Below are 57166 nucleotides of genomic sequence, written 5' to 3'. Positions count from 1 at the left end.
TTTTTGTTTGGGCCTCTCACATTTGAAAAGCAGCACCCGCGAACGAAAAGTCCCGGCGTGACTGAAGAGTTTTGGCAAAGTGCCATCAGCCAGCGTTATGCTTGCCGGGATTTTTAAAGGGGTGGTCGATGAGTAAGGTAAGTGTGTTGGTGGTGGACGACGCTTCGTTCATTCGTGACCTGGTGAAGAAGTGCCTGCGCAACTACTTCCCTGGCATCAAGATCGAAGACGCGATCAACGGCAAGAAGGCCCAGGCGATGCTCGCCCGCGAAGCCTTCGACCTGGTCCTGTGCGACTGGGAGATGCCGGAAATGTCCGGCCTTGAGCTGCTGACCTGGTGCCGTGGGCAAGAGGCGCTCAAAGCCATGCCCTTCGTCATGGTCACCAGCCGTGGCGACAAGGAAAACGTGGTGCAGGCGATCCAGGCCGGGGTGTCCGGTTATGTGAGCAAGCCTTTCACCAACGAACAGCTGCTGACCAAGGTCAAGCAGGCGCTGAACAAGGTCGGCAAGCTCGACACCTTGATGAACAGCGCTCCGACCAAGATGAACTCGGCTTTCGGCAATGACTCCCTGAGCGCCCTGACCGGTGGCAAGCCGGCGGTGGTGGGGGCGGCTTCGGCTCCGGTCAATCCGTTCGCCAAACCGGCGGCTGCGGCCCCTGCACCGGCCCCTGCAGCCGCAGCGCCGGCGCGCGGCTTGCTCAACAGCCCTCCGGTCAAGGCTCCGGCGCCCGCGACAGCGGCCAGTGGCGGTCGTGGCCAGGGCCAGTTGCGCCTGTCCAGCGGCAATCAGCAGTGCGTGATCAAGGCCCTGAGCATCAAGGAAGCGTTGCTGGTGGTGAAGCGTACCGACAGTCTGCCCCAGGTGCTGGAAAGCGCGGTGCTGGACCTGGAGCAGGGCGACAACGCCGAAGTGGCACGGCTCAATGGCTACCTGCATGCGGTGGTGGCGTTGGAGCCCAAGCCGGACAGCGAGTGGCTGCAACTGACCTTCCGTTTCGTCGACCAGGACGCGCAGAAGCTCGACTACATCTCGCGCCTGATCGCCCGCGGTACCGCGCAGAAGCACTTCGTTCCCGGCGCCTGATCCTCCCAGTCCGCTTCGTAGGAGCTGGCTTGCCAGCGAAAGCGTCCACAAGAGCAACACAAGGCTTGCGGGTCTCTTCGCCGGCAAGCCGGCTCCTACGAGGATCGAAGCTGCGGAAATCTGCGGAAAACACTTTTCCCGTTGCGGATTTTTGCCTTGCGCTGAGACGGCCTGCTGCACCATCCCGCTATCGAGCGAACCACTCGCAACCTAGGCCGTAACCCTCAGGCCGCAAGGCCTTCGCCGTACCCCTCGATACGTTCTGCCGTACGTCCGATTGATTTTTTTGCCCTTGATTTATATCTGTTTGGATATAGATTGCTCATGGCGCTCCGTGTCTTTCAGCGCTTGCGGCCATGCCTTGAAACAACCCGGCGCGGCCGGTCCTGGCCGTGTTGATTAGCCTTGTTCCTGGTCATTAACAGGAGAGGTTCGATGCCCAGGCACAAGGATGTGGTGTTTGTCGGGAGCGCGCTGCGGGATCTCCGGGCGTTCCCCGAAGATGCCCGTCGGGCCGCCGGTTTCCAGCTGGATCTGCTGCAGCAGGGGGAACAGCCCTACGATTGCAGGTCGGTGAAAACCATCGGTCCGGGCGTTTTCGAAATCAGGATCCATGAGGATTCAGGGGCGTTTCGGGTGTTCTATGTGGTCAGGCGACCCGCGGTCATTTATGTGCTGCACGCGGTGCGCAAGACCACCCGCAAGACCGAGGCGCGGGATATCGAGCTGGCTCGTGCCAGATATCAAGAAGCAGGTTCACGCCATGACTGACCAACCGATCAACCAGCGCTTTGCCAGCGTCTGGGACGCCCTTGAAGCCACGCCCCAGGAGGCCGCCAACATGCGCCTGCGGGCCAAGCTGATGCTTGAACTGGGCAAGACCGTGCAAGCCTGGGGGGTATCGCAGAAGGAGGCGGCCAAGCGCCTCAACATCTCCCAGCCACGCCTCAATGACGTGCTCAGCGGCAAGATCAACAAGTTCTCCCTCGATGCCCTGGTCAACCTGTCGGAGGCCGCGCAACTGGGGGTGGATATCCATTTCGACGCGTCGGGCCCGCACCCTCTGGCCCCGGCCTGATTCACACAAGCTCCATATCCGGCTGTTAGCGTGCCTGCATAACCTGCCAAGAGGCTGCCCAATGCTTGTGCGCCTGCTGCTGTTGTGCGGACTGTCCCTGCTGGCCACCTCGCTGGCGGCGATGACCGTCTACAAATCCGTCGACGCCGATGGCGTGGTGTCCTACAGCGATCGGCCTGCGCCGGGCGCCCAGGCGTTCGTGTTTCACGACCGCATGGAAGAGCACCTGGAGCACCAGGTGCGCCTGGATATCCACAAGCACAAGGGGGTGGAGGCGCTGTATGTGCGCAATGACCTGTACGCCCCGGTGCAGATCGAGCTGGGTTTTACCGGGCTGAACAATGTCAGTGGCGCGCCCGGGCAGCCGATTCGCCAGGTGCTGCCGGCCCGCAGCAGGCAGCGTCTGGCGCTGCTCACGGCGACTCGTGCCGACCAGCCCTTGAGCTATGTCCCCAGGTTCCGTTATTCCCTGGGCGACCCGGCAGGCGCCGCCCAGGCCTATCGCTACCCGCTGCCCTGGCGCGGCGGGCCGTTTCGCCTGACCCAGGGGGCCAATGGCCAATACAGCCATTTCGGGCCCAGGAGCCGCTACGCAATGGACATCGCCATGCCGGTGGGCACGCCGATCATTGCTGCGCGTGGCGGGGTGGTGGTCAAGACCGAGAACGCGCAGAACGGGCGGGGCGACAACCCGGCGGGCAACTTCGTCCGGGTGCTGCACGACGACGGCACCATGGGCGTGTACCTGCACCTCAAGCAAGGTTCGGTGAGTGTGCGGGAAGGGCAGCGGGTGGCGGTGGGCAGCCCGCTGGGGTTGTCGGGCAACACCGGCAACAGCAGCGGGCCGCACCTGCATTTCGTGGTGCAGCGCAATACCGGGCTGGGGCTGATGTCGATTCCCTATCAGTTCAACCAGCCGCTGGGGGATCTGCCGAATTTTACCCTGGGCAAGAAATGACCCGCTGCTGTAGGCGTCGGCGTGCTGGCGAACGGGCCGAGGGGCCCGTCAATCCAGCATCAGCACCTTGGCCAGGATGATCTTCGGCCCTTTCATCTTCTTGATGATGATGCGCAGGCCTTCGACTTCCAGCACTTCTTCCTCTTCCGGCACCCGTTTCAGGGTTTCGTACACCAGGCCGGCGAGGGTTTCGGCTTCGATATGGTCCAGGTCGATGCCCAGCAGGCGCTCGACCTTGAACAGCGGGGTGTCACCGCGCACCAGCAGCTTGCCCGGCTGATAGGCGAGGATGCCGCGCTCGGTCTTGCGGTGTTCGTCCTGGATGTCGCCCACCAGCACTTCCAGCACGTCTTCCATGGTCAGGTAGCCGATCACCTTGCCGTCGGCTTCTTCCACCAGGGCGAAGTGCGAACCGCCCTTGCGGAACTGCTCCAGCAACTGCGACAGCGGCATGTGCCGCGACACGCGCTCCAGCGGGCGGGTCAGCTCGGCCAGGTTGAACGACTCGGGAATGTGGTCCAGGGCCGCCAGTTCCAGCAGCAGGTCCTTGATGTGCAGCAGGCCGACGAACTCGTTGCGCTCGCTGTCGTAGACCGGGTAGCGGCTGAACTTGTGGCGGCGGAACAGGGCGAGGATTTCCTTGAGCGGCGCGTTGAATTCGACGCTGATCAGGTCTTCCCGGGAGTTGGCCCAGTCCACCACTTCCAGTTCGCCCATTTCCACGGCCGAGGCCAGCACGCGCATGCCCTGGTCGCTGGGGTCCTGGCCGCGGCTGGAGTGCAGGATCAGCTTGAGTTCTTCACGGCTGTAGTGGTGCTCGTGGTGCGGGCCGGGCTCGCCCTGGCCGGCGATGCGCAGAATGGTGTTGGCGCTGGCGTTGAGCAGGTAGATGGCCGGGTACATCAGCCAGTAGAACAGGTACAGCGGCACCGCGGTCCACAGCGACAGCAGCTCGGGCTTGCGGATCGCCCAGGACTTGGGCGCCAGCTCGCCGACCACGATGTGCAGGTAGGAAATGATGAAGAACGCGGTAAAGAACGACACGCCGCGGATCACTTCCGGGGAGTTGACCCCCACCGCGCCCAGCAGTGGCTCCAGCAGGTGGGCGAAGGCCGGCTCGCCGACCCAGCCCAGGCCCAGGGAGGCCAGGGTGATGCCCAGCTGGCAGGCCGAAAGGTAGGCATCGAGCTGGCTGTGCACGGTGCGCAGGATCTGCCCGCGCCAGCCGTTCTTGTGGGCGATGGCTTCGACCCGGGTCGAGCGCAGCTTGACCATGGCGAACTCTGCGGCAACGAAAAAACCGTTGAGCAGGACCAGGATCAGAGCAAAAAGAATCATGCCGAAGTCGGCGAACAGAGACGCGAGGGTAAAACCAGGGGAAGGGTCCATGATGGAGTTTTGCGGGTTCCGTGTATTCGAAAAAGAAGGAAAGGCGGTGCCTGAAGGGCAGGCACAAGCTACGCAATGTAGCGGCTGACAGGGCGATTGCCTAGGGGCACGCCACGGTCAGCGCTGTTCGGTCAGGCTGGGGGTCGCGGTTTTTTTCACCTGGGCCGGGGCGAAATGACAGGTAAAGGTGCTGCCGTGGCCCAGCACGCTGCTGATTTCCAGGCGCGCGCGGTGGCGCAGCAGCACGTGCTTGACGATGGCCAGGCCCAGGCCGGTGCCGCCGGTGTTGGAGTTGCGGCTCGAGTCCACCCGGTAGAAGCGTTCAGTGAGGCGCGGCAGGTGCTTGTTGTCGATGCCGATCCCCGAATCCTGCACGCTCAGGTGCGCGCCCTGGTCGTCACCCCACCAGCGAATGCGGATATTGCCTTCGGCCGGGGTGTATTTCACCGCGTTGAACACCAGGTTGGAGAAGGCGCTGCGCAGTTCCGCTTCGCTGCCCTTGAGTTGCACCGAGCCATCGGCCTCCAGGGTGATGCGCTGGTTGCGCTCCCCGGACAGCGCCTGGGCATCGCTCTTGATCGATTGCAGCAGCGCGTCGATGGGCACCGGCTGGTTGTCCGACGGGTAGTCGGTGGCTTCCAGCTTGGCCAGCAACAGCAGGTCGTTGAGCAGGGTCTGCATGCGTCCGCCTTGCTGCTGCATCTGCTGCAGGGCGCGGCTCCAGCGCGGGTTCACTTCGTCGACGTTGTCCAGCAGGGTTTCCAGGTAGCCGCAGATCACCGTCAGCGGGGTACGCAGCTCGTGGGACACGTTGGCGATGAAATCCTTGCGCATCTGTTCCAGCTGGTGGATGCGGGTCACGTCGCGCACCAGCATCAGGTGCTCGTTGTTGCCGTAGCGGGTGATGTACAGCTGGATGCGCACCCGGTCGTTGGCCGGAGAAGGGATCTCCAGCGGTTCGGCGTAGTTGTCCTGCTCGAAGTACTCCTTGAAGCGCGGGTGGCGCACCAGGTTGGTCACCGGCTGGCCGCTGTCCTGGGGTGTCTTGAGCCCCAGCAGGGTTTCGGCGGCGCGGTTCCACCATTCCAGGTTGCCGTCGCTGTCGAGCATGATCACCGCGTCTTTCAGTGCCGCAGTGGACTCCTGGACCCGGTCGATCACCGCCTGCAGGCGCCCGCGTACCCGCTGATCGCGGCGTTGCAGGTGATAGATGCTGTCGAAGACTTCGCCCCACAGGCCATAGCCATCGGGCGGCGCTTCATCGGGCTGATGCAGGCGCAGCCATTCGTGCAGGCGCAGCAGCTGCTTGAGGGTCCAGGCCAGGTAGAGCCCCAAGCCGGCGGCCAGGCTCCAACCGTAGTAGCCGCTGATCAGGCCCACCAGCAGGCAGCCGGTGATCAACAGCAACAGGTGGCGAATCAGGGTGCCATGCCAGTTTTGATTCACGTTGAAAAGCAGCTCCATGCTGTAAGCCGCAAGCTGCAAGTTCAGAGGCGGTCGGTCATCAACCTGCCGCTTGTGGCTTATAGCTTGCCGCTGTTGTTAGGCCTTGGTGGAAAAACGATAGCCGGTGCCGCGCACGGTTTGTACCAGATTCTCGTAGGCGTCACCCAGGGCTTTGCGCAGCCGGCGGATGTGCACGTCCACGGTGCGTTCCTCGACGTACACATTGCCGCCCCAGACCTGATCCAGCAGTTGGCCGCGGGTGTAGGCGCGTTCCTGGTGGGTCATGAAGAACTGCAGCAGGCGGTATTCGGTGGGGCCCATTTCCGCCGGCTTGCCGTCGATGGTCACCCGGTGGCTGATGGGGTCCAGCAGCAGGCCGCCGACTTCGATCGGTGCTTCGCCGTCGGTGGGGCCGGCGCGGCGCAGCACGGCCTTGAGGCGCGCCACCAGCTCGCGGGGGGAGAACGGCTTGGTGATGTAGTCGTCGGCGCCGACTTCCAGGCCCTGGATCTTGTTGTCCTCTTCGCCCTTGGCGGTGAGCATGATGATCGGGATGTCGCCGGTCAGTTCGTCGCGCTTGAGGCGTCGCGCCAACTCGATGCCGGAGGTGCCGGGGAGCATCCAGTCCAGCAGGATCAGGTCCGGCTTGCGGTCGACGATGATGGCGTGGGCCTGCTGGGAGTTCTCTGCCTCCATGCAGTCATAGCCGGCCATTTCCAACGCGACGGCGATCATTTCGCGAATCGGCGCTTCGTCGTCAACGATCAGAATGCTTCTGCCAACCATGCTGGAACCTCTTGTCATTTAACTGTCTTGCGCCGCATTAGATAACGGAATTATTGCAGTCGTGTGACAGTATTTCAGGTGGCACAGCGCGGTGCTTGTTCGTCGACTAAGCTTTGAGTCCGATTCCTGACAACCACAAAAGAAGGTTTCCATGACTCTGTTCAAGCAATCGTTGAAAGTCCTGCTGGTAGGCGCTGTCCTGGCCCTGCCGACATTCGCCCTGGCCGCCGACCCGGCGATGAGCAAGGACGGCGTGCTGGTCAATCTCCAGGGCATGACCCTCTACACCTTTGCCAAGGACACCGGTGGCAAGTCCATGTGCAACGACAAATGCGCCGCCAACTGGCCGCCGCTGATGGCCGAAGGCAGCGACAAGGCCATGGGCAAGTGGACGGTGATCAAGCGTGACGACGGCAAGATGCAATGGGCCTATGACGGCAAGCCGCTGTACAGCTTCGTGATGGACAAGAAGGCCGGCGACATGATCGGTGACGGCAAGATGGATGGCGCCTGGAAGGTCGCCAAGTCCGACTGACCTCGGGCCGTTCGCAGCCTGCGGCAGCGGCTACACCGATCTCTGTAGCCGCTGCCGAGCCATGGCGAAGCTGCGAAAAGGCCCGCAGGGCCTTGCCTGACGGTCTAGCGCAACGCGTAATCCAGCACCACGCCGATAAAGATCGCCATGCCCGCCCAGTGGTTGTGCAGGAAGGCCTTGAAGCACTTCATCCGGTCGCGATCCCGGGTGTACCAGAACTCCCAGGCAAAACACCCCGCCGCCACCAGCAGCCCCAGGTGGAACCAGCCCCCCAGGTTAAAGCGCGCCCCGGCCAGCAGCAGGCAGCCCAGTGACAGGCCCTGCAGGGTGAGAATGATCACCCGGTCGGCATCGCCGAACAGGATCGCCGTGGACTTGACCCCGATCTTCAGGTCGTCGTCGCGGTCGGTCATGGCGTAGTAGGTGTCGTAGCCCACGGTCCACAGCAGATTGGCGATGTACAGCAGCCAGGCAGTGGCCGGCAGTTCGCCGTTCTGCGCGGTGAAGGTCATCAGGATGCCCCAGGAGTACGCGGCCCCCAGCACCACCTGCGGGTAATAGGTGTAGCGCTTCATGAAGGGGTAGCAGGCGGCCAGGGCCAGGGCGCCGAACGACAGCCAGACCGTGGTAGCGTTGGTGCACAGCACCAGCAGGAAGGCGGCGCCCATCAGTATCGCGAACAGCGCCAGGGCTTCCTTGGCGCTGACCTTGCCGGTGGCCAGGGGCCGCTGGTCGGTGCGCTTGACCTGGCCGTCGACCTTGCGGTCGGCGAAATCGTTGATGGCGCAGCCACCGGCGCGGGTCAGGACCACGCCGAAGGTGAAGATCAGCACATGGCTCAGGGACGGCTTGCCCTCGGCGGCAATCCACAGGGCCACCAGGGTCGGCCACAGCAGCAGATAGATGCCGATGGGCTTGTCCATGCGCGCCAGTTGCAGGAAGTCCCAGGCCCGCGGGTGCAGGCGATTGAGGGATTTGAGCAGGCTCAGGTACATCAGCAGGCCTCCGGTTGGGCTTGGATGGCGCGCCACAGGCTGGGCAGGAAGACTTCGGCCACCAGCAGGCTCAAGGGGCCGCGATCGAAGCGCGAGCGACGGCCCCAGAGTCCGTCGCTGGCCACCGCGTCGGGCAGCCAGGCCTGTGGATAGCGGCAGACCTCGATGGGACGGCGGGCAAAGGCCTGGTCGCAGAACAGCAGTTCACCCAGGGAGCGGCTGCCCAGCTCATCGATGTTCAGGCCGCCGTCTTCCAGGGCACTGCGGGCGGCGACGCTGCGGGCGAAGACCCAGGCTTCACCGTGGCCCCGCAGGTACACCTCGCGGACCCAGCCGATGCTCTGTTCGGGCAGGTCCAGGGCGACGCATTCGTCGTGGCGCAGGGTTTGCCATTCTTCCACCAGCGGCGTGACGCTGAAGCCGTTTTGCGAAAGGCGGGTCAGGCGCCGGGTCAGCGACCCTTCATCGAACAGCCAGTTGGCCACGGCTGCGCCGGGGAAGGGGGACAGACGGCTTTGCGCCAGCCAGGTGGGGGCCGGAGCGGGGGGCATTGAGTGCGGCACAGTGGGTCAGTATTGGCAGCAAATGAGGCGGCGAGCTTAGCATGACGATCGGCGATTTTGATTGATCCAGGACGTCCGGCGACACGAACCTGCTTGCATCTGCCGGTAGTGATCAGTAAAAAACCCCAGTGCCGAACGCTGATCAGCGTGGCCTTTAGAGTCGATTCATCGACCGAGCCTGAACTCCCGAGGAAATGCAGCAATGAAAAAGTGGCAATGTGTGGTCTGCGGCCTGATCTATAACGAAGCGGAAGGCTGGCCGGACGACGGTATTTTGCCGGGGACCCGTTGGGAAGACGTGCCCGAAGACTGGCTCTGCCCGGACTGCGGCGTGGGCAAGATGGATTTCGAAATGATCGAGATCGCTTGATCGACTTTTGTGGCTTGAACGACCAATGACAAGGAGCAGGGAATGAGCGCACCGGTGGTGATCGTGGGGACAGGCCTGGCGGGTTACAACCTGGCCCGGGAATTTCGCAAGCTCGACGGCCAGACGCCGTTGCTGCTGATCACTGCCGATGATGGCCGTTCCTATTCCAAGCCGATGCTTTCCACCGGCTTCGGCAAGAACAAGGATGCCGACGGCCTGAGCATGGCCGAGCCCGGCGCCATGGCCGAGCAGCTCAAGGCCGAGGTGCGCACCCACACCCGCATCAGCGGCATCGACCCGGGCCACAAGCGCCTGTGGATCGGTGAAGAGGCGGTGACCTATCGCGACCTGATCCTGGCCTGGGGCGCGGAGACCGTGCGCGTACCGGTGCAGGGCGACGCATCCGAGCTGATTTTTCCCATCAATGACCTGGAAGACTACGCACGCTTTCGCAACGCCGCCGCCGGCAAGCGCCGGGTGCTGTTGCTGGGGGCCGGGCTGATTGGCTGCGAGTTCGCCAACGACCTGATCCTCGGCGGCTACAGCGTGGACCTGGTGGCCCCGTGCGAACAGGTGATGCCGACCCTGCTGCACCCGGCCGCCGCCGCGGCGGTCCAGGCCGGGCTGGAAAGCCTCGGCGCGCGCTTCCACCTGGGGCCGGTGCTCAACCGCCTGCAACGCAGCGGTGATGGCCTGGAGGCCCATCTGTCCGATGGCCAGGTGATCGCCTGCGACCTGGTGGTCTCGGCCATTGGCCTGCGCCCGCGCATCGATCTGGCCGCGGCGGCCGGGCTGGTGGTCAATCGCGGCGTGGTGGTGGACCGCGAGCTGAAAACCTCCCACGCCAACATCTACGCCCTGGGCGATTGCGCCGAGGTCGATGGCCTCAACCTGCTGTACGTGATGCCGCTGATGAGCTGTGCCCGGGCGCTGGCGCAGACCCTGGCCGGCACGCCGACGGCAGTCAGCTACGGACCGATGCCGATCACCGTGAAGACCCCGGTCTGTCCACTGGTGGTGTCGCCGCCACCGCGGGGCGCCGAAGGCGTCTGGAGCGTCGAAGGGCAGGGCGCCGACATCAAGGTCCTGTGCCGTGACGCCAGCGGCCGGTTGCTGGGCTACGCCCTGACCGGGGCGGCGGTGATGGAAAAACTGGCCCTGAACAAGGAACTCCCGGCCCTGCTGGCTTAAATACCGGTCGTTCTGTCGGAATAACCGGGATTTTGCCCCTACAAAGGTCGCGCCAAGACTGGCGCCACCTTCAAGCGCGTGCCATCCTCACACCCGTCTGCCGCAGCGTAGAGCCTGCGGCGCCTTGGGCGCTGTTCCCGTGAACAGCACGGACATAACAACAAAAAACCGTCAAAGAGGCTTCACACTATGCGTAAACCAGAACTCGCCGCAGCCATTGCTGAAAAAGCGGACCTGACCAAAGAGCAGGCCAATCGCGTGCTCAACGCCATCCTTGAGGAAATCACCGGGGCTCTGCACCGTAAAGACAGCGTCACCCTGGTCGGTTTTGGTACGTTCCTGCAACGTCACCGTGGCGCCCGTACCGGCAAGAACCCGCAAACCGGCGAGCCGGTAAAGATCAAGGCCAGCAACACCGTGGCATTCAAACCGGGCAAGTCGCTGAAAGACAGCGTCAACCCATAAGCATTGCGCGGGCTCCCACAGCGGGAGCGCGCAGGGGAAAATAGGCACGCCGAGCGCATCGGGTGCCTATTTTTTTTGCCCGCCGCTGGCCCTTGCGCAGCTGTAGTGGCGTGGCTAGGATGCGCGATTGTTCGCTCGCGACCCAAGGCCAAGGATGACCCGCACCCCTGACAAAACCTCAGCATTGGCAGCCGCCCTTCGCTGCCTGGGGCGCTCCGGCGCAGCCGCCATGGCGCTGGGCTCGATCCTCGCCCTGAACCTGCCAGCGGCCTGGGCCGCCGGCGATTCGCGCCTCGGCCAGATCGGCTACCGCGAAGCCCTCAGCTGGTTCCACAGTCAGCAATACGACAGTCGCGGCTCCTGGCTCTGCGGCTACTCCCTGGCCCGCGAGGACTACAGCGTGCCAGCCAAGGCCCCGCGCCTGCTGGTGGAAGTGGACGAGCGCTATCTGTACCTCAAGAGCGGCGGCCAATTGCTGGAACTCACCGGTGGCGCCCAGGGCCCCGAGCGCAGCGAGTACCAGAATGCCGGTGCCCACATCCGCGTGACCCTGAACATCCTCAAGCGCAACAATTTCAGCGAGTACCAGGAGTCCCACGACCGCCAGGTGCTGGCGAAGATCGAGATGAACGACCAGGTCGAAACCCTCACCCTCAAGGGCCAGTCATGCGGTACTTGAGCTCCCTGGGCCTGAGTCTGCTGCTCACCGGCCCCAGCCTGCCGGCCCTGGCCGACGACGCCAACCCGGGCCAGGGCTGCTACGGCCACCTCACCGAAATGGTCAGGAGCAGCGATTTCCCCTACCGCGACTTCACCACCCCGGAGCGCCTCAAGCTGCTGATCGACCGCGATGATGGCGACCAGCTGAGCCTGCAGCTGTTCTACGAAACCTCCGGCAGCGGAATCATCGGCTGGGTCCGCTACGACGTGCCGCAGCAGGCCCTGTGGAATGTCAGCATCGATCCCGAGGAGCCTCAGGCCCTCCGGTTCGACCGGCGTTTTGCCCAGGCCTACGCGTCCTGCCTGAAGGCGCGCTGAGGGCGATCCGGGTGCCCCGCGGGGGCGAAAGCGATTGTTCAGAGTTGCCGACGGGTTCCTTGATTGTTGCCGGTCATTGCTTGAAAATCCGCCGCTGTCCGACCCCTAAGCATGGAACGCCTACCCCTTGTCCTCCTACCGTATTCAAGAAGCCGATCTCGATATTCCTGACGCCTGGCAGGACCAGAGCATCAACATCTTCAAGCTGCCGGCCGTGGGCGGCGCCCAGGAAGCCAGTTTCGTCATCAGCCGCGACCCGAGCCAGGGCGATGCCGCCTTCGCCGATTATGTCGCCGGACAACTGCGCTCCGCCGAACAGCAACTGCCGGGTTTCACCCTGATCAAGCGCTGGGACTTCGACATGCACGGCCACGCATCGGTCCTGCTGGACTACAGCTGGAAACGCGAAGGTCGCGAGCTGATGCTGCGTCAGGTGTTCATCGAGCGTAAGCCGGCGGTGCTGATCACCACCCTGACCACCACGCCGCAAGACCTGGTGCACCACGAGCCGGCGTGGAAACAGGCCATGCAGAGCCTCAAGCCTCAGCCTTAGCGGGCCTGATCCCTTCGCTGAGACACGGGACCCAGATGAAATTCATCGATCTGTTTGTCAACCGCGAAGAGATGTTCTCCATGGGCATCGAAGCACTCAGCGGCCAGCACTACGTCTCCTTCCCGGTCAGCCTCGGCGTGGTCGACTACGAGGAGTACTACGCCATCGATCGCGCGACCTTCGAGCGGTTCGAGCAGGACCTGCCCGCCGCGCTGGCGTTCGTCACCCGCGCCAGACGGCGCGAGCTGGATCGGTTGCTGATCATCCAGCCGGGCAAGAATCGCGGCTCGGCCTGATCTGCCACGGCACTCCGGCAATTGCTCAGCTCAGCGCTGCCAGGAGTTGCTTGTTGAACGACGCTTTCAGTTCCTGGTTGTTGGTGTAGCCCAGGGTCTGCTCGCTCAGAATCTTCGCCAGCGTTGCGTCGTCCGGTTGGATTGCGTTGGTTTTCAAGGCGATAACAATCAGTGGGACCGGATAGGCGTAATACTTTGGCCTCTCGATGACATCGCTCACCAGTGCGGGGCTGACATTGAGGAGGTTGTACAGGATAGGCAGGTGAACATCCTGGAGCCGGCGCAGCATCACCTGGCAGGTATTTTCAATGCCTTGTTCGGTCACGGGCAGCAGTGGGCAGCCGTCTTTTTCGCTGACCGTCGACATGCAGTAGAGCAATTTCGGATTGGCCAGGTTGGACGGGTAGGGCGGGCTTATCCGCTCGATCTCCGCCTGCAGGGCCGGGTGTTCGACGAAGATGATGATTTCGTAGGCGCGGGTGTTGGCCAGGTACTCGAAATGCAAGGTCGCCACGGCGCCCGATTCTTTCTGGGTAATCAGCACTTTGTTCCGGGTGACTTTCACGCCGGGATAAACCGCGAGTTCGCTCTTCAAGAAAAGCTGGAGTGCCTTTTCGAAGTGGCTGCGCAATTGATGGGTGCCTGCTTTCATTTCTTGATGAGTCCTTCAATCATGAAACGGCGCTACGACGACCCGCCCCGACCGTCGTTGAGCCTGATGTACAAACCTCTGCTCACTTGCCGAACGCGGCATTGATCTCTTTGAGGCTATGGCTGTAGTGCTTTTTCTTCGGATGGAAGTAGACCTCTTTCAGGCTCTTGGAGGTCAGCAGTGGGCTCATGTCGCCGTCTTTCAGGTCCCAGAATTGCAGTGAGCTCAGGTGCTCCATTGCCGGGGCGAACGACACCGAGTCGAGCTCGGAAATGAACACCTCCTCAAGGGTCTTGTTGTATGACAGGAATCCGTAGTCCCGTAACTGGCTGCATTTTTCGATGTGCAGGGTCTTCAGGTTCTTGAGCGCGTTGATGGCGCTGATATCGAGCATCTTCGGGCTGTGCTGGATCTGAATCGATGCCAGCTCGTCCAGCGTCTCGAGGCCGGCCAGTCGCTCGATGTTGCCGCCGCTGATTCGCAGTTCCTGCAGCGCGCTGAGCTTCGAGAGAAACCCGCAATCCTGATTCTTCACCGCCACCAGCAGCAGGTGCTTGAGCCGGGGCAGTTCCAGGGGCTCCAGCGCTTCGTCGGCGCCGGTGATGTAGAGCGTCTCCAGGCTGGGCAGTCGCGAGAAGTCGATACGTTCCTTGAGGTAGGGGATCGACAGCAGCTTCAGCTGCGGCAACGCGTACAGCGGGCTCAAATCCACCTGCTTCAGGTCGAGGTCGTCCGACAGGTCCAGCGCTTGCACGCCGCTGTGCCCATTCAGCGCACTCAGGTCCAGCGGCGCACCCTTGGCCGCTTTGGCAGAGCCCATGACCCGGAGGTTGGCGTAGCCCTTCTTGCTGGCGTATTCGATACCTGCGGCGAACTGCTGGGCCGGTATTTCCAGGGCGTTTATGTCCTCGTTGTAGCTGAATTGCTTCATGACTTGCTCCCACATGATCCGGATTTCTTGAAGTGGTTGCCCAACTTCGAGCGGTTCAAGCAGGACCTGCCCGCCGCGCTGGCATTGGTCACCCGCGCCAGAAGGCGCGATCTGGATCGGTTGCTGATCATCCAGCCGGGCAAGAATCGCGGCTCGGCGATCTGATCGGATGCCCCCAGGCGCTCAGGCATTGTTCCGATAAGGCACGAAACGCCGTTCGGCGCTGTACAGCCCCAGTCCCTTGTCACCCTTGAAGCCAGTGTCGATCAAGCGGTCGGCCAGGGTTGCGCTGATCAACAAGTCGCCGGACTCCGGCTCCCGGGCGATCTGGCCCATGCCTGGGGCGCTTTCGAGAAACCAGGTCTTGTTGAAGTAGAGCAGGGTGCCGTCATCGTCGCGCTCCGCTTCGGAGCGCGCGTGGTCGATGGCCTTGACGGCCTGGATGGCGTTGACGATGTAGTACGGCTGGCTGACCTCCTGGTGGTCGGCCACCAGGCGCAAGGGCTGGATCAGCTCGACATCGGCCGGCGCCTGCTGGCGGAGAAAGTCCGCCAGGCGCGCCGACACCAGGGGAATGCCCCCCAGCAGCCACAGGCAATCATGCTCCAGCAGCTTCTTGGCCTTGCACTGGAAAAACACCGGCGGCGTGTCCATTGCCTTTGGATACGGCTGCCCGGCGAGCAGGGCCAGGTAATCGAAACTGGAGCCCGGGGTTTGATAGGCACCGCTCTCGACGTCGTAGGAGCCGATCAACTTCGGGTTGTATTGGATCGGAGGTTTCCAGCTCAAGATCATCATCTGTTCCTACTGGTAATAGACTCCCGGCCAGCCTTGAACCCTGTCAGCTGCCGCGCTGCCAATGCAGGTGCTCACCGATCATGACCGTCGACAGGTTCTGATCCGGGTCATAGCCGAGGTCATAGTCGAGCTGCTTGAACCAACTGGTGGCGAAGGTCGAGGCCCTGGCGACACGCCCGGCTTGCAACTGGTCGACGCGGACGTACCAGTTGTTGGGTGGCGTGACGGACAGGTAGTGGTTCAGGTTGTCGGCGCTAAAGGTCCAGCACAGGGACAGCAGGCGCGACTCCGCCGGTCGTGCTTCATAAATGTGCGCGCTGACGATCAGGGCCTTGCCATCGAACAGATGGCGATAGCGGACGTTTTCACCGTAGGTGGTCACGTCCTTGTCAAAGCGGCTGATGCTCAGGATCAGTTGTCCGTCGGCATCGAAACCATAGGCCTGCAGATTCTTCGATTCACGGCTGGCCTTGCTCAGCGACGCCAGGGGTTTTCCCTCCTTGCTGACGCTGGGTATCAAGCGTTCAAAGGGGATGAGCTCCAGGGTCGGGCCTAGGGAATACTCCCAGCGGACCACGGCTTGCCTGATCGCCTGATAGTGCTGGTGAACTTGCGGCTCATAACGCTTGAACAGCTCGCCGAGGGTGTTGCGCCGGCTTTCAAGCTCCGGGTTGTGCATGACATTCATTGGGTTATTTCCCCCCGCAGGCGTTGAAGGATTTTTTCCACGAGCCGTTTTCCATTCTTCCCGTGATGTTGGCAAGCACGTTTCTCATGTTCAGATTCTTGCGCTTGGCGGATTTGAGGATCTTGTACAGCAGCTTGTCGTTTTCCTTGCCGTGAATATGGGTTCCACCGTGATAGTTGCCTGCCGCCTTCGCCGCGTCCTTGCCTGGGTGCCCAGGCTGGGCCAGTTGGTTGGGGTGCGTGCCCCAGAGCCTTGCACCGTTCTCTGGGATATCCGGGTGCAGCTTGGCGTCTTCGAGGATCTTGCGTGAGTTCTTGGCGTAGATATTGGTCGCATTCTCCTTGATCGCATGGTGCGGGGTTTGTCCCGGTGCCAGCGGTCGCCCGGCATTGGCCATGTTCTTGCCGAGTTCCTCGGCGGTCAGGCCCAGGGGATCAATCCAGATGGCCGTGTTAGGCCCATAGAGATAGAGGTTGAACCCACCTTCCAGGCCAATCGGGTCAGGTGTGGTAAAGCGACCAATATCCGGGTCATAGAAACGCAAGGTGTTGTAGTGCAACCCGGTTTCTCGATCCAGGTACTGTCCCTGGAATCTCAGGTTCTGCTCTTCGAGGAAATGGGCTTCGCGCTGTTCTTCGAGACAGTTGCCCCAGACCTGATAGCGAGCCTGCCACAGCACCTGCCCATCGACTTCCGTCAACTGCTCGGGTAGGCCGTTGAGGTCATTGTGGTAATAGCGGACCTTTTGTTGTGCGCCGACACCATCGACTCGCGCCAGCACTTCATAGCCCTCGTCGGCATACAGATAGAGGCTGCTCAGGCCGTTTTTCTGCTCCTGCAGCAGGCGTAATCCGTTCCAGGTGAAACGGGTTTCGTTCAGTACCTGACCCTGAGGGTCGAGTTCGATCTTTTCGGTCCGCCGCCCCAGTGGGTCATAGCCCATGCGCACCAGGGTTTCCCGGGCGCCATCCTGGGTACGTACTTCCACCAGTCGATGTTCCGCGTCATAGCGCAGGTGCTGGATGCGTCGGCTGCCGCTGCGCTTTTCCACTACCCGGCCAAAGGCGTCGTAGCGATAGCGTTTGTCCTGGTAGGTCAGCAGCTTGTTGTGGACCACCAGCCCGGCCCCGGCTTGCGGTCCGTCCAGCAGGTTGGCCGCGGCATCGTAGGCAAAAGTTTCGCTGGTGCCTTGTGGGCTGTCTTGGCTGGCCATGATGCGGCCAGTGGCATCGTAGTGCAGCAACTGCCGGTGCTCGCCCTGGGGGAGGCGATCGACGCGCCCCACCAGCTGATTGGCGGGATCGTAAGCGAACTGCCGTTCCCGGGAGGCCGACAATAGTTGCTGCTGGCCCGTGGGGCGCCGCATGCGCGAGCGCAAGCGGCCGGTGCGGTCGTATTCGCTGTGGGTGCTGATCCGCCCCTGGGTGCGCAGGACTTCGCGGTGCAAGCGATCACGCTCGAAGTCGCTGATGAGCTGGCCGTCGAGGTTGATCTGATGCAGATGACCGCTGCCGTAATACAGCCGGTTGATCCAGCGCCCATCGGCCAGTTGGGTCTGGGTCAAGTTGCCCAGTTCGTCGTAATGGTGGCGCAACTCACCCGCTGCGCTTTGCTCCGTCAGAAGCTGGCCCAGGGCATCGTAGGTAAAGCCCAATGAGCGGCTCTGGCCATGCTGGTCGGTGAAGGTGGCGCCGAGTAGTTGATTCAGCGGGTCGTAGAGGTACTCGCTGCGGCCATCGTCGGTGACCTTGGCGACCATGCGCCCAACCGCATCGCGTTCGAACAGGTGGACGATAGGGGGGCTGGGGGGTGAGGCTGAATCACCGTCCTGGGGCGCTGGGGCGAACTCCATCCTGACGGCGTTATCCAGGGGGTCGTAGGCAAAACGCCGAGCACTGCCGTCGAGGTCGCGCTGCTCCAGCAGTCGATCGGCGGCGTCCCAGGTGAAGCGGTAGCTCTCGGCGTTCTCGTTGGTCAGCGTCTGCAGGCGCCCGTAAGTGTCGTAGGTGAAGTGGACGCGCCGGCCATGGGCATCGATGCGCACCTGGAGCTTGCCGCGCCGATCGTATTCGTAGCGGCTGCTGTGTCCCGCCGGATCGGTGTAGCAAAGCAATTGACCGGCGGTGTTGCGCTGGTACTGCTCGATGCGGCCGTCGGCCAGTTGAATGCTTAGCAGGCGCCCCTGTGGGTCGTGTTCGAAGGTCTGGCGCTCACCGAGGGCATCGGTCGCCACCTGAAGATAGCCGTGGCGGTCATAACTGAAACGTGTGGGGTAGCCCGAGCAGTCGACGTATTTGAGTAACTGGCCCAGGTCATTCCAGGTCAGTTGCTTGCGCTTGCCACCGGCATCGATGATTTCCACCACCCGCCCATGATGGTCGTAGCGATAGCGGGTGCTATTGCCCAGCGGGTCGGTTTCGCCAATGCAATTGCCACGCTTGTCGTACTGGTAGCTCCAGCTGTTGCCGGCGGCATCGGTTTCTGTCAGCGGCAGCGACCAATGCTCAAGCCACAGGGTCGATTCGTTGCGGCCCAGGGGATCGATATGGCTACACAGGTTGCCGGTTTCGTCGTAGCCGTATTGGTACTGGCCGCCTTGCGGGTCCGTGGCGCCGAGTAACTGGCGCTCTTCGTTCCACTGGAACCGCCAGACCTGGCCAAGCTTGTCCTGGTATTCGGTGATCTGGTGCTGAGGGTTCCATTTGCGCAGGCTCTGACGCTGCAGACCATCGGTGATGCGGGTAATACCGGCTTGCAGGTCGTAGTCGAAATGGTACTCGTCACCGGCGTCGGTCCAGTGCCGGACTACGCGCCATTCGCGCTCATCGACCCGGGCCCAGGCATAAAAACAACGCAAGCCGGTGGGCAGTTGATGCTCCACCATGCGCCGCTGCGGGTCATAGGCAAAGCGTCGGCTGACTTGGCCACTGGTATCGCGCACCTGGACGAGATTGCCCTGGGTATCGTAGTCATAACTGGCCAGGACCTCGCGCTGCTGGTCGGCGTGCAGCCGCTCGATCCGCGCCAGCCGTCCTGGCCATTGGTTGCTGGGAATCAGCTCCACCTGGAGCAGGTCGAAACTGTCCCGCAGGCGGGTGATGCGTCCACTCGGGTCGTATTCGAGATGGATCCGGTTGTCGTTGCGATCCCCCAGCAGGCTCAGGCGCAGTCGCAACGGGTTGCCGGGGCTGGGCTCGAACAGCCGATACACGCCATCGCTGCTTTCGATCAGCAAGCGGCCATCGGTATTGCGCCTTACGCTCAGGCCGGTTCCGGGGCTGAACATGGCGCCACCCGGAGCAATCGAGCCCATGTCGATCTGGCGTCCCTGCTCATCGGTGTAAAGCAGCCGTTCGCCTCCCTCGGGATGCGTCTCGATCTGTACGCTGACTTCGAAGGGCACGCTCCAGCCGGTCCCGAACAGGCCGTCCTGGCGTTCATCGCGACTGTTGTAGAAGCGCTGCCAGGTGATCGGCAGCATGCCGGGGAGGACGAAGTCCAGGTCATCCTCGCCACCCAGCACCTTGGCCCCGGTCGCGGCATGCACCGGATTCGGCGAGCCGGCGATAGCCTGGGTCAGCGCATTGGTCGCCTGGCTGACGACAAACGAATTGACCCCGGCCATCAGCATGCACGGCAGGTTGCTGAGGAACTTGCCCTTGCCGCCCTTGAGCATCATCAGCACGGTCACCGCCAGGCCCACTCCCGGGGTTTTGCCGCTGCGGATCTCGCGCACCACCACCGAGCCGCCGCCGATGGTCACGTCGGGGGAGATCGGTCCGGCGGATACCACCTTGGCGTCGCAGGTGCTGCGGTCGCCGCTGCGCACCGCCGGCTGGCCGTCGATGCTGACCTTCTCCGAGCCTTCGGCCAGGTACTGCAGGGGCATCGGCGGGTGCTTGGTGCAGGTCACCAGGTCCAGTTCCTTGGTCTGCGAGCCGGGCGCCGGGGAGGCCACGGTGGGCCGCCACATCTGCGAGAAGAATTCCTTGGCCATGTCGAGAAAGCCCGGGCCTTCTTCCGGGGTCGCCGAAGGGGTGTCGGTGGCTTCGCCTTCTTCGGCGCCGTCGCCGTTGATATGCGACGGCGGGGCGATACCGGCTGCGCGGGCCGCCGGTTTGTTGTTGGTCAGGACCTTTTTCGAACCGCTGGCGATGGTGGCCTGGATCGAGGGCGGGAACAGGGCATTGGCGATGCCCTCGCATAAATTGCTCAGACCCTTGTCGGCGCCGGTCTTGCTCATGACCACGCCGACCACCACGCCCACCACCAGCCCCAGTACGCAGGCACCGAGGCCGCCGGTGGCCACGGTGATGCCCGCCGCCGCGGCCACCGCCATGGTCGCCAGGGCGCCGATGGCGACGTTGGCCGCCACCTCCAGCACACCGCCGAGGATGTCGGCCATCATCGAGGTGTGTTCCAGCCCGTCGCCCAGTCGGGCGGCCCACAGCGCGTCAGACATGCCCCGGTCTCAGCCCAGCACCAGGCTGTGCTTGATCTGCGCCCAATGCGCGGCTTCGGCGTCGCCGAGTTTCTGCGCCTTGACGTAGCTCATGGCGAGCATCTGCCGGGTGCCCGGCAGCACCAGGGCCAGCTGGAACTGGAACACCTTTTCGCTGCCCTTGCTGAACTGGCTGCGCAGCTCCAGGCCCGGAATGTCCTGGGCCGGGCCCAGCAGCACCGGCTGCGGACCCTTGACCCGCAGTTCCTGCACTTGTTGTTCCAGCCGCTGCAGCTGGCTGGCCAGGCTGCTCTCCAGGGTTTCGCCGTCGCCCAGCAGGCTGCGGCTGACGATCAGCGAAGTGCCCAGGGCCGGGAACTTGAGGATGTTGATCGAGGCGTCCTGCAGTTCGCCGGCAGGGGGCTGGAACTGCAATTCATTGAGGCGATAGGTCATGGCATGGGCATCCGTTCGTTAGCCTTTGGGGGCGGAAAAGGGGGCTTTGGCCTTGGCGCTGATGGCGCCCTGCACACCCTGGCCCTCGGTGGTGGTGCCCGGGCCGCCGCCGTTGTTCAGGTGCAGCACGCCACCGGTATTGATCTCGGCATCGGCCGAGGCATGCACGCTGATGTTGACCCCGCACAGGTTGATCTGGCCGCTGGCATTGAGCTCCAGGATGCTGGCCCCGCACACCAGGCGCAGGCGTTCGCCGACCTCGATCACGTAGCTCTGGCCGATGCTGTCGAGCTTCTTCTCGCCCACCGTCAGCTCATCCACGTGCTGGACGATGCGCGTGCGCTTGTTGCCGATGGTCACGTACTCGTCGTGGCCGATGCTCTTGTTGCGGTTGTTGCCCACCGAGTGGCTTTCGTTGACCTCGACCACGATGTCCTGGTTGCGCTCGGCGTGGATGTACAGCTGCTCGGCGCCTTTTTTGTCTTCCATGCGGATTTCGTTGAAGTTGGCCGGGCTGCCGCCCTTGCTCGACCGGCTCTTCATGCCGCTCTGGGTGGCGTTGGCCGGCAGGTCGTAGGGCACGGTCTGCTCGGCGTTGTACACCCGGCCGGTGATGATCGGGCGGTCGGGGTCGCCTTCGAGGAAGCTGACGATCACTTCCTGGCCGATGCGCGGGATCTGCATCGAGCCCCAGTTTTTCCCGGCCCAGGCCTGGGACACGCGAATCCAGCACGAGCTGTTTTCGTTGGACTGGTCGTGGCGGTCCCAGTGGAAGTGCACCTTGACCCGGCCGTACTGGTCGGTCCAGATCTCTTCCCCGGCCGGGCCCACCACTCGCGCGGTCTGCGGGCCCTGGACCATCGGCTTGTGGGTGCTGGCCAGGGGCCGGAAGCTCTGCTGGGCATCGATGCAGGTCAGGTGGCTTTCGAACTGCGCCGAGCCGCCGCCACCGCCGGTTTCCAGGCTCTCCTGGACCAGGTAGTAGCGGATGCCGACGATCAGGTATTCGCGGTTCTGGTCCTGGCGGCTGAAGCCGCTGAGGGTGAACAGGTTGCCCGCCCCCAGGCCTCGCGCGTTGCCGCTGAGCTCGATGCGCTCGTGCAGGCTTTGCAGGGCTTCGATGCGGGTCTGCGCGTAGTGCTCGCCGTCGCTGCTTTGTACGTAGGTGCCCGGGTAGTCATACAGCGGGTAGTCGCCGGCGGCGTGGGGCCGGGGCATGGCCGAGCGCACGTCGATGCGCGCGCTGGGGCGCTGGAAATCGTAGTCGTTGAGTTCCAGCGAGCCCGGCTGCACCTCCTGGGCCAGGTGCCAGTCGAACAGGTGGTCGCGCTCGCGCTGCTGCTCGTCCCGCGGGTAGTAGGGCACCGTGGCATAGCCGGGCACGCTGCTGTGGGCGCCGTAGGCGTCGGCCAGCACCAGCACATGGCGGTCCTTCTCGTGGCGGAAGAAGTAGTAGATGCCTTCTTGCTCCATGAGCCGGCTGACGAAATCGAAGCTGGTTTCGCGGTACTGCACGCAGTACTCCCACTCCCGGTAGGGGCGGCTGAGGGCGTCTTCGAAATCGGAAAAGCCCAGGTCGCGGAACACCTGCTTGATGATCTGCGGGATGCTCAGGTGCTGGAAAATCCGGCAATCGGAGGTGCGGCTGAGCAGCCACAGCCAGGGCCGCAGGGTGACCTGGTAGCTGGCGAACTGGCCGCTGTCGATGTTCTGGCTGCAGCGCGCGACGATGCCGTGGAAGTGCCGCTGGCCACCGCCGTCCAGCTGCACGCTGAGGCCCATGGGCTTGCCCAGCAACTGGTTGAGGTCGATGTTGGCGTCACTGGAGGTCAGTTGCAGCTGGTAGTCGAACAGCCGCCCCAGCTCCTCGCCGCCGCCCATGCTCTTGAGCAGCAGGACGTCCGGTCCCAGGGGGCAGTTGACCTGTGCCAGTCGTGTGGATTGCTGAAATAACATCGTCAGTCTCGGTGGAGGATAAAAGCAGCTGCAAGCTGCAAGTGGCTAGCTACAAGCTTGGAGCTTGGAGCTTGCAGCTGACCCCTAGTTTGTTTCGCTGAAGTCGTAGTGCAGTTCGTTGTCGCGCTGGCTGATGCGCACCCCGGCCAGTGCCTTGCCTTCGAGCATGCGGGTGAGGAACTCGCGGCTCATGTCCGGCAACAGGCTGTTGGTGAGGATGGCGTCGATCATCCGCCCGCCGCTTTCGGTCTCGGTGCAGCGCGAGACGATCAGGTCGATGACCGCGTCGTCGAAGTCGAAATCCACCTTGTGGGTGCTTTCCACGCGCTTCTTGATCCGCCCCAGTTGCAGGCGGGTGATCGCCTTGAGCATCTCGTCGCTGAGCGGGTAGTAGGGGATGGTCACCAGGCGTCCCAGCAGCGCCGGCGGGAAGATCTCCAGCAACGGCTGGCGCAGGGCCTTGGCGATTTCCTCGGGCTCGGGCACCGCCTGCGGGTTCTTGCAGACGTTGGCGATCAGCTCGGTGCCGGCGTTGGTGGTGAGCAGGATCAGGGTGTTCTTGAAGTCGATCATGCGGCCTTCGCCGTCTTCCATGACGCCCTTGTCGAACACCTGGAAGAAGATCTCGTGCACGTCCGGGTGGGCCTTTTCCACTTCGTCCAGCAGCACCACGCTGTAGGGCTTGCGCCGTACCGCTTCGGTGAGCACGCCGCCTTCGCCGTAGCCGACGTAGCCTGGCGGGGCGCCCTTGAGGGTGGACACGGTGTGGGCTTCCTGGAACTCGCTCATGTTGATGGTGATGACGTTCTGCTCGCCGCCGTACATGGCTTCGGCCAGGGCCAGGGCGGTTTCGGTCTTGCCCACCCCGGAGGTGCCCGCCAGCATGAACACGCCAATCGGCTTGTTCGGGTTGTCGAGGCCGGCGCGGGAGGTCTGGATGCGCTTGGCGATCATCTGCAGGGCGTGGTCCTGGCCGATGATGCGTTTCTTCAGGTGCTGGTCGAGGTTGAGCACGGTTTCCAGCTCGTTGCGGGCCATGCGCCCCACCGGAATCCCGGTCCAGTCGGCGACCACCGAGGCCACCGCTTGATAATCCACGGTCGGCAGGATCAACGGGGTTTCGCCCTGCAGAGCGCTCAGGCGCTGCTGCAGGTCCACCAGCTTCTCGCGCAGGCCGTGGCTGTCGTCGCCGACGTCGCTGTCCACCAGGCCGACGTTCTCGCGCAGTTGGGCGCGGGTCGCCAGCAGTTCGTCGACCAGAGTCTTCTCTTGCGCCCAGCGGCTTTCCAGCTCGGCCAGGCGCTCGCGCTCGGCGGCCAGGAGGTTCTCGCTGTTGACCTGACGGTTGCCGATGGCCACGCCGATCGCCTGTTCCCGGGCGATGATCTGCAGCTCGGTTTCCAGGGCCTCGATGCGCCGGCGGCTGTCGTCCACTTCGGCCGGCACCGCGTGCAGGCTGATGGCGACGCGGGCGCAGGCGGTGTCCAGCAGGCTCACGGATTTGTCCGGCAGCTGGCGCGCCGGAATGTAGCGGTGGGACAGCTTGACCGAGGCTTCCAGGGCTTCGTCGAGGATCTGCACCTGATGGTGCTGTTCCATGGTCGAGGCCACGCCGCGCATCATCAGCAGCGCCTTGTCTTCCGAAGGCTCGGCCACTTGCACCACCTGGAAGCGCCGGGTCAGGGCCGGGTCTTTCTCGATGTGTTTCTTGTACTCGGCCCAGGTGGTGGCGGCCACGGTGCGCAGGGTGCCGCGGGCCAGGGCGGGTTTGAGCAGGTTGGCCGCGTCGCCGGTGCCGGCGGCGCCACCGGCGCCCACCAGGGTGTGGGCTTCGTCGATGAACAGGATGATCGGCTTGGGCGAGGCCTGGACGTCTTCGATGACCTGGCGCAGGCGCTGTTCGAACTCGCCCTTCATGCTGGCGCCGGCCTGCAGCAGGCCGACGTCGAGGCTGCGCAGCTCGACGTCCTTGAGCGCGGGCGGCACGTCGCCGGCGACGATGCGCAGGGCGAAGCCTTCCACCACCGCGGTCTTGCCGACCCCGGCCTCGCCGGTGAGGATCGGGTTGTTCTGCCGGCGGCGCATGAGGATGTCCACCAGTTGGCGGATCTCTTCGTCACGGCCGACGATCGGGTCGAGCTTGCCGCTGCGGGCCTGCTCGGTGAGGTCGACGGTGAAGCGCTTCAAGGCTTCCTGCTTGCCCAGGGCGCTGGGGGCCATGGCGCCGCTGGCTTCGCCGGGCACCGCCCCGGCATTGAAGCCGTCGCTGGCGCCGAGGGCGTTTTCCGGCGAGTCGCCGATGTATTCGTCAAAGCGCTCGCACAGGGTTTCGACCTTGATCTTGTCGAACTCCCGGGACAGCCCCAGCAGCGCGTGGCGCAGGCTCGGGGTCTTGAGGATGCCGATCACCAGATAGCCGGTGCGCACCTGGCTTTCGCCGAACATCAGGCTGCCGTAGACCCAGCCGCGCTCCACGGCTTCCTCGACGTGGGACGACAGGTCGGTGATCGAGGTCGAGCCCCGTGGCAGGCGGTCCAGGGCTTCGGTCAGGTCCTTGGCCAGGCGCGCCGGCTCCAGGTTGAACTGGCGGATGATGCGGTGCAGGTCCGAGTCCGCAAGTTGCAGCAACTGGTGCAGCCAGTGGGCCAGTTCCACATAGGGGTTGCCCCGCAGTTTGCAGAAGACCGTGGCGGCTTCGATGGCTTTGTAGGCAACGCTGTTGAGTTTGCCGAACAGCGCCGCGCGACTGATTTCACCCATGCTCTGTGCTCCTTGGTGTACGTGAGGTAGTGGCCTGATCGGCGTAGTGCCGGGCCAGAATGAGGTCCTTGGCATCACTGCCGGGTTGACCGAGCCAGGTGTTGAAACCCAGGCGCTGGCGGCCGTTGAGTTGCAGCTTGGGCACTTCGTCCTTGAGCAGGACCAGGTTCAGGTCCCAGTCCAGTTCATGCCCCAGGTATTCGGCGACCCAGGCCACCAGCTCCTTGAACTGCTGGCCGTCGGGCAGCATCCCCAGGTACTCGTCGAGCTTGAGCGGACCCAGGCGGATGCGGAATTTGTGCTGGCGGTCCCAGACGTGGCTGCCCAGGCAGAAGTCCACCCCCAGCTGGTGGGACTGCACCCCGAGCCGGCTGCGCTCGGGCAGCTCCAGCCACTGGCCGACGTATTCCTCGATCGCCACCGGCAGGCCGAAGTACTCGCCGATGATCGCTCGCAGGCCGTCGGGGTAGCGGGTCTGGGCCGCCAGATGGCCGCTGTAGTGCAGCTTGGCGGTGTCGGGGATCAACCCCTGCTTGAGCAGGCTGGGCATGCCCCGGCCACTCAGGGCGGCGAGGCGCGCGGACCAGTAGTCGTCGTCCGGGCGGTCATGGCTCACCGTTGGCCGGGCTTCGGCCCAGGCCCGGTAGAACAGGCTCAGCAGGCGATGGTGGAACACATCGAGAAAGCGCTTGCTGGTGCTGTCGGCGTTGTTGCGCTGGCGCTCGCGCACGTACTCGGTGATGTGCAGCGGCAAGGGGCCGTTGGGCCCGCCGAGGCCGAAGAAGAACTGCTCCAGGCGCGTGGTCGCGCCGTCGCTGCCGGGGGTCACCGAAGCCAGGGTCGAGGGGGCGAAGGTGCAGTCGGCCTGCTGGCCCAGGCGCAGCGGATCGTCCGCCAGGCGCAGGGAGTGACCGAAGCGCGGCAGTTGCGGCGACAGGCATTCGATACGCCGCAGGGCCTGGAAGAAGTCGTACTCCCAGGGCTCGGCGTGCATCGCCGTCAGCGTATTCAAAGAGTCGGACGCCGTCCGGGCTTGGCTTTCCATCGCATGATCTCGCCGCGTTCGGTGGTACGGATCACCGTCTCGGTAAAACTGTTGATCGACACGTAACGTGCCAGGAAGCGCTCGAAGACCGCACCGAGCAGGAACACCCCGGTGCCGCGAAACGCGTTTTCATCGAATTCCAGGGTGATCTCCAGGCCCCGGCCAAAGACGATCGGCCCGGGCATCGGCAGGCGCCGGGTCACCGCCTTGCTGCTGACGTCCCGCAGGCCCTCGATCTGCAGTTGCAGGGCCGCGTCGTTGCTGTCGCCGTACAAGCGCAGCAGCTCGCGCAGGGCGGCCGCGCCCTGGCCCTGTTCGCTCAGGGACAGGTAGTTCAGCGACAGCTGGCTGATCAGGCGCCAGGCCTTGCCGTCGTGGGCGTGGCTGGGCCGGGGCCGGCTCGGTCCCGCCAGGCAGCGGATGGCCTGCACCGGGGCGCTGTCGGCCAGGGTGAAATCGGTCTTGCCACTGCCCACGTTCATGAACAGCGGCAGATCGCGGTTGGTGCACAGGGCACTGACCCCGAGCTGGCGCAGGTCGTGGCGGTAGGGCGCCTGCCGGCTGTCCACCAGGCTGACGAACGACTCGCTGCCGATGTAGGTCGAGCGGGGACCGTTGCGGCGCTGGTCGCTGGACAGCACCCGCGGCTCGCGGCGGACGATGTAGTAGGCCTGGTCGCGGCCGTAGCGGGACGGGTCGCGCACCGCGTAGAACGGCAGGAACGGCTGTTCCGGCCCGGTGCCGTGGCCGCTGATGGCGCTCAGCGAGTGCACTTCGAAATCCATCGGCCGGGTCCGGTCGGCGATCACATGGTGCTCGTTGACCCGGTCGGACAGGTGGATGCGGTCCAGGCGCTTGGGAAACAGGTTGATCGCCGGGGTGCAGAAGGGCACGAACTGGGCGGCGCCGACGCTGCCTTCCAGGCTCTGCTCGAAGCGCTCGAAGAGCACGATCAGCTCCAGTTCCTGGCCGGCGCAACGTTGCACCGCGCGGCCCAGTTGGGCGAACTCGACGAACAGGAAGCGGTTGGGCAGGGCGAAGTATTCCTGCAGCAGGCGGTAGCCCTGGAACGCCTGGGGCACCACCGGCAGCGCCGCGTCGCGGTCATCGAACCCCCGTGAGCGCAGGGCGTCCTGGGGCAGGCGCTCGACCCAGTCGCCACCCGGAGCCCGGGCGAACACCGCGCAGGCGTTGCCCAGGAGTTGCTCGTAGAGACGGAACGGCAATTCGTCGCTGCCGTTGAGGTACAGCGGCAACTGCTCCAGGGCCAGGCTGTTGAACGGCAGTTCGGCGCCGGTGCGCAGGGTCAGGCGCAGCCCGGCCTTGGCCTTGGGCTCGCTGGCGGCCAGGCGTCCGAGCACCGCCACCGGGTTGCCGAAGTACTCGGCCTGGGTGACTTGCAGCGGCCACAGGGTCACCGGGTGCGCGGTGCGGTATTCGCAGCAGGTCTGGGTGTCGCGACCCAGGGCGGCGCGCAGGCTGGTGTTGCGCTCCAGGGTAAAGCCGCTGCTCAGGGAGCCTTCGTCGGGATCGGCCTGCAATTGCACCACGGTCATCGACGGGGTCGGCGCCAGGTAGTGTGGGTAGGCGATCTCCAGCAGGTTGTGGGTGAAGGTCGGGTACTCGGCATCGAGCTTGAGCTGCACCCGTGCCGTCAGATAGGCGAAGCCCTCCAGCAGGCGCTCGACATAAGGGTCGGCGCAGTCCATGCCCGACAGGGTCAGGCGGCTGGCGATCTTCGGGTATTCCTTGGCGAACTCCGCGGCGCTTTCGCGCACGTGGTGCAGTTCCTGGTTGTACAGCTCCAACAGGCGCGGATTCATGGGCGCCTCCGGGAATCGGCATGCACCACCCGTACATGGCCGGATTCCAGGTCCATGTCGGTTTGCAGCAGCAGGCGCAGGGGCATCGGCTGGGCCCACAGATCGCCCTCGATCTCGAAGCTCAGGGCGTTGTGGTTCATCTCGCCGGGGGCGGTGCGCGCGCGAACCCGCAGGGTGCTGCGCAGGATGCGTGGTTCGAAGGTGGCGATGGCCTGGTGGATCAGGGTCTCCAGGGCCGGGATATCAATGCTCGACGCGCTGTACCCGGCCAGGGCCGGCAGGCCGTAGTTGACCACCGACGTACCGGCGGGGGTGTGCAGGGTGGCGTCGGCTTCCAGCAGCGACGTGGTATTGAGCAGCCATGCCAGATCGCGCAGTACCGAGGCCTTGAGTTGGCTCAGGGACAGCACGCGTTTGTCCGGGCTTTCTTTCAGGTTGCCGGGTTCATCGTCGGTCAGACGATCCAGCAAAGAGGGTTGCAAGCGATCGCGGGCGGCGATGTCGGTTACCAAAGGGTTCGCTCCAGGATCGGATGGCGCAGGCATGACGTCACGAAAAGGGGCATAACCAAAGACTCACGAGGACCTGGTCCTCGCCAGCCGTCCCCGCCTCGTGCCGGGCACGAAGGGCGGGGCGGGTCGGTCGCGGCCCGCAGGCCGCGACCGCAGCGGATCAGCGCTTGGTGTTCGAGCGGATGTTCCAGCCGTACTTGATCGGGCCGCCGTCCTTGGTGCCGTCGGCTTTCTGTGGCTGGTACTCGACCATCACCTGAGCGAAGTTCAGGGTGATGTTTTCGGTCAGGCGGTCATCGCTGCCCGAACCGCCGGTGCTCAGCGAGGTGATCAGCACTTCTTCCAGGTCGATGATCATGTACTCGACCTGGCTTTCGCCGCCGGCCTTGCGCACGGTCAGGCGCACCTTGTCGATGTGCTTGCCGCTGGAGCAATGCATCATCAGGTTCGGCGATGCCTTGTCGACGTACTTGGTCAGCGACAGGTCCTGGATGTTCACCTTGCCCGCGCCACCGCCACCGCCGACGTGCATGTTGCCGGACTGGGACATGCCCCAGCTCCAGTTCAGCACGTCGATCTCGTCCTTGTGGGCTTTGTCCATGGACTCGCCCTTGATGTCACCGATCTTGATGAAAATATCAACAGCCATGTTTTCTCCCTGTGTGGCACTTGCCACGATGTTGATTCAGCTTCTGTCGCCGCAGCGCAGGGCCCTGTGGGCCTTGCGCGCCCTGGGGCCGCGACGCCAGGTTTGAGTCGGTTATGGGTCAGGCGCCCTTGGCGGACGGCAGTTTGGATACCAGGCGCAACGACACGGTCAGCCCTTCGAGCTGGTAGTGCGGGCGCAGGAAGAACTTGGAGTTGTAGTAGCCCGGGTTGCCTTCGACTTCCTCGACCACCACTTCCGCCGCGGCCAGCGGGTGCTGGGCCTTGGTGGTTTCGGTGGAGTGCGCCGGGTCACCGTCGACGTAGTTGAGGATCCAGTCCTGCAGCCAGCGCTGCATCTCGTCCTTCTCTTTGAACGAGCCGATCTTGTCGCGCACGATGCACTTCAGGTAATGGGCGAAGCGGCAGGTGGCGAACAGGTACGGCAGGCGCGCGGCCAGGTTGGCGTTGGCGGTGGCGTCCGGGTCGTCGTACTCGGCGGGCTTCTGCAGCGACTGGGCGCCGATGAAGGCAGCGAAGTCGGTGTTCTTCTTGTGCAGCAGCGGCATGAAACCGTTCTTCGCCAGTTCCGCTTCACGGCGGTCGGAGATGGCGATCTCGGTCGGGCACTTCATGTCCACGCCACCGTCGTCGGTGGGGAAGGTGTGGGCCGGGAGGTTTTCCACCTCGCCACCGGATTCCACGCCGCGGATCCGCGAGCACCAGCCGAAATGCTTGAACGAACGGTTGATGTTCACCGCCATGGCGTAGGCGGCGTTGGCCCAGGTGTACTTGGAGCTGTCGGCGCCGTCGGTGTTCTCTTCGAAGGCGAAGGCTTCCACCGGGTCGGTCTTGGCGCCATACGGCAGGCGCGCCAGGAAGCGCGGCATGGTCAGGCCGATGTAGCGCGAGTCTTCCGATTCACGCAGCGAGCGCCAGCCAGCGTATTCCGGGGTGGTGAAGATCTTGGTCAGGTCGCGCGGGTTGGACAGTTCCTGCCACGAACCCATGCCCATCACGGTCGGCGAAGCCGCTGCGATGAACGGTGCGTGCATGGCCGCGCAGACCTTGGACAGCTCGCCCAGCAGTTCCACGTCCGGTGGCGACTGGTCGAAGTAGTAGTCGCCCACCAGGCAGCCGTAAGGCTCGCCGCCGAACTGGCCGTATTCCTCTTCGTACATCTTCTTGAAGATCGGGCTCTGGTCCCAGGCCGTGCCCTTGAACTTCTTCAGGGTCTTGTGCAGCTCCGGCTTGGAGATGTTGAGCACGCGGATCTTCAGCTGCTCGTCGGTCTCGGTGTTGTTGACCAGGTAATGCAGGCCACGCCAGGCGCTTTCCAGTTTCTGGAATTCCGGGTGATGGATCACCTGGTTGACCTGGGCGGTGAGCTTGGCGTCGATGGCGGCGATGATCGATTCGATCGACTTGATGGCGTCGTTGGACACCAGGTCGGTCTGCGCCAGGGCCTGCTCGGCCAGGGTCCGCACGGCGGTTTCCACGGCTTCGCGAGCGCGCTCGGTCTTGGGCTTGAATTCCTGCAGCAGCAGCGAAGCGAATTCGCTGGCCTGCTCGGTGGCGCCGGGTTGGGCCTGATTGTCACGCATCAATTCGGTCATGATCGTTGGTCCTGAGTTACGCGTTCGGCTCGGAGTCAGCAGGCTTTGGCGCACTGGCCAGGGCCTGGAGCAACGCCGGATCCTTGATGGCTTTCATGATGATTTCTTCGGCGCCGGTCTTGCCGTCCATGTAGGTCAGCAGGTTGGCCAGCTGAGTGCGGGCCTCCAGCAGCTGGTTCAGCGAGTCGACCTTGCGCGCCACCGCGGCAGGGCTGAAGTCGTCCATGCTCTCGAAGGTGATGTCCAGGCTCAGGTTGCCTTCGCCGGTCAGCTCGTTGGGCACGTGGAAGGCCACCCGCGGCTGCATCGCCTTGAGGCGCGAGTCGAAGTTGTCGACGTCGATTTCCAGGAACTTGCGATCGGCCACGGCCGCCAGGGGTTCGGCGGGCTTGCCGGCCAGGTCAGCCATCACGCCCATGACGAAGGGCAGCTGGACCTTTTTCTCGGCGCCGTAGAGTTCGACGTCGTACTCGATCTGCACCCGGGGCGCGCGGTTGCGCGCGATGAACTTTTGAGAACTTTGCTTCGCCACGTTGTGCTCCTGGTCGCTGCTGCGACGGTGTTGGCGTCGGTCGGTGGTTGCCGCTGACGATACTGTTCGGCCGCTTCGGGGTTAGTCGGATTCGGGGCCGCGCAGGTTTTCAAATTGGGACATGCCATCGGGAATCAGGTTGCGCACGATGGCCGCGAAATCGGCGTTGACCAGGTTTTTGGCCCGGTTGAGCAACACCGGCAACGGGCTCGATGGCTCATGCCGGCTGTAGTAGGCCAGCAGCCGGTCGAGGCTGCGCAGCACGTCGTCGCGGCTGTTGATCTCGCCGGAAATTCGCGTTGCGGCCGGCGCCGCGGGCGCGTTGCCGGCTTCGCTGGCAGGGGCGTCGGCGGGTTCATCGGCCGGGCTGTCGCTGGTTTGCGGGGCATGCAGGCTTAGCACTTGCAGCGCCAGGCGCAGCGGTTGCTTGAGGGCGCTGAGGTCCACGCCACTGGCGGAACCCACTTGTTCGCTGACCTGCTTTTCGATGGCTTCGACGGCCGAGCGAGCGTTGCTCAAGGCGGTGCGAATGGCCTCCAGGTGTTCGGGGTCGCTGTCTTGCAGGGCGCCGACCAGGTGGTCGGAACCCAGGCTTTCACCGGAGAAATGCTGCAGGCCGGCGGCGTTCAGCGCGGCGCGCACGGTCACCGGGCCGAAGGTCCGGGAACGGGTCAGCTGGGCTTCGCGCAGCAGGCCGATGGTGGTGTCGCCGGCCAGGCCGGCCAGGGCGTTGATGCGCACCGTGGGGTCGTTGTCGTCATCGGCGTCCAGGCGCGGGTGCAGGTCCGCCCAGTAATCGCGGAGCAGGCCGTTGATCAGTTCGAGGCAGGTGGCCAGGCCCGGCAGGCCCTCGAGGGCCAGGGTGCTCTGCACGAGAAAATGGGTGATGCGCAGGTCTTTGCTGCGGGCCAGCAAGTCCAGGCTCTGCTGCTGGATGCTGCGCCAGTCCGGCGGCTCGGCCGGGAGGATCGAGTCGCCCATGCTGCGCTCGGGCTGACCTTGTGCGGCCCGCTCCAAGTGCAAGAAATCCGCGTCATATTCCAGGTCTTCGCCACAAGGCGAAGTTGCTGAAATCGCGGCGAGCAACATCGGTACATCCACCTGGTTCGATCTCCCTATCAGCCTGCAGGACAGTCAGGCAATTAATGCACTAGTTGTTTGTGAACTCGCGCACATTTCTTGGTAAACATGGACTCATTGATATTAGTGAGCCATCATCCGTGTTCAAGAAGTTGTGCATTTTTGGTGTAGTAGTTGTGGCTTGTCAAGGTAAGCTATTCGCCCCGCGTGACACTGTTATGTCGACTTACTTAGTTCCCTGACCGGCGAGTCAGATTGAGGCGGGGCGCAGGGCTTTTGTCATCTGTGCGGTTTAAGTTAAGCGATCATGCTGTGAACGGTGCTGTTTAAAGGATTTTTTGCGGACTTTTCATTTTTTTACGGAACTTTTTTCCCGGCACCGGTTCGCACGCGGAAGTACAGCAAGGAGGCGAGATGTCGCTGTGTTTGACTATCACTAGTTATCACAAGATCACCCCTGGTCAATGCCCTGAGAAACTAATGGATCAGGGAGTGATGGCAATTGGCCGCAGTTCCGATAATGACTGGGTACTTCCCGATCCCGAGCGCTTAGTTTCGGCGCGACATTGTGTCATCCAATACAAGGATGGCCGTTATTACTTGACCGATAACAGTACTAACGGTGTGGAGTTAGTCCGTGCCGGTATTCGCATGCGCCGGGGTAACAGTGAGCCGCTGGAAGATGGCGAGGTTATTCGCATTGGCGATTATGAGATCAGCGCGCGGATCGATTTCAGTCTCAATCGCGCTCAGGCTGAAGCCTTTTCCGGGGACAGCTCCAACAGTTTCGAAGCGCTGATGGGTCGACAAGCGGTAGCCCCGACACCCATCGAGCCGATCGCCATGGCGCCGGTGGCGCATTTTCAGGGCGCATCGGCCCAGGACACCTTCCCCGACCTGTTCGATTTCCTGGCCCCGAGCGCCACGCCTCCGGCCACTCAGCCGGATCATGTGCCCGCCGAGCAGCACGATTTCCGCCCGCCAACGCCCACCGCCGTGCCCCAGCCCGTGCAACCGCCCCAGCCCCTGGCGCCCCAGGGCGGGGCGCTGATTCCGGAAGACTGGGACCTGTTCGGCGACACGCCGGCGCGCCCGATTCCGCCCCCGGCCCCGCTGTCCGTGCCAGAGGTGGCGCCGCTGGCCGCGCCTGTCGCGCCGGACCCGTTTGCCGGCATCGGCCTGTTCGCTGCAGAACCGCCACAGCCACAGCCACAGCCACAGCCACAGCCGCAATCGGTCGAGGTCGCGGCGCCGCCGGTTCCTCCTGCTCCGGTCGCTCCGCCGCCCACGGCACAGGCACCGCAGCCGCCGGTCGCGGCACCCGCCCCGGCACCGGTCGCGCCGCAGTCCGACCTGCTGCAAGCCTTCCTGCGCGGCGCCGGGCTGGATCAGCTGCGCATCGATCCGCAGCAGGCCCAGGCGCAGATGGAAAGCCTCGGGCGCAGCTACCGGCTGATGGTCGAGGGCCTGATCGACGTGTTGCGGGCCCGCAGCAGCCTCAAGGGCGAGTTCCGCATGCAGCAGACCATGATCCGCCCGGTGGAGAACAACCCGCTGAAGTTCGCCCCCAATGTCGACGAGGCCATGCTCCTGCTGCTGCGCCACAGCAACCAGGCGTTCATGGCCCCGGACCAGGCGGTGCAGGACAGCTTCGATGACCTGCGGGCCCACCAGCTGGCGGTCATGGCCGGCGTGGAAGCGGCCATCAAGCACTTGCTGGGGCGTTTCGAACCCGCCGAGCTGGAAGCGCGCATGGCCCGTCCCGGTGGCCTGGGCAACCTGTTCAGCGGTTCGCGTCAGGCGCAGAACTGGCAGCAGTTCACCGCGCTCTACAAGCAGATTTCCCAAGAGGCCCAGGACGATTTCCAGGACCTCTTCGGTCGCGAGTTCAGTCGCGCCTACGAAGAACACACCCAGCGCCTGCGCCGTTCCTGAGCGCACCTGGAACCCCCGAACCCACGGATACACGGACAGCTGATACGTCATTGAGGACGCAGGATGATTCAACGATTGCTGACATTGGTCGCCATGCTGGTACTGGCGGCCTGTGCCAAGGACGCCCCGGCACCTGCCGAGCCGACCCAGGAAACCCAGCCAGGCGCCACCACCGTGGAGCTGCATTTCCAGGCTGTGGCCGGCCTCAACCCCGGCCCTGACGGCCAGGGCACGCCGGTGCGGGTGCGGATCTTCGAACTGAAGAACCCGGCGACCTTCATGCGCGCCGACTACTTCGCCCTGGCGGAGCGGGCCCCGGCCACCCTCGGCCCGGACCTGATCGACCAGGACGAAGTGCTGGTCAAGCCCGGCGACCAGTTCAGCCTCAAGCGCACCCTGGATCCGGCCACCCGTCAGGTCGGCCTGCTGGTGGGCTATCGCGAAGTGGATCAGGCCCTGTGGCGGGTCAGCGTCAATACCGCCGCGCACCTGAACAACAGTTATCAGATCGGCCTCGATGTCCGCGCAGTCAGCGCCGAGCTCGCGGCGTCCCCATCCAGCCCTGCCCAATAGGCAATCGGAGCAACCATGTCCTGGAACAATCGCGTGGTCTGGTCGGAAGGCATGTTCATTGGAACCCAGCACTTCCAGCAGCATGACCGTTACCTGGAAAACCTCATCGACGCCCGCAGCCGTCCGTTGTCGGCGGGGGCCTGGGGCTTTTCCGAACTGCGGATCGATCAGGGGCTGCTGGCCCAGGGCAAGCTGGCCATCGTCAGCGCCCGCGGCCTGCTGCCCGACGGTACGCCGTTCAACATTCCCCATGACGATCTGGCGCCCAGCCCGCTGAGCATCGACGACAACCTGCGCGACGGCCTGGTGTACCTGGCGCTGCCGCTCAAGCGCGCCGGTGCCCGGGATACCGTGGACGAAGGCGAGGAACTGGGCGGCGCCCGCTACCTGAGCCAGGTGCGCGAAGTGCGCGACGACAACGCCCCCTTCGAAAACCGTGCACCGGTGGCCGTGGGCTCCCGCGCCTTGCGCCTGCTCACGGCCGCGGACGGCCTGAGCGACTACGCCGCCATCGGCGTGGTGCTGATCAAGGAAAAGCGCGCCGACCGCGCCCTGGTGCTGGATGACAGCTACATCCCGCCGCTGCTGGATGTGGCCGCGTCCAAGCCCTTGAGTGCCTTTCGCAGCGAACTGCTGGGCCTGCTGCACCAACGCGGCGAGGCCCTGGCCGGCCGGGTGGTGGCATCGGGGGCCGGTGGCGCCTCGGAAATCGCCGACTTCATGCTGCTGCAACTGGTCAACCGCGCCCAGCCGCTGATCAGCCATCTGAACCAGATCAGTCCGTTGCACCCCGAGCGGCTGTACAGCGAGCTGGTGAGCCTGGCCGGTGAGTTCTCGACCTTCTCCAGCAGCGCCCGGCGTCCGGCGCAATACCCGCAGTACCAGCATGACGAGCTGGCCCTGAGCTTCGCCCCGGTGATGCAGGCCCTGCGCGAAGCGCTGTCGATGCTGATCGACAGCAAGGCGACGCCGATCCCGATCGTCGAGAAAGCCTACGGCGTGCACGTGGCGATGCTGGCCGACCGCACCCTGCTGGAGAGCGCCAGCTTCATCCTGGTGGTGCGCGCCGACGTGCCCGGGGAAACCCTGCGCGGGCGTTTTGCCCAGCAGAGCAAGGTCGGTTCGGTGGAGCACATCCGCGACCTGGTCAACCTGCAACTGCCGGGCATCGGCCTGTTGCCGCTGCCGGTGGCGCCACGGCAGTTGCCGTATCACGCCGGCTCGACCTACTACGAGCTCGACCGTGGCAGCGAGCACTGGAAACAACTGGTTCATTCCGGCGGCTTCGCATTCCACGTCGCCGGGGAATTCCCGGGCTTGAACCTGGCCTTCTGGGCCATTCGAGGATAAGTCGCGATGCATCCTTTCGACGATTCGGCAGGGCAGCCGTCCCCGGCCAATGACCGCACCCAATTCATGCCGCGCCCCGGTGGCCGCGCGCCCGAGCCCGGCCGCCCGGCGGCTGCAGCGTCGCCGTCATTGGCGATGCCGGCAGCGCCATTGCCGGCCGGCCAGGCCCGGGGCCTGAACCCCCTGGAAAGCGCCGCCGGCCCGTTGCTGGCCTTGCTCACGAGGCTGCGCAGCACCCTGGCGCACCCGGCGCCGGCCAGCCTGCGGGCGCAGTTGCTGGCCTACCTGCGCCAGTTCGAAGAGCGTGCGGAAGCCGCCGGCGTGCCGCGCAACGACGTGCTACTGGCGCGCTATGCGCTGTGCACCGCCCTGGATGAAGCGGTGCTCAGCACCCCCTGGGGCAGCACCAGCGACTGGGGCAAGCAGAGCCTGCTGATCACCGTGCACAACGAAGCCTGGGGCGGCGAGAAGGTCTTCCAGTTGCTGGAGCACTGCCTGCAGAGCCCCCGCGAGCGCCTGTACCTGCTGGAGCTGTTGTACCTGTGCATGTGCCTGGGTTTCGAGGGCCGCTACCGGGTGATGATCGATGGCCGCAGCCAGCTCGAAGCCCTGCGCGAGCGCACCGCGGCCACCATCCGCAGCGCCCGTGGCGAGCACGAGCGCGAGCTGTCGCCGCATTGGCGCGGGGTCAGCGTGGCCCGTGACCGGCTGGCCCAGTTCATGCCGCCCTGGGTTGGCATCGCGATTGGCGTGGCGCTGCTCCTGGCGCTGCTGTTCGGCCTGCGCCTGAAGCTGGCGGCGGACGCCGAGCCGGTGTTCAAGAACATCCATGCCCTGGGCGAGATCCCGGTGCAGACCCTGGATCGCCCGGTGATCCAGCCGAAGATCGTCGAGCGTCCGCGCCTGGCGGGCTTCCTCGCCGAGGACATCAAGGCCGGGCGGGTGGCGGTGGAAGACGCCGTCGACCGTTCGGTGGTGACCATCCGTGGCGACGAGCTGTTCGCCTCGGCCAGCGCCAGCATTCTCGACGACTATCAGCCGCTGATGCTGCGCATCGCCGACGCGGTGCGCAAGGTCAAGGGCCAGGTGCGCATCACCGGCCACAGCGACAACCGCCCGATCGCCACCTTGCGCTTCCCGTCCAACTGGAAGCTGTCCCAGGCCCGCGCCGAATCGGTGCTGCAGATCCTCGCGGCGAAGACCGGCCAGCCGGAGCGCTTCAGCGCCGAAGGCCGCAGCGACACCGAGCCGCTGGCAAGCAACGCCACCGCCGAAGGGCGGGCGCGTAATCGTCGGGTCGAAATCAGCGTATTGGCGGAGGGGGTCGAGTGAAGGCGTTTTTCAGTTTTGTGATTCGCTGGGTGATCCCGCTGCTGGGGCTGATCGCCCTGAGCCTGATCATCTGGTTCATTGGCCCGCTGCTGGAGTTCCTGGTGCCGGAAGGCCGGCGCTGGGCGCTGATCATCTGCATCTTCGCGCTGTGGATCGGCTACCGGGTGTGGCGCATCATCCAGGCCCGCCGGCACGCAGCCAAGGTGCTGCAGAGCCTGGCCGCCGATACCCCGCCGGACCCGGACAGCGTGGCCACCGCCGAAGAACTGGCGGCCCTGCGCCAGCGCATGGACGAAGCCCTGGCGCTGCTGAAGAAGGCCAAGCTGGGCGGTGACGAGCGGCGCAACCTCTACGAGTTGCCGTGGTACGTGATCATCGGCCCGCCGGGCTCGGGTAAGACCACCGCGCTGGTCAATTCCGGCCTGCATTTCCCCCTGGCCGCGCAACTGGGCGCCGGCGCCGTGCGCGGCGTGGGCGGCACCCGCAACTGCGACTGGTGGTTCACCGACCAGGCGGTATTGCTGGACACCGCCGGGCGCTACACCACCCAGGACAGCCACGCCACGGTGGACAAGGCGGCCTGGCTGGGCTTTCTCGACCTGCTGAAAACCCAGCGTTCACGGCGGCCGATCGATGGCGCCTTCGTCGCCATCAGCCTCTCCGACCTGCTGCTCGGCAGTGACGCCGAGCGCGCGGCCCACGCGGCGGCGATCCGCCTGCGTATCCAGGAGCTGTACACCCAGCTGGGAGTGCGCTTCCCGATCTACCTGATGCTCACCAAGCTCGATCTGGTGCCGGGTTTCATGGAGTTCTTCGACTCCCTGAGCAAGGAAGAGCGGGCTCAGGTCTGGGGCATGACCTTCGCCCTGGACGACGGCAAGAGCGGCGACAGCCCCCTGGCCCAGTTGCCGGCGGAGCTGGCGGCCCTGGAGCAGCGCCTCAACGAGCGTCTGGTGGAGCGCCTGCAACAGGAACGCGACCCGGCGCGGCGCGACCTGATCTACGGCTTCCCGCAGCAATTCGCGGCGCTCAAGGAGTCCTTGCAGGGCTTCCTCGAAGGCGTGTTCAAACCCAACGCCTTCGAAGAGCGGGTGCTGCTGCGCGGCGTGTACTTCACCAGCGGCACCCAGGAAGGCAGCCCCATCGATCGCCTGATCGGCGCCATGGCCCAGAGCATGAACCTGGACCGCCAGCACCTGGCGCGGCAGACCGGCACCGGGCGCAGCTACTTCATCGAGAAGCTGTTCAGCGCCGTGGCCTTTGCCGAGCGCGGGCTGGTGGGGGTCAACCCCAAGGTCGAGCGGCGGCGTAAATGGATCGCCCGGGGCGCCCTGGCGGCCAGCGTGGCCCTGGTGCTGGTGGTCAGCACCCTGTGGATCATCAGCTACCGGGCCAACCAGAGCTACATCGCCCAGGTCGACCAGCGTGTCGCGCCAGTGCGCCAGGACGTGCAAAGCCTCAGCTCGGCCCAGCGCGATGTGCTGGCGGTGCTGCCGCTGCTCAACGCCACCCGCCATCTGGCCGGCGATGCGCCGGGCTGGGCCGAGGGCCTGGGCCTGTATCAGGGCGACATGCTCGAAGCCGAGGCCGCCAGCGTCTATCGCAAGCTGCTGGTGGCGGTGTTCGCCCCACGGCTGATGACCCGCATCGAGGAGCAGCTGCACAGCGGTGGCAACTCGGACTTCCTCTACGAGGGGCTCAAGGCCTACCTGATGCTGGCGGACAGTGAGCATTACGACCCGGACTTCATCAAGGCCTGGATCACCCTGGACTGGGACCGCACCCTGGCCCGCGATCTGCCGCCGGACCAGCGTCAGGCCCTGACCGGGCACCTGCAGGCGCTGTTCGAAAAACATCCACCGAATGCGCGGCTGGACCAGCGCCTGATCGACGACCTGCGTCGCCAGTTGCAACAGCTGCCGGTGGCCCAGCGGGTGTATGACCGGGTCAAGCGCGCCAAGCTGCCGGACGGCGTTCCGGACTTCCGCCTCAGCGAAGCCGGTGGCCGCGACGCGGCGCTGGTGTTCACCCGCAAGAGCGGCAAGCCGTTGAGCGAACCCCTGAGCGGCCTGTTCACCGCCAAGGGCTATCGCCAGGCCTTCCTCCTGGCCAGCCTCAACCAGGCCGGCACCCTGGCGGAAGAACAGTGGGTCCTGGGCCGCGATCAGGCCGACCAGCAGAACGTCGCCAGCCTCGCCGCCGACGTGCGTCGCCTGTACTTCCAGGACTACCTGCGCCAGTGGGATGCCCTGCTGGCGGACATCGACTTCGTGCCGATCACCAGCGTGGCCCAGGCCGCCGACGTGCTGCGGATTCTCTCCGGGCCCACTTCGCCGCTGAAGAAACTGCTGGTGGCGGTGGCCAAGGAAACCGATCTGCAACAGGAAGAACGCCTGTTGGCGGCCCAGGGCCAGAAGGTCGAGGGCGGTGTCGATCAGCTCAAGCAGCGCCTGGGTTCGCTGCTGGGTCAGGAGCAGGCGGCCAACCCCGCCGCCGTGGCCAGCAGCGAAGACCCGGTGAGTGCGCACTTTGCCGACCTCAACAGCCTGGTAAGCAAGGGCGAGGGCGAGCCGGCGGCCATCGACGGCCTGCTCTCGGACATGAACGCCCTGTACGTGCAGGTCAGCGCCATGGTCGGGGCCAGCGGCGACGCACTGTTGGGCGAGGCCAAGAACCAGGCCAGCGCCGCGGCTGCCCGGGTCAGCCTGACCGCCGAGCGTCAGCCGCCGCTGGTCCAGGGGCTGGTCAAGTCGGTGGTCGGTTCCACCACCAACACCATGATGGGCGGGGTGCGCAATCAACTGAACGCGGCCTGGGTCAGCGAAGTGGTGAACGTCTATCGCCAGTCCCTGAGCGGGCGTTATCCGATGTCGCCGGGCAGTTCGCGGGACGCGACCCTGGAAGACTTCGGCCAGTTCTTCGGCACCGGCGGGGTGATGGACAACTACTTCCGCAAGTACCTGCAGCCTTACGTCAACACCTCGACCACCACCTGGAGCTGGCAGCCGGGCGCGGCGCAGAAACTGGGGATCTCTCCCGGCGTGCTGCAAACCTTCCAGCGCGCGGCGAATATCCGCGATGCGTTCTTCCGCTCCAGCGGCGGCACCCAGCCGGCGGTGCGCTTCGAGCTCAAGCCGGTGGCCATGGACGCCAACATCAGCCAGTTCCTGCTCGACCTGGACGGCCAGCAGCTGAGCTATGACCACGGCCCGAGCCGGCCGGTGGCCATGCAGTGGCCGAACCCGGGAAGCATCGGCGTGGTGCGCCTGTCGATCATGCCGCCGTCGGCCACCGGGCGTTCCGGGGTGACCCTGGACGGCCCCTGGGCCTGGTTCCGCCTGCTGGAGCAATCGGACCTGACCGCCACCAACTCGCCGGACCGCTTCAACCTGCGGCTGCGGGTGGATGGCGCGAGCATCTCCTACGAGCTGCGCGCCAGCAGCGCCTTCAACCCGTTCAAGAGCCGGGTGCTCAGCGGCTTCAGCCTGCCGGAGCGGCTATGACCGCGCCCGGCCTGTACGGCAAGTTGGCCAGCCGCGGCGATTTTGTCAGCCGTGGCCTGCCGCAGAGCTTTATCGGTCCCTGGGACAGCTGGCTGGCGGCGGGGCTGCTGGCCAGCCAGAACGCCCTGGGCGAGCAGTGGCTCAACGCCTACCTGATCAGCCCGTTGTGGCGCTTCGCCCTGGCCCCGGGAGTCTGCGGGCCCCAGGCGGTGGTGGGGGTGGTGATGCCGAGCATCGACCGGGTCGGGCGCTATTTCCCCCTGACCGTGGCCGCGCTGCTGGAGCCAGAGACAGAGTTGACGTCCCTGGTCACCGGCTCGGAGCAGTGGTTCGAACAGGTGGAGGCGTTGCTGTTGGCGACCCTGGATGAAGGTGCCCGTTTCGAGGCCCTGGAGCAGGGCCTGCAGGCCTTGGGCGCGCCGAATCCGGCGCGGCGGGTCGAGGTCAGCCACTACGCCGGCCTGCAACGGTTCTACGTCAATGATCCTCAGTCCCGGGGCGCGGTGCTCGCGGCCCAGGCCGGCGAGGGGACGAGTCTGTGGTGGGGCCGGGGGTCGCAGTACATCAGCCCGATGCTGTTGCGCTGCCAGGGCCTGCCGCCAGCCAGTGAATTTGCGCAATTTTTGCTCGGACAAGAGGGTGCCGTCTAAATGGGTTCTGCGCCGCAACTGTCCTACCAGTCCGCCAGCTACAGCCATGTCGGCATGGTGCGGAAAATCAACGAAGACGCCTGGCTCGAAGCCCCGGAGACCGGCCTGTGGCTGGTGGCCGACGGCATGGGCGGGCACGCCGCCGGGGACTATGTCAGCAGCCTGATCGTCGACAGCCTGCGGGCGGTGCCGGCGGCCGAGAGCCTGGAGCAGTACGTCGCCGCGCTGCGCAACGGCCTGGCCGCGGTCAACGCCGCGGTGCGCGAGGAAACTGCCAATCGCGGGGTAACCATGATGGGCAGCACCGTGGTCCTGCTGGCGGTGCGTGGCGCTCGGGGCGTGTGCCTGTGGGCCGGCGACAGTCGCCTGTACCGGCTGCGGGACGAGCAGCTGGAAAGCATTTCCCGGGATCACAGCTACGTCCAGGACCTGCAGGACAGCGGCCTGCTCAGCGAGGCCGAGGCGCGGGTGCATCCGCGGGCCAATATCGTCACCCGGGCGATTGGCGTCGAGGCCCAGTTGCAGCTGTCCCAGGTCGATCTGCAGGTGCAGGACGGCGATACCTTCCTGCTGTGCAGCGACGGTCTGAACAAGACCGCCGAAGACTTCGAACTGCGCGATGTGCTGAGCCACAGCGAGCCCAACGATGTGGTGCGCAGCCTGATCCACCTGGGCCTGACCCGGGGCGCGCCGGACAACATCACCGCCATCGTGATCAAGGCCGCAGGATACTGACCATGGACATTCTGATTCCCGGTTTTGACATTCAGGGCGAGATTGGCGAAGGCGCCATGGCCACCGTGTACCTGGCGACCCAGCGTTCCCTGGAGCGCAAGGTGGCGCTCAAGGTGATGGCCGCGGCGCTGGCCGCCGACCCGAGCTTCTGCGAGCGCTTCTTGCGCGAGGGCAAGACCCTGGCGCGGCTGTCGCACCCGCACACCGTGACCATCCACGACATCGGCAATGTCGGCGAGCTGTACTACATGGCCATGGAGTACCTGCCCAACGGCACCCTCAAAGAGCGCATCGCCGCCGGGCTGACCCCGGAGCAGGGCCTGGCCTACATCCGCCAGATCGCCTCGGCCCTGGGCTATGCCCATGCCCAGGGGCTGGTGCACCGCGACGTCAAGCCGGCCAACATCCTGTTCCGCGCCGATGGCACGGCGGTGCTCTCGGACTTCGGCATCGCCAAGTCCCTGGACGACCGCACCCAGTTCACCCAGGCCGGTTTCGCCGTGGGCACGCCGAGCTACATGAGCCCGGAACAGGCCCGTGGCCAGGACATCGACGGTCGCGCCGACCTGTATGCCCTGGGGGTGGTGCTGTATGAAATCCTGGTCGGCGAGTTGCCGTACAACGGCACCGACGCGCTGTCCACGGCCCTGGCCCACCTCACCGAGCCCTTGCCGGAGCTGCCGCTGCACCACGGGCGCTACCAGCACATCCTGCGCAAGCTGCTGGCCAAGGACCCGGCGGAACGTTACCCGGACGCGGCGGCCTTGCTGGCGGCCCTGGACAACCTGCCGCCGGAGACGGCCGAGGTCGAGGCGACGCTGATCCAGCCGTTGCCGCTGCCCCCTCAGGCTGCCCCCCAGCCTGTAACTCAGCCTGTAACTCAGAGCCACGACCTGGCCGGGCTGACCCCGGTGTCGATCGAGATTCCGCAACAGGCGCCGGCGGCCCAACCGGCGCCGCGCCGCGAGCCGCCCCAGGAACCGCCTGTGCCGCCGCGCGGGTCCAACCTGCCGCCAGCCGGCAGCGGGGCGTCCGAACAGCGCCGCGGCCCGCTGCTGGCCCTGGCCGGGGTTGCCGTGGCGGTGGCCCTGGCCGTGGCGGGGGGCGGTTACTGGTGGTTGTCCGGCGACAGCCCGGCGCCGCAACCCAAGAGCCCGGCCACGGTCGGCACCCCGCCTGCCGTGGTGGCGCCGCCGGTGGAGCAGGCGCTGGCCGCGGATGTCGATGGCGGCCAGCGGCCGCTGCTGATGCCGGGCAAGAAGACCCTGTTCCAGCGGGTGCTGAGCAAGCCGGGTGCGAGTTTCTCCAGCGCGCCGGGGGCCACGCCGGACAAGCCGGTGCCGGCGTTCTCGGTGCTTTACGTGTACCAGCGCAAGAACCTCGACGGCCGCTCCTGGCTGCGCCTGGGCGCCGCCAGCGATGGACGCAGCGCCGGTTGGCTGCCGGCCGAGCAGGTCAGCGACTGGAAGCAGAGCCTGGTGCTGAAATTCACCGAACGTTCCGGCCGCGCGCCGGTGATGTTCGTGCGCCAGGCCAGCGAGCTGGAGCGCCTGCTGGCGGACCCGGCGGCGGCCAAGAACCTGCTGCTCAGGGCGCAGAAGAATCCCCAGGACGAGCAGCAGGTGCTGGCCCTGGAACCCAATGCCAGCGCGGTGCCCCAGGACCAGTTCTACCTGCTGCCGATCTTCGATTCCAAGGAAAGCTTCGACGAGAACGGCCAGCCGGTGCAGTTGCTCAACGTCGCCTCGATCGATCCGGGCAACAGCCCGCAGAGCATCAGCGACAGCAGCGGCAAGCCGCTGCCGGCGAACAGCCCGCCGGCGGCCGCCGATGCCTTCCGCACGGCGGTGGTGCTGGTGGTGGACACCTCGGTGTCGATGCAGCCGTACATCGATCAGGTGCGCGACGTGGTGCATGAGCTGCAGAGCAAGATCGCCGAGCGCGGCGAGCTGGACAGTGTCAGCTTCGGCCTGGTGGGCTTTCGCAACAACACCAGCAAGACCCCGGGCCTGGAGTACGTGACCAAGACCCTGGTGACCCTGGACCAGGGCCGCGATCCCCAGCGTTTCCAGGAACTGGTGAGCCAGGTCAAGGCCACCAGCGTCTCCAGCCACTCGTTCAACGAAGACGCCTTTGCCGGGGTCATGCAGGCCGTGGAAGGCATGGACTGGAAGGGCTACGGCGGTCGCCTGATCCTGCTGGTCAGCGATGCCGGGGCCCTGCGCAAGAACGATCCCTACAGCCGCACCCAGATGAACGAGGCGGAAGTGCGCCAGGCGGCCTTGGGCAAGCAGATCAAGATCTACGCCCTGCACCTGCGCACCGATGCCGGCAAGAAGAACCACGCCCAGGCGGAAACCCAGTACCGGGTGCTGACCGCCGACGCCAACCCGAAGATCGGCGACCTGTACATTCCGGTGCCCGGTGGCGATGTGCGCAAGTTCGGCGAGCGGGTCGACGAGATCGGCACGGTGTTCGCCGATCTGGTGCATCAGGTGCGCAGCAACCAGCACCAGGAAGTCCCGCTGCTGGCGGCGGCACCGAGCATCGCGCAGAAATCGGCAGCCATCGGCTACGCCATGCACATGGACTTTCTCGGACGCAAGGCCGCCAGCCAGGCGCCGCAGCTGGTCAGCGCCTGGACCGCCGACCGCGACCTGACCAACCCGGCGCTGCCGGCGTTCCAGGTCTGCGTGATGCTGACCAAGCTGCAGCTCAACGACCTGCAGCAGTCGCTGAAACTGATCGTCGACGCGGCGCGCAAGACCCAGACTTCGCCCAAGGACTTCTTCCAGGAAATCGCCAGTGCCAGTGCCTACATGAGCCGCGACCCGTCGGCCCTGCGCAAGGGCGGCAACCTGGCCGACGGCGGTGTGCTCGGCGAATACCTGGAAGGCCTGCCGTACCGCAGCAAGTCGCTGAACATGACCCAGGACCTGTGGCTGTCGTTGAGCGTGGCCGAGCAGGAGGATTTCATCGACGAGCTGGATTCGAAGATCCGCCTCTACGAAACCTTCCACAACGACCTGGCCAACTGGGTGCGCTTCGGCGATGCCGAGCCGGGTGATGCCCTGTACCGCGTTCCGTTGTCGACGCTGCCGTGATGCTCGATCTGGCGCAGGTACGCAAGAGCCGCGGCGAGGGTCGCCAACGCTACAGCCTGGAGATCCCAAGGCTGCAACTGCGCGCGGGCGACCAGTTGGCGGTGGTCGGCCCCAGTGGTTGCGGCAAGAGCACCCTGCTCGATCTGCTGGCGTTGGTGCTGGCTCCGGATTCGGCGGCGCGCTTCGAATTTGCCCCGGCCAGAGACGCCATCGACATCCTCGGGATCTGGCGCGGCGCGGGCCACAGTGCCCTGGCGCAATTGCGCAGCCGGCACCTGGGCTATGTACTGCAGACCGGCGGCCTGCTGGGCTTTCTCGATGTGCGGGGGAATATCGGCCTGCCGCGCAAACTGCTGGGGTTGCCCGACGACGGCATTCCCCGGCGGCTGGCCGAGCGCCTGGAAATCGCCGATCAACTGCACAAGAAGCCCGCTGCCCTGTCGGTGGGCCAGCGCCAGCGGGTCAGTTGCGCCCGGGCCCTGGCCCACGGCCCGCAGGTGCTGCTGGCGGATGAGCCGACCGCGGCCCTGGACCCGTTGAACGCGCAAAGGGTGATGCAACTGCTGGTGCAGCAATCCCGCGATCAGGGGGTGTGCTGCGTGATCGCCACCCACGATGAGGTGCTGGCCCGGGCCAACGGCTTGCAGGTCCGGCGCATTGCCTGCCGGCGCGATGCCGACGGCGGGGTCACCGCGACCCTGGGGGAGGCCTGCTGATGCGTGCGTCCCTGACGGCTGCGCTGGCCTGGCAGGACTACCGCGCCGATTCCTGGCTGTCGGCCTGTTCGGTGCTGGCCCTGGTGGCGGTGATCGCGCCGTTGCTGGTGCTGTTCGGGCTCAAGTTCGGGCTGGTCAGCAGCCTCACCGAGCGCCTGGAAAAGGACCCGGCGGTGCGCGAGATCATTCCCCTGGGCGGCGGACGCTTCAGCGCCGCGTTCATTGCCGAGCTGGGGCAGCGCCCGGACGTGGCCTTTGCCTTGCCGCGCACCCGGCAGATCGCCGCGACGGCGGACCTGTCCCGGGGCACGGCGGATATCGGCCTGACCGTGGAGATGCTGCCGACCGCGGTGGGCGACCCGTTGCTCGGGCGTTTGTCGTCACCCCGGAGCATCAGCGGCGTGCTGCTCAGCCGCACCGCCGCCGAGAAGCTCGGGGCGCAGCCGGGGGACTGGTTGCAGGCGAGCTTTGGCCGGCAGGTGGCGGGGCGCAGCGAGGTGCAGCGGACCCGGGTCCAGGTGGAGGGCATCCTGCCCCTGGAAGCCTTTGCCCGTGACGCGCTGTTCGCTCCGCTGGCACTGCTGGAGGCCGCCGAGGATTACCGCGACGGTCGCGCCGTGGCGGCCCTGGGCTGGCTCGGCGAGGTCCAGGCGGCATCCGCGCAGCGGGTCTACCCGGCGTTTCGCCTGTATGCCCGGGATCTGGATGACGTCGAGCCGCTGCGGCTGTATTTCGCCGAGCGCGGCCTGCTGGTGGCGACCCAGGCGCAGACCATCGCCCAGGTGCAGTCCTTGAGCCGCAACCTGTCCATCGTCTTCTGGGTGATCGCCGGGCTGGCCCTGGCCGGTGCCTTCGCGGCGATCTTCGCCGGGGCCCTGGCGGCGGTGGAGCGCAAGCGTCGGGAGTTGTCGGTGCTGCGCCTGCTGGGGTTTTCCACCGGCGCGCTGCTGCTGTTCGTGGTGGCCCAGGCGCTGTACAGCGCCGGGATTGCCGCGCTGTTGAGTGGCGCCCTGTATGGCCTGGCCCAGGCCGGGCTGAATCATTTGTTCATGCAGGTGCCCGGCGAGTACGCCAGTCATTTGCTGCCGGCCCATTACGGGCTGGCCCTGTTGGCGACACTGGGCGTCAGCACCCTGGCCGCGGCGCTGGGCGGCTGGCGGGTGTCGCGCATTGAAGCCTGTGAAGGAATTCGCGATGTATAAGTTGATCGGCACCGTGTTGGCCATGACCCTGGCCGGCGCCGTGTGGGCCGAAGAGCCCGGCAACAAGATGGACAATCCCAAGCCCCTGGCGGACGACGTCAGCCTGCCGTTGCCCTGTGACGGCGAGATGGTGTTCCGCTACGTCTACGTGCTGGCCCAGGGCACCCTGGACGACCGCGAGGTCAACCTCGGCTACCCCTTCAGCGAAGGCGAGAGCGGCTATCAGCAGTCGTTCATTTCCGGCTATCGCCGGGACTACATCAACGGTCAGTTCACCCTCAAGGACCTGCCTGCGGCCTGGGGCAAGACCATCGGCCCGGCCTTGCCGAAAACCGGCAGCGGGGTGCCCCTCAAACCGATGCTGTATTTCATCGGCAAGTACGAAGTCACCGCCCGCCAGTACGCCCAGGTCATGGCTCAGGCCCAGTCCCTGGCCAGCGGCGAACCGGCCCCGGCCTGCGAGGCGCCGGACGGCCTGCAGGGGCGCCTGCCCAAGGTCAAACTGTCGCGTTTCGAGGCCGAGCGTTTCGCCGCGGTGTACAGCGCCTGGCTGATGAAGCATCACCGTGACCTGCTGCCGGTCAGCGGCCGTGGCAGTTCCTCGGAAGACGGTGGCCTGGGGTTCGTGCGCCTGCCCACCGAAGTCGAATGGGAGTACGCCGCTCGCGGCGGCCAGGCCGTCAGTCGCCAGGAGCTGGAGGGCCGGCTGTTCCCGCGTCGCGTGGAGGGCAGCGAGGAAGACGGCCCGCTGGCGGACTGGGCGGTGTTCAACCAGGTGGCCGGCGGCACCGGTCAGGCGGCGCGCCTGATGCCGATCGGCACCAAGCTGCCCAACCCCATCGGTATGTTCGACGTGATCGGCAACGCCGCCGAGATGGTCCAGGAGTCCTTCCAGCTGGTGCGTGCCGGGCGCCGCCAGGGCACCTACGGCGGCTTCGTGGTCAAGGGCGGCAACTACCTGGAAGGCGAGGGCACGCTGTTCACCGGGATGCGCCGCGAGTACCCGCTGTTCGGTGCCGACGGCACTGAGCAGAGCAACGAAACCACGGGCTTCCGGGTGGCCATCGGCGCCTTGTCGGCCCCGCGTTCGCGCTACAAGGAACTGTTCGCCCAGTGGCAGAAGGAGGGTCGCCTGGCGTCCCTGACCGATGCCATCGACGAAGCCCAGGACCCCACCAAGCGCCTGGACAGCATCATTGCCACCAGTGTCGACCCGCGCCTGCAGGCGGAGCTGGGGCTGGTCAATGAAGAGCTCAAGCGCAACGTTTCGCTGATCGCCCAACAGCGCGAGGAGGCGGCCGGCAACCTGATCCAGTCCGCGGCGCTGGTGGCTGAAACCGTCAACAACTACAACATCCGCCTGACCAACCTGAAGAAGAGCCAGCAGCAGGCCATCGATGCCAAGGACGAACCCAGCGCCAAGCTGTTCGCCGAAGCCATCGACAACGGCCGCAGCGCGCTGGACGGGGCGGTGGCGATCTACATCGACAACCTGGCCACGGGCACCCGTTACACCGACGCGGTGATCCAGGCGCAATTTCAACGGATCAAGGAAGAGCTCAATCGCAAGCCGGTGCTCGGCAAGAGCCTGGTGACGCGCGCTACGTTATTCGTCCGCCATGTCGGGGATTATCGCCAGAAACGGCGAGCCGACCCGGCGACGATTTTGAAGGAACTGCTCGCATCGACCGGTCAGAAGTCATGACCGGCCGCTGTCTGTCGAGCCTGGAGGAGCTCGGGCGACCTGGTGTCGTGCCGAGTAGGTCAACACTAATCGAGATCATCAACATGCTTTTTTCCCGCAAGCCATTTGCTTCAACATCCAAGCGTCACCTGCTGTTGGTTGCCGCCGGGTTCAGCACCGTATTGACCGGTTGCGCGACCTCTCCGGTGTCCAAGGTCGCCTCGACCACCAAGGTCGAGTACTACCCGAGCTGCTACGAACCGGTACAGCACCTGCGTGCCACCGACTCGGACATGACCAAGTCGGTGGTGACCGGCGCTGCCCTGGGCGCCGCCGGTGGCGCCCTGCTCGGTGCCCTGACCGGTGACGGCGACCACCGTGGCCGCAACGCCGCCATCGGTGCCGCAGGCGGTGCCCTGGCCGGTGGCGCCGCCGGTTACTACACCGAGCGTCAGAAACAGATCGCCGACGACAATCAGCGCATCGCTTCCTACGCCACCGACGTCAACAAGAGCGCGGCCGACATCGACCGCAGCACGGCCTACGCCCGTGCCTCGCAAACCTGCTACCAGCGTGCCTTCGACAGTCTGATCAGCGCGCGCAAGGCCAACAGCATCAATGACGTGGAAGGGCGCAAGCGCCTGGCGGAAATCGTCAGCGGCCTGAAAGAGTCCAACGACCTGATCGCTGCGGTGAACGGCCGGGCCAGCGAAGACCTGAACAAGTACAACCAGGCCTACGAGCAGGATCTGCAGCAGGTGGGCGTGCAGCGTACCGACGTGGTCAAGGTCGCCACTGCCGATACCACCCCGGTGACCACCACCAGCGGTGGCAAGAAGAAGCAGCCGGCGCAGAAGGTCAAGCAACCCAAGCTGCCGAGCGTGCCGGCCGAAGCGGTGAGCACCGAGAAGTCGATCCAGCAGGCCAAGACCAAGCAGGCCGAGAGCAACAAGGTCGCTACCACCGGCCAGACCCAGGTCAACAGCATGTGCAAGAACCCGGACCTGGGTGACTGGGCACCGGTGCCTTGCCCTAACGTCTGAGTCAGTGATTGTCTGACAAGATGTCGCGATAAGCGTTGAACGCCAGTCGATCTCCGAGTAATTGGCCAGATCGACTGGCGCTCTTCACGTTACAGGTTAAACTGCGCCGGCCACCCAATAATTCCACTGAGGCGCCGTGCATGAAATTTCGTTTTCTTCTCTGGATGCTTGGCCTGTTGATGGGCAAGGCCAGCCGCAACAATCCCGCTTTCCAGCAACAGTTGGGCGACAAGGAGCTGGTGTTCCAGCTGCAGACCCTTGACGGCAAGGTTGCTCGGCATTTCTTCGTCAAGGACCAGCGCATTACCAGCCGCTCGGGGTTCTACCCGGAGCCTGCGTTCGCCATTGCCTTCAAGGATGCCGCCTACGGCTTCGCCACGATGCAGGCGAAGAACAAGCAGTTGGCGTTCATGACCGGGATTCAGGACAAGTCGATTCAGATCAAGGGCAATCCGGCGCTGGTGATCTGGTTCCAGGGCCTGACCAAGTATTTGAAACCGAAGAAGGCCAAGCCCAAGGCTTGACTGGGGACCTGGGTCGGCCAGCCGGCTCCTCGGTGCTGCGCAGGAGCCGACTGACCGCCGAAGGGGCTCAGGCCTGGCTGAATTGCGACGCCAGTTCCCGCAGCAGTACTTCCGCTTCCAGCACTTTGCTCACCACGTCTTCGGCCTTGTCACGGCTCAGTCCCAGGCGCTCGAACAGGGCGTCGGGGATCTCTTCGTGGGGGCCGGAACCGATGCCGCGGCTGCGCAGCAGGCGCACCGCCAGGCACACCAGGTTGGGGTATTCGGCGAAGGCGCCGTCGTAGCTCGGGTCGTGCTGGAAGCGCAGGGCGGTGGACAGCTCGTCCGGCATGTCCCAGTAGCGCATCAGCCAGGAGCCGATCTGTTCGCGACTGATGCCCAGCAGGTGCTGCTCGACATAGCTGTGGCACAGGTGCGGGTTGACCTCCAGGTGCCGGCAGATCAGCGAGAAGTGCGGTGGAAACACGTGGGCCAGCAGCAGGTAGCCGAAGTTGTGCAGCAGGCCGGCGAGGTAGGTCAGGCCGGCTTCCGGGCGCTGGGCGCGGGGCATGGCGCGGGTCAGGCCCTCGATCACCGCGGCGGTGTAGATCGATTGCTGCCAGTAGGGCGTGGCGTGTTGCGGCTGGTCCTTGGGCAGGCTCAGGGTCTTGCCCAGGGCCAGCCCCAGCGCCAGGTTGATCACCAGATCGAAGCCCAGCACACGGACGATGGCGTCTTCCACCGAGCGGATCTTGCCCGGCGAGGCGTAGTAGGGCGAGGCCGCCCAGCTCACGACCTGCGCGGCCAGGGCCGGGTCGGTTTCCACCACGCCGGTGATGTCGTCGATGGTGGCATTGGGATCGACCCGCAGCTTGATGATCTTCTGCGCGGTTTCCGCCAGCGGCGGGATCTCGATGGTGGCTTCCAGGCGCTGCTGGATGCGCCGCGCGGTGAACGCCTGCATGGCCTGGGTGATTTCCTCGCGGTCGTCGTCCGGGCGGTCGAGGTTGGGGCGGATGCTGCTCAGGGGCTCGCCGAAATGCCCGGCACTGGCTTTGTTGAGCATGCTCTTGAAGGCTTCGCTGGTGATCTCCAGCAGCACGCCGGGCTCGCCGGAATTGATCAGCAGGCTGGGTTCGCGCAGCAGGCTTTCTTCATACAGGCACGGCGAGCTGGTCAGCGCCGGCAGGCCGGGCAACAGGCTCAGGCTGTGCTTGCCGAGCATGCGCTCCAGGCGCTCGGTGGACACGGCGGTGAGGCGGCGGCCGGTGAGTTCGGCGAGGCGGTTGAGGTCCAGTAGCTGGCTCTGCGGGAACAGCACCATCAGCGCGCCGACGGCGTCGTCCAGCAGCACCGCCTGGACCTTGCGCGCAGCCGGCAGGCCCGGCTGGTCGAGCACTTCGTTGTAGCTGATGGCCAGCTTGCCGAGCAGCAACCGGATAACAGACGGAGCGTGTGGGGTTGCAATGTCGAGGGCAACTTCTGTCATGGTCTGGTATCCGTTTTTCTACAATTTGACGAGTATAACCAGCTTGGTTATGGCGAGGGTTCACTAACTGAGTGGTGGTTCACACTTGGCCGTATTGCTGGCCATGGCGCAGCCAGCGTTCCAGCAACGGGCTGACGTGGTCCGGCCAGCGCTCCAGCAGAGCCTGCGCGGCATCGCGTACCGCAGGCAGCAGGTCGGCGTCGCGCATCAGGTCGGCGACCTTGAACTGCAAGAGACCGGTCTGGCGGGTGCCGAGCATTTCCCCGGGGCCGCGCAGTTCCAGGTCCTTTTCGGCGATGACGAAACCGTCGTTGGTCTCACGCATGATGCCCAGGCGCTGGCGACCGATTTGTGAAAGCGGTGGATGGTAGAGCAGCACGCAGTGGCTGGCGGCGCTGCCGCGCCCGACCCGGCCGCGCAGCTGGTGCAGCTGTGCCAGGCCCAGGCGTTCCGGGTTCTCGATGATCATCAGGCTGGCATTGGGCACGTCGACCCCGACTTCGATCACCGTGGTGGCCACCAGCAGTTGCAGGTTGCCGGCCTTGAACTCGGCCATCACCGCGGCTTTCTCCGCCGGTTTCATGCGGCCGTGGATCAGCCCCACCCGCAGTTCGCCCAGGGCGCTGGAGAGGTCTTCGAAGGTGGTTTCGGCGGCCTGGCAGGTGAGCTCCTCGGATTCTTCGATCAGGGTGCAGACCCAGTAGGCCTGGCGCCCTTCGGCGCAGGCGGCGCGCACCCGTTCGATCACCTCGACGCGGCGGCTGTCGGTGACCAGCACGGTATTGACCGGCGTGCGGCCCGGGGGCAGTTCGTCGAGGATCGAGGTGTCCAGGTCGGCGTAGGCGCTCATCGCCAGGGTTCGCGGAATCGGAGTGGCGGTCATGATCAGCTGGTGCGGGCACAGGCGGCCGCCGACGCCTTTCTGGCGCAGGGCCAGGCGCTGCTGGACGCCGAAGCGGTGCTGTTCGTCGATGATCACCAGGGCCAGGTTCTTGAACTGCACCTCGTCCTGGAACAGGGCGTGGGTGCCCACCACCATGGGCGCGCCGCCGGCAATCTGTTCCAGGGCTGCCGCGCGGTTCTTGCCCTTGAGCTTGCCCGCCAGCCAGGCGACTTCCAGGCCCAGGGGTTCGAGCCAGCGCTTGAAGGTAATGAAGTGCTGCTCGGCGAGGATCTCGGTGGGCGCCATCAGCGCCACCTGGTAACCGGCTTCCAGGGCCTGCAGGGCGGCGAGGGCGGCGACCACAGTCTTGCCGGCGCCGACGTCGCCCTGGATCAGGCGCAGCATGGGTTCCGGCTGGCTCAGGTCGTAGGCGATTTCGTTGCCGACCCGTTGTTGCGCGCCCGTGGGAGCGAAGCCGAGGTTCTTCAGGTATTTGGCCGGCAGGTTCCGGGCCAGCGGCAGCACTGGGGCGCGCTGGGAGCGCAGGCTGTCGCGCAGGCGTTGCTGGGACAGCTGGTGGGTCAGCAGTTCCTCGAACGCCAGGCGGTGCTGGGCCCAGTGGTGCCCGAGGGCCAGCTCATCGACATCGGCGTCTGCCGGCGGGTGATGCAGGTAGCGGATTGCATCGTCCAGGGGCGCCAGCTGATAGTCCCGGGCCAGTTCCTCCGGCAGCCAGTCCGGCAGGCTGCGGGGGCCGAGCAGGGCCAGGCTCTGCTGGCAGAGCAGGCGCAGGCGCTGCTGGGTCAGGCCCTCGGTCAGCGGGTAGATGGGGGTCAGGGTCTGGTCCACCGGCGGCGGTTCGTCGCCACTGATGGCGCGGTATTCCGGGTGGTAGATCTCCAGGCCCGAGGCCCCGGGCCGGGCTTCGCCGTAGCAGCGCACGCGAGTGCCGCGCTTCAGGCCGTCTTTCTGGGCATTGCTGAAATGGTAGAAGCGCAGGCTCAGGCCGCCGGTGCCATCCTGCAGGCGCACCAGCAGGCTGCGGCGCTTGCCCATGACCACGTCGGCACCGCTGACGGTGCCTTCGATCACGGCATCCTGGCCCGGGCGCAGGGCGCCGATCGGCACCACGCGGGTGCGGTCCTGGTAACGCAGGGGCAGGTGGAACAGCACGTCCTGAAGGTTTTCGAGGCCGACCTTGGCCAGCTTCTCGGCCATGGCTTCGCCGACGCCCTTGAGTGCCGTGACCGGCACTTTCGACAGCTCAGTCATTGCGCTTGCTTAGCTCGCGGCGGGCGGCTTGGCCACCGAGCACAGGCGGATCGAGTCGGCGAGGATCTCGATGGCCTTGGGCCGCGGGAAGCTGGCGCGCCAGGCGATGGCTACGGTGCGAAACGGTACCGGCGGGGTCAGTGGACGCACTTCGATCACGCCGGGGGCGTAGTGATGGCTGTCCACTGCCGACAGCGGCAGGATCGAGATGCCCAGGCCGGAGGCGACCATGTGGCGGATGGTCTCCAGGGAGCTGGATTCCACGGTGGTGTGCTTGGCGCCGTCGTTGCCCTTGGTCAGGGTCGGGCAGGCCTCCAGCACCTGGTCGCGGAAGCAGTGGCCCTCGCCCAGCAGCAACAGGCTCTTGTCGTTGAGCAGGTTGGCGTCGATGGTTTCCTTCTTGGTCCAGGAGTGGCCGCTGGGCATCAGCACGTAGAAGGGCTCGTCGTACAGCGGCAGGGTCAGGACATCGGCTTCATTGAACGGCAGGGCGATGATGATCGCGTCCAACTCGCCATTGCGCAGCTTGTCCCGCAGTACGTGGGTGAAGTTCTCTTCGATATACAGCGGCATCTGCGGCGCGACCCGGTGCAGCTGGGGAATCAGGTGCGGGAACAGGTAGGGACCGACGGTATAGATGGCGCCCACCTTGAGCGGCGCGGTCAGCTGGTTCTTGCCGGCCTGGGCCAGTTCTCGGATGCCCTGGGCCTGTTCCAGGACCTTCTGTGCCTGGGCGACGATGGTTTCGCCGACCGGGGTCAGGCGCACCGCGCTCTTGCTGCGCTCGAAAATCAGCACACCGAGTTCGTCTTCAAGCTTTTTCACGCCCACCGAGAGGGTCGGCTGGCTGACATGGCAACGCTCGGCGGCGTGGCCGAAGTGCTGCTCTTGGGCGAGGGTGACGATGTAGCGTAATTCTGTGAGGGTCATAGCGGGCGTCCATGAGGATGCGGCCAAGCATAACGGCTGCAATCGATAGACGCACGTTATCAGACGGAGGGTGGAATGCGACACCCGCCAATGCCTGCTTCGGGCTGCACTAACGCCTAGGGCACCTTTGCAGGTGCCCTGGCGGGGTATCAGCGGCGGCCGCGGCTTCTGTCGATTTCGTAGTTGAAGGGCGCGGTGACTTCCACGGTGCCATTGGTGAGCATGTCGGCCGGCGGCTTGGGCAGAGTCTGTGCGCGACGGATCATGTCCAGGGTGGCCCGGTCCAGATCCGCATTGCCCGAACGGCTGATCAGCTCGTAGGACAGCACCTTGCCTTCGGCATCAACCACGAAGCGCAGGGAGTTGGTGCCTTCCTTGCCTCGACGTTGAGCCTCGCTCGGGTAGCGCTTGTGCTTGGCCAGATGCGCCTGCACCAGTCCCTGCCAGTTGGCCTTGGCGGCCGCCTGGGCCGGTGACGGGCCTGCAGTCGCGGGGGCGGGCTGCTGGGACGGGGCGGGGGTGACCGGGGCGTCGCTGGGCTTTTCCTCGGAAGGCTTTTCCTTGGGCGGCTCGGGCTTGACCACCGGTTTTGGCGGTTGTGGCTTGGGCTTCGGCTTGGCCGGCTTGGGCACCGAAATAGTCGGTTTCGGCGCTTCGGCGAGCTTGGGCAGCGGCAGTTCTTCCACCGGCGCAGGCGGTTGCGGCGGGGTCACCACTTTCGGTGGTGCCGGCGGAGGCGGCACAGGGGCAGGCGCCAGTTCCACCACCATGGCCTGGGGCGGAATGGGTATTGGTTGTGGTTTGGACCAGTTGAGGGCGAGGAGGATCGCCAGCGCATGGACACCCAGCACCACCGCCAGGCTACCGCTGTAACGCGTCAGTCTTTGGCGCGTCGTGATCATTTCTTGGCTGCCGTCTCAAGTCCGACCAGGCCGACTTTCAGGTAGCCGGCGGCCCGCAGGTTGTCCATGACGCTCATCAGATCGCCGTAGTTCACGCCCTTGTCGGCCTGGAAGAAGATGGTCGTGTCCTTCTTGCCTTGGGTGCGGGCGTCGAGGATGGCGCCCAGGGTCTCGGCCTTGACTTCCTCTTCGCCGATGAACAGGCGCTGGTCGGCCTTGACGCTGAGGAATACCGGTTTTTCCGGACGCGGCGCCGGTTTGGCGCTGGAGGCGGGAAGGTCGACCTTGATGTCCACGGTGGCCAGCGGGGCGGCCACCATGAAGATGATCAGCAATACCAGCATCACGTCGATGAACGGCGTGACGTTGATTTCGTGGTTTTCGGCCAGGTCGTCGCCTGCGCCTTCTTTCAAATGCAAGCCCATGGCTGATTACCCCACTTTCACCATGTGCGGTTGTGCGGAGCGCTCGGCTGGCTGGTGGTCCAGGTCGCGGCTGACCAGCAGCAGGACTTCTGCCGAGGCGTCGGCCACCTGGGCGCGGTAGCCGGTGATGGAGCGAGCGAAGACGTTGTAGATCACGACCGCCGGGATCGCTGCAACCAGACCCAGGGCGGTGGCCAGCAGGGCTTCGGCGATGCCCGGGGCTACCACGGCGAGGTTGGTGGTCTGGGT

52 protein-coding genes (1 of these 52 cut by a window edge) are annotated in these 57166 nt (G+C 65.3%); 26 read left to right on the top strand and 26 right to left on the bottom strand.

Translation table 11 applies throughout. The features are described from left to right. The first annotated feature begins 128 nt into the window (after window positions 1–128). The 4 genes from PST29_RS29935 (at window position 129) to PST29_RS29920 (ending at window position 3124) form a co-directional block, all read left to right on the top strand. Window positions 129–1088, top strand: a complete 960-nt coding sequence (locus tag PST29_RS29935) for a response regulator (protein WP_060841762.1) — start codon at window positions 129–131, stop codon at window positions 1086–1088. 435 nt (window positions 1089–1523) lie between these two features. Continuing rightward, window positions 1524–1859 carry a type II toxin-antitoxin system RelE/ParE family toxin gene (locus PST29_RS29930; RefSeq protein WP_060844987.1) on the top strand — a complete coding sequence of 112 codons (336 nt, stop codon included), beginning with the start codon at window positions 1524–1526 and terminating at the stop codon, window positions 1857–1859. Beyond that, entirely contained in the window at window positions 1852–2166 is a 315-nt protein-coding gene (locus tag PST29_RS29925) for a helix-turn-helix domain-containing protein (RefSeq protein WP_060844986.1), read from the top strand. The genes PST29_RS29930 and PST29_RS29925 overlap by 8 nt, the downstream gene beginning before the upstream one ends. 61 nt (window positions 2167–2227) lie before the next feature. Next, window positions 2228–3124 carry a peptidoglycan DD-metalloendopeptidase family protein gene (locus PST29_RS29920; protein ID WP_060844985.1) on the top strand — a complete coding sequence of 299 codons (897 nt, stop codon included), beginning with the start codon at window positions 2228–2230 and terminating at the stop codon, window positions 3122–3124. 48 nt (window positions 3125–3172) lie between these two features. Here PST29_RS29920 and PST29_RS29915 read toward each other — a convergent pair whose 3' ends face one another. From PST29_RS29915 to phoB, 3 genes are all read right to left on the bottom strand, one after another. Then, window positions 3173–4513, bottom strand: coding sequence for a hemolysin family protein (locus PST29_RS29915; RefSeq protein WP_016964953.1), 1341 nt, complete (start codon window positions 4511–4513; stop codon window positions 3173–3175). Window positions 4514–4630: 117 nt separating this feature from the next. Continuing rightward, on the bottom strand, window positions 4631–5977 hold the full coding sequence (gene phoR, locus PST29_RS29910; RefSeq protein WP_442963136.1) for a phosphate regulon sensor histidine kinase PhoR: 1347 nt from the start codon (window positions 5975–5977) through the stop codon (window positions 4631–4633). 78 nt (window positions 5978–6055) lie between these two features. Continuing rightward, window positions 6056–6745 carry a phosphate regulon transcriptional regulator PhoB gene (phoB, locus tag PST29_RS29905; RefSeq protein WP_003177195.1) on the bottom strand — a complete coding sequence of 230 codons (690 nt, stop codon included), beginning with the start codon at window positions 6743–6745 and terminating at the stop codon, window positions 6056–6058. A gap of 151 nt (window positions 6746–6896) precedes the next feature. On the opposite strand from phoB, the gene PST29_RS29900 reads away from it, so the two are divergent. Beyond that, complete coding sequence (locus PST29_RS29900) at window positions 6897–7280, top strand: COG4315 family predicted lipoprotein (RefSeq protein ID WP_060844984.1); 384 nt, start codon at window positions 6897–6899, stop codon at window positions 7278–7280. Window positions 7281–7384: 104 nt separating this feature from the next. Here PST29_RS29900 and ubiA read toward each other — a convergent pair whose 3' ends face one another. Next, window positions 7385–8275, bottom strand: coding sequence for a 4-hydroxybenzoate octaprenyltransferase (gene ubiA / locus PST29_RS29895; RefSeq protein WP_060841757.1), 891 nt, complete (start codon window positions 8273–8275; stop codon window positions 7385–7387). After that, the gene (locus tag PST29_RS29890) at window positions 8275–8838 is read right to left on the bottom strand and encodes a chorismate--pyruvate lyase family protein (RefSeq protein ID WP_060844983.1); all 564 of its coding nucleotides are present in this window, start codon (window positions 8836–8838) and stop codon (window positions 8275–8277) included. The genes ubiA and PST29_RS29890 overlap by 1 nt, the downstream gene beginning before the upstream one ends. Window positions 8839–9040: 202 nt before the next feature. Between PST29_RS29890 and PST29_RS29885 the strand changes: the two genes are divergently transcribed. The 7 genes from PST29_RS29885 to PST29_RS29855 all read left to right on the top strand — a co-directional run bounded on the left by PST29_RS29885 (window position 9041) and on the right by PST29_RS29855 (window position 12751). Next, a complete protein-coding gene (locus PST29_RS29885) occupies window positions 9041–9208 on the top strand; it encodes a rubredoxin (protein ID WP_025130776.1) in 168 nt (55 codons plus the stop codon). Between the two features lie 42 nt (window positions 9209–9250). Next, complete coding sequence (locus PST29_RS29880) at window positions 9251–10399, top strand: NAD(P)/FAD-dependent oxidoreductase (protein ID WP_060841755.1); 1149 nt, start codon at window positions 9251–9253, stop codon at window positions 10397–10399. A 189-nt stretch (window positions 10400–10588) separates the two neighbouring features. After that, window positions 10589–10864, top strand: a complete 276-nt coding sequence (locus PST29_RS29875) for an HU family DNA-binding protein (protein WP_011064269.1) — start codon at window positions 10589–10591, stop codon at window positions 10862–10864. Between the two features lie 184 nt (window positions 10865–11048). Then, window positions 11049–11543 carry a hypothetical protein gene (locus tag PST29_RS29870; RefSeq protein ID WP_231978989.1) on the top strand — a complete coding sequence of 165 codons (495 nt, stop codon included), beginning with the start codon at window positions 11049–11051 and terminating at the stop codon, window positions 11541–11543. Then, window positions 11531–11902, top strand: a complete 372-nt coding sequence (locus PST29_RS29865; protein WP_060844981.1) for a hypothetical protein — start codon at window positions 11531–11533, stop codon at window positions 11900–11902. The genes PST29_RS29870 and PST29_RS29865 overlap by 13 nt, the downstream gene beginning before the upstream one ends. Window positions 11903–12029: 127 nt before the next feature. Next, window positions 12030–12455: a DcrB-related protein gene (locus PST29_RS29860; RefSeq protein ID WP_060841752.1), complete on the top strand. Its 426-nt coding sequence runs from the start codon at window positions 12030–12032 to the stop codon at window positions 12453–12455. A 35-nt stretch (window positions 12456–12490) separates the two neighbouring features. Then, window positions 12491–12751 (top strand): hypothetical protein, encoded by a 261-nt coding sequence (locus PST29_RS29855; protein ID WP_060844980.1) that lies wholly within the window; start codon window positions 12491–12493, stop codon window positions 12749–12751. 25 nt (window positions 12752–12776) lie between these two features. Here the strand turns inward: PST29_RS29855 and PST29_RS29850 are convergent, their stop codons facing one another. Beyond that, window positions 12777–13403, bottom strand: coding sequence for a hypothetical protein (locus PST29_RS29850; protein WP_060844979.1), 627 nt, complete (start codon window positions 13401–13403; stop codon window positions 12777–12779). A gap of 82 nt (window positions 13404–13485) precedes the next feature. Further along, window positions 13486–14334: a toxin gene (locus tag PST29_RS29845; RefSeq protein WP_108545004.1), complete on the bottom strand. Its 849-nt coding sequence runs from the start codon at window positions 14332–14334 to the stop codon at window positions 13486–13488. A gap of 27 nt (window positions 14335–14361) precedes the next feature. On the opposite strand from PST29_RS29845, the gene PST29_RS32195 reads away from it, so the two are divergent. Beyond that, complete coding sequence (locus PST29_RS32195) at window positions 14362–14499, top strand: hypothetical protein (protein WP_162492864.1); 138 nt, start codon at window positions 14362–14364, stop codon at window positions 14497–14499. Between the two features lie 18 nt (window positions 14500–14517). On the opposite strand, the gene PST29_RS29840 is transcribed toward PST29_RS32195, so the two are convergent. The 13 genes from PST29_RS29840 to tssA all read right to left on the bottom strand — a co-directional run bounded on the left by PST29_RS29840 (window position 14518) and on the right by tssA (window position 32707). After that, window positions 14518–15123 (bottom strand): imm11 family protein, encoded by a 606-nt coding sequence (locus PST29_RS29840; protein ID WP_129405884.1) that lies wholly within the window; start codon window positions 15121–15123, stop codon window positions 14518–14520. Between the two features lie 52 nt (window positions 15124–15175). Next, window positions 15176–15820 (bottom strand): hypothetical protein, encoded by a 645-nt coding sequence (locus PST29_RS29835; RefSeq protein ID WP_146189190.1) that lies wholly within the window; start codon window positions 15818–15820, stop codon window positions 15176–15178. A 4-nt stretch (window positions 15821–15824) separates the two neighbouring features. Continuing rightward, window positions 15825–20282 (bottom strand): RHS repeat-associated core domain-containing protein, encoded by a 4458-nt coding sequence (locus tag PST29_RS29830; protein WP_060844975.1) that lies wholly within the window; start codon window positions 20280–20282, stop codon window positions 15825–15827. 9 nt (window positions 20283–20291) lie between these two features. Beyond that, complete coding sequence (locus PST29_RS29825) at window positions 20292–20717, bottom strand: DcrB-related protein (protein ID WP_060844974.1); 426 nt, start codon at window positions 20715–20717, stop codon at window positions 20292–20294. Window positions 20718–20735: 18 nt separating this feature from the next. After that, window positions 20736–22673, bottom strand: coding sequence for a type VI secretion system Vgr family protein (locus PST29_RS29820; RefSeq protein ID WP_060844973.1), 1938 nt, complete (start codon window positions 22671–22673; stop codon window positions 20736–20738). Window positions 22674–22757: 84 nt separating this feature from the next. Next, a complete protein-coding gene (gene tssH / locus PST29_RS29815; RefSeq protein ID WP_060841744.1) occupies window positions 22758–25433 on the bottom strand; it encodes a type VI secretion system ATPase TssH in 2676 nt (891 codons plus the stop codon). After that, window positions 25426–26478 (bottom strand): type VI secretion system baseplate subunit TssG, encoded by a 1053-nt coding sequence (gene tssG / locus PST29_RS29810; protein WP_060844972.1) that lies wholly within the window; start codon window positions 26476–26478, stop codon window positions 25426–25428. The genes tssH and tssG overlap by 8 nt, the downstream gene beginning before the upstream one ends. Further along, on the bottom strand, window positions 26442–28301 hold the full coding sequence (gene tssF / locus PST29_RS29805; RefSeq protein ID WP_060841742.1) for a type VI secretion system baseplate subunit TssF: 1860 nt from the start codon (window positions 28299–28301) through the stop codon (window positions 26442–26444). Before tssF ends, tssG begins: the two co-directional genes overlap by 37 nt. After that, window positions 28298–28813 carry a type VI secretion system baseplate subunit TssE gene (tssE, locus tag PST29_RS29800; RefSeq protein ID WP_060841741.1) on the bottom strand — a complete coding sequence of 172 codons (516 nt, stop codon included), beginning with the start codon at window positions 28811–28813 and terminating at the stop codon, window positions 28298–28300. The genes tssF and tssE overlap by 4 nt, the downstream gene beginning before the upstream one ends. 160 nt (window positions 28814–28973) lie before the next feature. Continuing rightward, window positions 28974–29462: an Hcp family type VI secretion system effector gene (locus PST29_RS29795; protein ID WP_011064257.1), complete on the bottom strand. Its 489-nt coding sequence runs from the start codon at window positions 29460–29462 to the stop codon at window positions 28974–28976. A 118-nt stretch (window positions 29463–29580) separates the two neighbouring features. Beyond that, window positions 29581–31074, bottom strand: a complete 1494-nt coding sequence (gene tssC / locus PST29_RS29790) for a type VI secretion system contractile sheath large subunit (RefSeq protein ID WP_016963864.1) — start codon at window positions 31072–31074, stop codon at window positions 29581–29583. Between the two features lie 16 nt (window positions 31075–31090). Then, window positions 31091–31606: a type VI secretion system contractile sheath small subunit gene (gene tssB / locus PST29_RS29785; protein ID WP_047289994.1), complete on the bottom strand. Its 516-nt coding sequence runs from the start codon at window positions 31604–31606 to the stop codon at window positions 31091–31093. 81 nt (window positions 31607–31687) lie between these two features. Then, a complete protein-coding gene (tssA, locus tag PST29_RS29780) occupies window positions 31688–32707 on the bottom strand; it encodes a type VI secretion system protein TssA (protein ID WP_060844971.1) in 1020 nt (339 codons plus the stop codon). A gap of 393 nt (window positions 32708–33100) precedes the next feature. Between tssA and tagH the strand changes: the two genes are divergently transcribed. From tagH to PST29_RS29715, 13 genes are all read left to right on the top strand, one after another. Beyond that, window positions 33101–34621, top strand: coding sequence for a type VI secretion system-associated FHA domain protein TagH (tagH, locus tag PST29_RS29775; RefSeq protein WP_060844970.1), 1521 nt, complete (start codon window positions 33101–33103; stop codon window positions 34619–34621). A 63-nt stretch (window positions 34622–34684) separates the two neighbouring features. After that, complete coding sequence (gene tssJ, locus PST29_RS29770; protein WP_060841738.1) at window positions 34685–35194, top strand: type VI secretion system lipoprotein TssJ; 510 nt, start codon at window positions 34685–34687, stop codon at window positions 35192–35194. Window positions 35195–35209: 15 nt separating this feature from the next. Further along, the gene (gene tssK / locus PST29_RS29765; RefSeq protein WP_060841737.1) at window positions 35210–36544 is read left to right on the top strand and encodes a type VI secretion system baseplate subunit TssK; all 1335 of its coding nucleotides are present in this window, start codon (window positions 35210–35212) and stop codon (window positions 36542–36544) included. 6 nt (window positions 36545–36550) lie between these two features. Then, window positions 36551–37876 (top strand): DotU family type VI secretion system protein, encoded by a 1326-nt coding sequence (locus tag PST29_RS29760; RefSeq protein ID WP_060841736.1) that lies wholly within the window; start codon window positions 36551–36553, stop codon window positions 37874–37876. Further along, window positions 37873–41379: a type VI secretion system membrane subunit TssM gene (gene tssM, locus PST29_RS29755; RefSeq protein ID WP_060844969.1), complete on the top strand. Its 3507-nt coding sequence runs from the start codon at window positions 37873–37875 to the stop codon at window positions 41377–41379. Before PST29_RS29760 ends, tssM begins: the two co-directional genes overlap by 4 nt. Further along, window positions 41376–42029 (top strand): type VI secretion system-associated protein TagF, encoded by a 654-nt coding sequence (gene tagF, locus PST29_RS29750; RefSeq protein ID WP_060841734.1) that lies wholly within the window; start codon window positions 41376–41378, stop codon window positions 42027–42029. Before tssM ends, tagF begins: the two co-directional genes overlap by 4 nt. Further along, window positions 42030–42764: a PP2C family protein-serine/threonine phosphatase gene (locus PST29_RS29745; protein WP_060841733.1), complete on the top strand. Its 735-nt coding sequence runs from the start codon at window positions 42030–42032 to the stop codon at window positions 42762–42764. 2 nt (window positions 42765–42766) lie between these two features. After that, window positions 42767–45868: a serine/threonine-protein kinase gene (locus PST29_RS29740; protein WP_060844968.1), complete on the top strand. Its 3102-nt coding sequence runs from the start codon at window positions 42767–42769 to the stop codon at window positions 45866–45868. After that, window positions 45868–46584 carry an ABC transporter ATP-binding protein gene (locus PST29_RS29735; RefSeq protein WP_060841731.1) on the top strand — a complete coding sequence of 239 codons (717 nt, stop codon included), beginning with the start codon at window positions 45868–45870 and terminating at the stop codon, window positions 46582–46584. Before PST29_RS29740 ends, PST29_RS29735 begins: the two co-directional genes overlap by 1 nt. Then, entirely contained in the window at window positions 46584–47786 is a 1203-nt protein-coding gene (locus PST29_RS29730) for an ABC transporter permease (RefSeq protein WP_060844967.1), read from the top strand. The genes PST29_RS29735 and PST29_RS29730 overlap by 1 nt, the downstream gene beginning before the upstream one ends. Then, window positions 47779–49491: a formylglycine-generating enzyme family protein gene (locus tag PST29_RS29725; RefSeq protein ID WP_060841729.1), complete on the top strand. Its 1713-nt coding sequence runs from the start codon at window positions 47779–47781 to the stop codon at window positions 49489–49491. The genes PST29_RS29730 and PST29_RS29725 overlap by 8 nt, the downstream gene beginning before the upstream one ends. A gap of 83 nt (window positions 49492–49574) precedes the next feature. Next, complete coding sequence (tagQ, locus tag PST29_RS29720; RefSeq protein WP_060841728.1) at window positions 49575–50513, top strand: type VI secretion system-associated lipoprotein TagQ; 939 nt, start codon at window positions 49575–49577, stop codon at window positions 50511–50513. Between the two features lie 140 nt (window positions 50514–50653). Then, window positions 50654–51037, top strand: a complete 384-nt coding sequence (locus PST29_RS29715; RefSeq protein WP_042940722.1) for a hypothetical protein — start codon at window positions 50654–50656, stop codon at window positions 51035–51037. Between the two features lie 67 nt (window positions 51038–51104). Here the strand turns inward: PST29_RS29715 and PST29_RS29710 are convergent, their stop codons facing one another. From PST29_RS29710 to exbB, 6 genes are all read right to left on the bottom strand, one after another. Then, window positions 51105–52505, bottom strand: a complete 1401-nt coding sequence (locus tag PST29_RS29710; RefSeq protein ID WP_060841727.1) for an aminoacyl-tRNA deacylase and HDOD domain-containing protein — start codon at window positions 52503–52505, stop codon at window positions 51105–51107. 79 nt (window positions 52506–52584) lie between these two features. Further along, window positions 52585–54660 (bottom strand): ATP-dependent DNA helicase RecG, encoded by a 2076-nt coding sequence (recG, locus tag PST29_RS29705; protein WP_060844966.1) that lies wholly within the window; start codon window positions 54658–54660, stop codon window positions 52585–52587. A 9-nt stretch (window positions 54661–54669) separates the two neighbouring features. After that, window positions 54670–55590, bottom strand: a complete 921-nt coding sequence (locus tag PST29_RS29700) for a hydrogen peroxide-inducible genes activator (protein WP_016963703.1) — start codon at window positions 55588–55590, stop codon at window positions 54670–54672. 149 nt (window positions 55591–55739) lie between these two features. Continuing rightward, entirely contained in the window at window positions 55740–56492 is a 753-nt protein-coding gene (locus PST29_RS29695; protein WP_060844965.1) for an energy transducer TonB, read from the bottom strand. Beyond that, on the bottom strand, window positions 56489–56917 hold the full coding sequence (gene exbD / locus PST29_RS29690) for a TonB system transport protein ExbD (protein WP_016963705.1): 429 nt from the start codon (window positions 56915–56917) through the stop codon (window positions 56489–56491). Before exbD ends, PST29_RS29695 begins: the two co-directional genes overlap by 4 nt. A 6-nt stretch (window positions 56918–56923) precedes the next feature. Further along, window positions 56924–57166 carry the end of a tonB-system energizer ExbB gene (gene exbB, locus PST29_RS29685; RefSeq protein WP_060844964.1) on the bottom strand. Its footprint extends 756 nt past the window's final position, so the window shows 243 of its 999 coding nt (coding positions 757–999); the start codon falls outside the window, past its right edge; its stop codon occupies window positions 56924–56926.

It is taken from the genome of Pseudomonas sp. St29, from assembly GCF_001547915.1.
Classification (GTDB): domain Bacteria; phylum Pseudomonadota; class Gammaproteobacteria; order Pseudomonadales; family Pseudomonadaceae; genus Aquipseudomonas.
This window is presented reverse-complemented; position numbering and strand designations above follow the sequence as displayed.

Excerpts from the sequence above, each read along its gene's own strand:
- tssC (WP_016963864.1), bottom strand. The coding sequence starts at position 31,074 with ATGACCGAATTGATGCGTGACAATCAGGCCCAACCCGGCGCCACCGAG.
- PST29_RS29885 (WP_025130776.1), top strand. The coding sequence starts at position 9,041 with ATGAAAAAGTGGCAATGTGTGGTCTGCGGCCTGATCTATAACGAAGCG.
- recG (WP_060844966.1), bottom strand. The coding sequence starts at position 54,660 with ATGACTGAGCTGTCGAAAGTGCCGGTCACGGCACTCAAGGGCGTCGGC.
- PST29_RS29710 (WP_060841727.1), bottom strand. The coding sequence starts at position 52,505 with ATGACAGAAGTTGCCCTCGACATTGCAACCCCACACGCTCCGTCTGTT.
- PST29_RS29930 (WP_060844987.1), top strand. The coding sequence starts at position 1,524 with ATGCCCAGGCACAAGGATGTGGTGTTTGTCGGGAGCGCGCTGCGGGAT.
- PST29_RS29865 (WP_060844981.1), top strand. The coding sequence starts at position 11,531 with ATGCGGTACTTGAGCTCCCTGGGCCTGAGTCTGCTGCTCACCGGCCCC.
- PST29_RS29935 (WP_060841762.1), top strand. The coding sequence starts at position 129 with ATGAGTAAGGTAAGTGTGTTGGTGGTGGACGACGCTTCGTTCATTCGT.
- tagF (WP_060841734.1), top strand. The coding sequence starts at position 41,376 with ATGACCGCGCCCGGCCTGTACGGCAAGTTGGCCAGCCGCGGCGATTTT.
- PST29_RS29915 (WP_016964953.1), bottom strand. The coding sequence starts at position 4,513 with ATGGACCCTTCCCCTGGTTTTACCCTCGCGTCTCTGTTCGCCGACTTC.
- ubiA (WP_060841757.1), bottom strand. The coding sequence starts at position 8,275 with ATGTACCTGAGCCTGCTCAAATCCCTCAATCGCCTGCACCCGCGGGCC.
- tssG (WP_060844972.1), bottom strand. The coding sequence starts at position 26,478 with ATGGAAAGCCAAGCCCGGACGGCGTCCGACTCTTTGAATACGCTGACG.
- PST29_RS29735 (WP_060841731.1), top strand. The coding sequence starts at position 45,868 with ATGCTCGATCTGGCGCAGGTACGCAAGAGCCGCGGCGAGGGTCGCCAA.
- PST29_RS29900 (WP_060844984.1), top strand. The coding sequence starts at position 6,897 with ATGACTCTGTTCAAGCAATCGTTGAAAGTCCTGCTGGTAGGCGCTGTC.
- phoB (WP_003177195.1), bottom strand. The coding sequence starts at position 6,745 with ATGGTTGGCAGAAGCATTCTGATCGTTGACGACGAAGCGCCGATTCGC.
- PST29_RS29825 (WP_060844974.1), bottom strand. The coding sequence starts at position 20,717 with ATGACCTATCGCCTCAATGAATTGCAGTTCCAGCCCCCTGCCGGCGAA.
- PST29_RS29920 (WP_060844985.1), top strand. The coding sequence starts at position 2,228 with ATGCTTGTGCGCCTGCTGCTGTTGTGCGGACTGTCCCTGCTGGCCACC.
- PST29_RS29925 (WP_060844986.1), top strand. The coding sequence starts at position 1,852 with ATGACTGACCAACCGATCAACCAGCGCTTTGCCAGCGTCTGGGACGCC.
- PST29_RS29715 (WP_042940722.1), top strand. The coding sequence starts at position 50,654 with ATGAAATTTCGTTTTCTTCTCTGGATGCTTGGCCTGTTGATGGGCAAG.
- PST29_RS29830 (WP_060844975.1), bottom strand. The coding sequence starts at position 20,282 with ATGTCTGACGCGCTGTGGGCCGCCCGACTGGGCGACGGGCTGGAACAC.
- PST29_RS29695 (WP_060844965.1), bottom strand. The coding sequence starts at position 56,492 with ATGATCACGACGCGCCAAAGACTGACGCGTTACAGCGGTAGCCTGGCG.
- tssF (WP_060841742.1), bottom strand. The coding sequence starts at position 28,301 with ATGAATCCGCGCCTGTTGGAGCTGTACAACCAGGAACTGCACCACGTG.
- tssJ (WP_060841738.1), top strand. The coding sequence starts at position 34,685 with ATGATTCAACGATTGCTGACATTGGTCGCCATGCTGGTACTGGCGGCC.
- PST29_RS29740 (WP_060844968.1), top strand. The coding sequence starts at position 42,767 with ATGGACATTCTGATTCCCGGTTTTGACATTCAGGGCGAGATTGGCGAA.
- PST29_RS29880 (WP_060841755.1), top strand. The coding sequence starts at position 9,251 with ATGAGCGCACCGGTGGTGATCGTGGGGACAGGCCTGGCGGGTTACAAC.
- phoR (WP_442963136.1), bottom strand. The coding sequence starts at position 5,977 with ATGGAGCTGCTTTTCAACGTGAATCAAAACTGGCATGGCACCCTGATT.
- PST29_RS29700 (WP_016963703.1), bottom strand. The coding sequence starts at position 55,590 with ATGACCCTCACAGAATTACGCTACATCGTCACCCTCGCCCAAGAGCAG.
- PST29_RS29855 (WP_060844980.1), top strand. The coding sequence starts at position 12,491 with ATGAAATTCATCGATCTGTTTGTCAACCGCGAAGAGATGTTCTCCATG.
- PST29_RS29850 (WP_060844979.1), bottom strand. The coding sequence starts at position 13,403 with ATGAAAGCAGGCACCCATCAATTGCGCAGCCACTTCGAAAAGGCACTC.
- tagQ (WP_060841728.1), top strand. The coding sequence starts at position 49,575 with ATGCTTTTTTCCCGCAAGCCATTTGCTTCAACATCCAAGCGTCACCTG.
- PST29_RS29820 (WP_060844973.1), bottom strand. The coding sequence starts at position 22,673 with ATGTTATTTCAGCAATCCACACGACTGGCACAGGTCAACTGCCCCCTG.
- PST29_RS29725 (WP_060841729.1), top strand. The coding sequence starts at position 47,779 with ATGTATAAGTTGATCGGCACCGTGTTGGCCATGACCCTGGCCGGCGCC.
- tagH (WP_060844970.1), top strand. The coding sequence starts at position 33,101 with ATGTCGCTGTGTTTGACTATCACTAGTTATCACAAGATCACCCCTGGT.
- PST29_RS29760 (WP_060841736.1), top strand. The coding sequence starts at position 36,551 with ATGCATCCTTTCGACGATTCGGCAGGGCAGCCGTCCCCGGCCAATGAC.
- PST29_RS29845 (WP_108545004.1), bottom strand. The coding sequence starts at position 14,334 with ATGAAGCAATTCAGCTACAACGAGGACATAAACGCCCTGGAAATACCG.
- PST29_RS29745 (WP_060841733.1), top strand. The coding sequence starts at position 42,030 with ATGGGTTCTGCGCCGCAACTGTCCTACCAGTCCGCCAGCTACAGCCAT.
- PST29_RS29795 (WP_011064257.1), bottom strand. The coding sequence starts at position 29,462 with ATGGCTGTTGATATTTTCATCAAGATCGGTGACATCAAGGGCGAGTCC.
- PST29_RS29875 (WP_011064269.1), top strand. The coding sequence starts at position 10,589 with ATGCGTAAACCAGAACTCGCCGCAGCCATTGCTGAAAAAGCGGACCTG.
- PST29_RS29835 (WP_146189190.1), bottom strand. The coding sequence starts at position 15,820 with ATGAATGTCATGCACAACCCGGAGCTTGAAAGCCGGCGCAACACCCTC.
- tssH (WP_060841744.1), bottom strand. The coding sequence starts at position 25,433 with ATGGGTGAAATCAGTCGCGCGGCGCTGTTCGGCAAACTCAACAGCGTT.
- tssK (WP_060841737.1), top strand. The coding sequence starts at position 35,210 with ATGTCCTGGAACAATCGCGTGGTCTGGTCGGAAGGCATGTTCATTGGA.
- PST29_RS29730 (WP_060844967.1), top strand. The coding sequence starts at position 46,584 with ATGCGTGCGTCCCTGACGGCTGCGCTGGCCTGGCAGGACTACCGCGCC.
- exbD (WP_016963705.1), bottom strand. The coding sequence starts at position 56,917 with ATGGGCTTGCATTTGAAAGAAGGCGCAGGCGACGACCTGGCCGAAAAC.